The organism is Candidatus Chlorobium masyuteum, assembly GCF_011601315.1.
Classification (GTDB): Bacteria; Bacteroidota; Chlorobiia; order Chlorobiales; family Chlorobiaceae; genus Chlorobium; species Chlorobium masyuteum.
Genome location: NZ_JAAORA010000001.1, coordinates 617,501 through 673,927, shown reverse-complemented (window position 1 = coordinate 673,927; position 56,427 = coordinate 617,501). Strand labels below are relative to the sequence as shown.

Sequence of the window (56,427 nt, the reverse complement as noted above, 5' to 3'; positions counted from 1 at the left end):
CGATTGATGAGCGACTTTCCGTTCATGATCCTACAAATGCAGTCTGGAAAAGAGATGTGGCCTTTAGCCGCACGCAGGCAGAGAGGTTGCGCAACTTAGCGGACAAAGTAGTAGGACTTGGCGAGAATAGTTAAATTTCACACAGTGTACCTTGCTGCATGATCTGGCGACATTCCTTGTGTTATCAGATGAGGATGGTATTTACTGTGCTTCGACACTATTGCAGGCAGTTCAGCTTGTCTGGATTTCGGTTTTGAGGGCGATCTCTTCGAGTATTGAGCTGACCCTGAGGCACTCGGCCATAGCTCCGGCAAAGACGATGCTGCGGCCTCTGGTGTGGACTTCCCAGGTATGGCGCTCGGCTTTGGAGCGGGAGCATCGTATAGCTTTGATGATCTGATCGATAACCTCATCAAAGGAGTGCTCCTCATCATTGAAAAGCACAACCCGATAGGCATCAAGCTGATCAGTTCCGGAGAGCTGCTCATGCTGTTTTGTTTCGGGAGTACTATCTGAGGCCGTCCACATAGTCATCATCTGAGCGTGCATAGGCAGTTGCGAGCGGGCTGTAACATGATAAAATAAATATTGCTTTACTCAGGCGCAAGCGAACTGCTACGCTGCAATAACCGGTTCAAGTGCTCCAAGAGTAAAGCTTCCGGAATCGGTGACGCTGACCCTGAATCGGGCGCCAATGGGGATGGTCATCAGGTCCCGGATATGGCCATAGGAGAGTCCCGAGAGTGCCGTTGCATTCGGATTGAGGGTGCTGTAATAGTCAAAAATGTTTTTCACCCGTTCCGCCTCGCCCGGTTCGAGTGGCTCACTGGAGAACTGTCCGAACAGCAAGGCTCCGCATCGGGCAAGAAGCCTTGCGTTGGAAAGATGTGAAAGCATCCGGTCAATCCGGTAGGCCGGTTCATTGATATCCTCAAGAAAGAGAAGGGTATCGTTGAAGACAGGAAGAAACGGGGTGCCTATCATTGCCGAGAGCACCGAGAGATTACCACCGATTAACTGACCCTCAGCAGAGCCTTCCTTTATTGCCGAGATCGGGTGAGCGGAATGATTGGTAATCGAACGGGCATATGAAGGGGAGGTGAGCATTCCCCAGAAATGCTCTTCGGTGTAGGGGGTCGGAGCATAGAGCTCGGTTGCGGCCATGGGCCCGGAAAAACTTACAAGACCGGTTTTTGCGTAGAGCGCAAGCGAGAGGGCGGTGATGTCGGAATAACCGGCAAGAATTTTCGGATTGGCGGCGATAAGCGTGTAATCAAGCTGGTTCAGGAGCCGGGCTGAACCGGCACCACCGCGCAGACAGAATATTGCCCGGACATCGGGGTCACTGAACATTTCATGGATATCATGCAGCTTTTCCCGGTCTGCCACTGCCGGATCGGTATCGATACGGTTGAGGTGGCTGGAGAGTTTAACCCGGTAACCGTTTGTTTCCAGATAGCTGATCGCCTGCCCGATCTTTACTGGATAAGCGCAATGGGATGAAGGGGAGATGAGACCGATGGTCTCGCCCTTGCAGAGAGCTTTGGGGATGAGGTTTTTCATGAGGCACCTCTATGAATTTATTCCGCGATTCGATTGCTTCTTTGGGCGGTGAGGTGCCCTTACAAAGAAAAAAACATCAGTACCCCGATCGATTGGGATACTGATGTTTTTTTTAACTCATTTGCATGAAATCAGGCAATGTTTTCGGTCAGCAGGATCGCTTTGTTGCTGCTGACTTCAAAAAAACCATCAGAGATCGTAAATGTCTGCTCACTGCGGTCTGCCATTGCCAGTTTGACCTTGCCGGCTTTCAGTGCAGAGAGCAAGGGGGCATGGTTCTTCAATACCTGAAAGAGGCCATCCTCACCCGGTGCGGTTACACTTTCGATCTCCCCTGAAAAGTACAGTTTCTGGGGAGTGACGATCTCTATCTGGAAACCTTTATCGGAATTCGCCATGGTTCGTGTTGTGTTTAGAGCGTTTTTGCTTTCTCGATGGCTTCCTCAATGGTTCCAACAAGGTAGAATGCGCTTTCCGGCAGATTGTCATGCTTTCCTGCGATGATCTCCTTGAAGCCCTTGATGGTCTCTTCAAGCTTGACATATTTTCCGGCAAGACCGGTAAATGCCTCGGCAACGAAGAATGGCTGTGAAAGGAAGCGCTGTACTTTTCTGGCTCTTGAAACGACAAGCTTGTCCTCGTCGCTCAGCTCATCCATACCGAGAATGGCGATGATGTCCTGGAGATCCTTGTAGCGCTGGAGAAGCTGCTTTACAGCCTGGGCAGTGTCGTAATGATCGTCACCGACAATGTTCGGATCAAGAATACGCGACGTGGAGTCAAGAGGATCAACAGCAGGGTAGATACCAAGCTCGGCGATCTGACGTGAAAGCACGGTTGTTGCATCAAGGTGGGCAAATGCCGTAGCAGGTGCCGGATCGGTAAGGTCATCCGCAGGAACATAGATAGCCTGAACCGAAGTGACTGAACCTTTCTTGGTGGAAACGATTCTGTCCTGAAGCTGACCCATCTCAGTGGCGAGGGTTGGCTGGTATCCTACAGCACTCGGCATACGACCGAGAAGTGCGGAAACCTCGGAACCTGCCTGGGTAAAGCGGAAAATATTGTCAATAAAGAGAAGCACATCGCGGCCTTCCTCATCACGGAAATACTCTGCAATGCTGAGTCCTGTCAGAGCAACCCGCTGACGGGCACCGGGAGGCTCATTCATCTGTCCGAAAACAAGAGCTGTTTTATCGATAACGCCCGACTCCATCATTTCATGCCACAAATCGTTTCCTTCACGGGTACGCTCGCCTACACCGGCAAATACGCTGAAGCCCGACTGCTGTTTGGCAATGTTGTTGATGAGTTCCATGATCAGAACGGTTTTACCTACACCGGCGCCACCGAAAAGACCTGTTTTGCCGCCGCGTGAGTAAGGCTCGAGAAGATCGATAACCTTGATACCGGTTTCAAACATCTCAGCTTTTGTGGAGATCTCGTCAAATTTCGGAGCTGAACGATGGATCGAATAGGTTTTTGCGGTATGGACCGGACCGCGACCATCAATGGGTTCGCCGACAACGTTCATCATCCGGCTTAAAACTTCCGGTCCGACAGGAACCTGGATAGGCATTCCTGTATTGGCGACGCTCGTTCCTCTGACCAGACCGTCGGTGCTCTCCATTGATACGGTACGCACACGCTCTTCGCCGAGATGCTGCTGGGTTTCAAGAACAAGCTTTGTTCCGTCAGGTCGAGTAATGGTCAGTGCATCCAGAATAGACGGGAGTCGTCCTTCGGGAAAATCAACATCAACAACAGGGCCGATGATCTGGGAAATCTTACCTTCTTGCATAGCGACAGTTTTGATAGGATTTTAATAGGGAAATCAAACGTTAAGTTCTCGGGGCTTGTCTGTCTTTTTTCATCGGGCATCATGAGCCATAATATCCCGCTGTTGAGGCTGCCCCGGCTAAGAGCCACCTGAGGGAGTCGAACCCACGACCTACTATTTACGAAACAGTTGCTCTACCAACTGAGCTAAGGTGGCTTAAGCATATAAAAAAGACAAGCCTAAATATAATTTATTTGGCAAAGAAACACAAAGATAATTACCATACCATTTATGTCATAAAAAAAAAGAAGAATTGCTATATTAGAGCGCACTGGACAAAAAGCTCAATTATCAGTTAAATCCGGATGGTTATGAATACAAGATTGAAGAGCGGGATCAGCAAATTTTTTAACACAGCACTGTTTTGTCTTCTGCTTCTTGCCGGAACCGAAGGAGATGCGTTTGCTGTCGCTCCTGTTGCGGCTCTTAATACCCCGGCCCCGGCATTTTCAGCAGTTACGCTTGATGGCAAGGCGATTGGATCAGCGCAACTGGCAGGCAAGGCCTATATTGTGAATTTTTTTGCATCGTGGTGCCCCCCATGCAGAGCAGAGATTCCCGATATGGTTGCCCTGCAGAATCAATACAGTCGTAATGGATTTACTTTTATTGGTATCGCAGTCAATGAAACAGCCCCGACCATCAAGTCATTCATAACTGGGAACAGGATCAGTTACCCTGTTGTCATGTCTGATGACCAGCTTCTTGGCTCGTTTGGCAGATTTGTTCCGGATGGCCAGATCAAGGCTATTCCGACCTCCTTTGTTGTGAACGCATCAGGACGGGTGACCCAGGTCATTACCGGGGGTAAAAGTAAAGCGGAATTTGAGAAGATCATTCTTGCCGCACTCAAAAAGCCGGTAAAAGTAAAATAATACCTGACTTTATGAACAAGGGTTTTGGTGTCCGGCTCTCTCTCTATCCGGACATATTCAGTTTCTCCTCTCCACGTCCGCATTCAGTGTTGAATGCGGACGTCTTTTTTTATAACGATTAGTCTCCAAAAGAAACAAACAATGACTTTTATGCAGATCAATGCTCCGGACTATGTGAAAAACAAAAAACTGCTCCAGTGGGTTAAGGAAACCGCTGAACTGTGTCGTCCGAGTTCCATATCCTGGTGCGATGGCTCCCAGGAAGAGTATGACCGCCTCTGTACACAGATGGTTGAGAGCGGCACCTTTATCAAGCTCTCAGAAGAGAAGCGTCCGAACAGTTATCTCTGTCGTTCAGACCCGAGCGATGTCGCCAGAGTTGAGGACAGGACCTATATATGCAGCATTCGCCGACAGGACGCAGGCCCAACCAACAACTGGGTTGCGCCAAAAGAGATGAAGGCGACTCTCAACGGGCTTTTCAGCGGCTGCATGACCGGCAGGACCATGTATGTCATTCCTTTCAGCATGGGACCGCTCGGATCCCCTATTGCGCACATCGGTGTTGAAATATCCGACTCGCCCTATGTGGTCACCAATATGCGTATCATGACGCGTATGGGCCGCCAGGTTATGGATCTTCTTGATGAGCACAGTGACTTTGTTCCCTGTCTTCACTCCGTCGGAGCTCCGCTTCAGCCGGGAGTGAAGGATGTTGCCTGGCCATGCAGTGACACCAAATATATTGTCCATTTCCCTGAAGAGCGCTCTATTGTCTCTTTCGGTAGTGGCTATGGCGGCAATGCCCTTCTCGGTAAAAAATGTTTCGCACTTCGTATCGCATCCTCAATGGCTCGTGATGAAGGGTGGCTTGCCGAACACATGCTTATTCTGGGTGTTGAATCTCCGGATGGCGAAAAAACCTATGTCGGCGGAGCCTTCCCGAGTGCATGCGGAAAGACCAACTTTGCCATGCTTATTCCTCCGGAATCGTTCAAAGGGTGGAAAGTGACCACCGTAGGCGACGATATTGCATGGATCAAGCCCGGTCCGGATGGCCGCCTCTATGCCATCAACCCGGAATACGGATTTTTCGGCGTAGCTCCCGGTACTTCGGAGAAATCAAATCCGAACGCCATGGCCACGCTGTCTAAGAACTGTATTTTTACCAATGTAGCCATGACTCCTGATGGAGATGTCTGGTGGGAGGGAATGACCGACACTCCTCCTGCAGAGCTTATTGACTGGCAGGGAAAAGCCTGGACCCCCGACTGCGGAAGGCTCTCGTCACATCCGAATGCACGGTTTACCTCTCCGGCAAGTCAGTGCCCCTCCCTTGATCCCGATTGGGAAAATCCGAAAGGCGTGCTTATCAGTGCCTTTATTTTCGGTGGACGCCGGGGCGATACCGTTCCTCTTGTTTACCAGTCAGCAAACTGGAATTTCGGTGTCTACCTTGCAGCAACAATGGGTTCGGAAAAAACTGCTGCTGCGGCTGGTACGGTCGGCGATGTGCGTCGCGACCCCTACGCCATGATTCCTTTCTGCGGTTACCATATGGGCGACTACTTCAACCATTGGCTGCATGTAGGCCGCACACTGACCGAGCTGCCGAGAATTTTCGGTGTCAACTGGTTCCGCAAGGACGAAAACGGCAAATTCCTCTGGCCCGGTTTCGGCGAAAACATGCGGGTACTGAAGTGGATTGTTGATCGTGTGCACGGTGATGTTGCCGCCGTTGAAAGTCCGCTGGGATGGATGCCGAAGTACGATATGATTGACTGGACAGGTCTTGAGGATATGACGGAAGAGAAGTTCATCAAGCTGATGTCGGTAGACCGTGAAGCATGGAAGACCGAGCTCCTTTCCCATGAGCAGCTTTTTGAAATGATCTACGACCGTTTGCCAAAAGAGTTTCCTCACATCCGTGAGCTGATGCTCTCAACGCTCTGGCTCTCTCCAAGGCATTGGTCGCTGGCGCCGGAAATCTATGAGGCGGAATAACTTCCTGAGAGGATTCCTTGATCGATTTACGCAAAGAAGCGCCGGTTCCGGCGCTTCTTTGCGTTAAAAAAAAGAGTGATTCAGTTACTCCTCGTCAAGGGTGAAGCCGATTTTCACGGTAACCTGCCAGTAGGCGACCTGCTGGTCAGAGATATGGCAACGGGTTTCAAGAACCTCAACCCAGCGGATGTTTCTGATGGTCTCGGCTGCTTTTGCTACTGCATTTTTTACTGCCTCTTCAATGCTTGTCGTTGAAGAGCCGACAAGTTCAATTTTCTTATAGATGTGATCACTCATGGTGTGTAATGGTTTTAGTCCTTGAAAAAAAATCTGTTACTGATCCGGCTGAAATTTATACCAATTCAGCACTCATATTAGCAAATCAGGCGAAATCTGCAAAACAACTGTTCTGTACTCCCTTTTCCGGCTTGCAGTTATTGAGTACATAGCTGTTTCTTTTTGTTCGTTTAACCCTTACAGGAGCGGGGTTTCAGGAGCAGGGGGAAAGGTGCGACTGGTTGTTGCCGACGCAACGGAGGTCACTCTGCGGTTTGATGCACGATCATGGCGGCCCGAAACACTCCGGCATATTCCGGAATGTTTCGGGCAGGTGTTGGCAGATCAGATGCCGAGGGAGTGCAGGAGGAGCGGTACGGCACAGAGGCCGATGGCCACGTTTGTTGCTCCGCAGATTTTGGTGATGATGGCGTTCTGTTTGTACCAGGCAAACGGAAGCAGGATGGTCAGCACATTGATGAGCAGCAGCACGGTGGCCAGTGGCCAGATTTTGCCGAGCAGGATGGCCTTGTAGCTGAAGAGTGCCGTAATGAAAAAGATCCCGAAAAACATGTGGGCATAGCTCTTTTTGTCGCCGGGATTGTAGAAATGCATGGCGACAACAACCCAGAAAAGGCCGTAGGTGGCAAAGATGGTGCCGAGATAGATTCGCAGTTCAGCAGGCAACCCCATGTCGAACAGAAACATGCATACGGCGGTGAAAATCTGTGCGACGCCGCCGAACCAGAGGGCGACATGGGCAAGACTTCGCCCCAGCTTTGCATGATCTGTTTCCTTGTCCAGCCCGAACCCCAACTGTTCGAGACCGAACACCCAGACGGTGACGATCAGCCCGAACAGGCCGATAGCTTCCGGATTTACTACATTCATCGGAAGAACTCCTTGCTTTTTGTTGTTGATTAAGTTTACCGTCAAGCTCCTGCCGTTGTCTCCCTTGATCTGTTTTATGTTGCAAGAGCTGGCTGAATGTACGGCTTATTTATATCAATGAGTGGCATCTTTTACCCCCTTTTTGAGTCTGTAACTACCTCTGTATTCTGGGCGAAAAACAAGGGGGTTTTTGCCCATAAAAGCGCAAAGCCGGGGGGTGGTATGGTTTGATCTGCCGCGAGGCTGCTGATTGCGTGCTTATGAAGATGCGCATAACTCCATGCGGGAATTCCCGCTTGATTTTAATACCTTGGAGCTGTCAGAAGAAGAATAACTGAAGATGACCCCCGCTGTAATGACGCTGCCTGCTGAAGACGCAACATCAAACAATACGACACGTTCCGGGCCTCAAAGAGAGCGTTCACTATCGGGACGCCTCCTTTCGGCGTTTCCGGCGTTTCAGAGTCCTGATTTTCGCCGCTACTTTCCGGGACAGGTTATCTCCATGATCGGCACCTGGATCCAGATGGTGGCCCAGGGGTGGCTGGTGCTTGAAATTACCGGTTCAGCGTTTGACGTTGGTCTTGCCGCCGCCGCATCAACCCTCCCGACCCTCTTTCTCTCCCTCTTCGGCGGAGTGCTTGTCGACCGTTACCCGCGCAGAACCATTCTGCTCTGGACGCAGTCATCGGCAATGCTGCTTGCCTTTGTTCTCGGTTTTTTTGCCTTGACCGGCACGGTCACCATAGGCATCATCCTCGTTCTCTCCTTTCTGCTCGGATGCGTCAATGCCCTGAATGTTCCGGCCCTGCAGGCATTTCTCAGTGAAATTGTGGAGCGGGAGCATCTCTCTTCGGCAATTGCGATGAATTCGGCTATCTACAACGGTTCGCGGGTGATTGGTCCGGCAATCGCGGGTTTTCTGATTTCGGCAACCGGAACAGGCGGCGCTTTTCTGCTCAATGGCGTCAGTTTTCTTGCGGTCATTATCTCCCTCGTCTCCATGAAAAGAGCTCCGAAAAAGCAGACCGCGACCATTTCAGGCAATCCGGTGCAGGCGATCAGGGAGGGACTGAGCTACTCCTGGCAGCATCCGGTGATCCGCACCGCTATTTTTTTTATTGCCGTCATCGCCATTTTTGCATGGTCCTATGTTACCATGCTTCCGGTTATTGCCAAACAAACTTTCGGCATGGGAGCAAAAGGTCTTGGCTATCTCTACGGCGTGTCGGGTCTTGGTTCGGTTATCGGGACCGTGCTTGTCTCCATCTTCTCCGGAAGAGTTGACCGGCTTGTTTTTATTGCCGGTGGAACCATTCTGTTCGCTCTGGCACTAATCGGGTTTACCTTTTCTGTTTCACTACCGGTGGCGCTTTTTTTCCTTTTTCTTGGCGGGTTTGGTCTTGTGGCGGCAGTATCCACTCTGAGCGCTACTATCCAGAGCACGGTTGATGACCGTTTTCGCGGCAGGGTGATGAGCCTCTATATGATGGTCTTTATGGGTTTCATGCCGATCGGCAACCTGGAGATCGGCTATATTTCGGAGCATTTCGGTACAGGCATTGCCATCCGGGCGGGGTGTACGGTAACCATTCTTGCTGCGATAGTTCTCATCTACACCAATCGCAGTGTCCGCAAGGCTTACACCCGGTACAACTCATCGGACGGGGCGCAGTAATAACCGACCCTCCATATTCAGTGGGCGGAGGAGAGATCTGCTTTTTCGCTTTTGTTGATTTTAATGAAAAAAAGCAGCGGCAGTGCAAGCGCAAAGAGGAGTGCGATCAGCATGAATGCATCCATATAGGCGAGATGGTGGCTTTGTATGGTAACCGTACCTTCCAGCGCCTTCAGGGCTACAAGCTCCGATTCGGAGGGTGAAACACCGGCCCTCATGGTTGCAGCCTGCTTAATGGCATCAATTCTTGCCACTGCGGCTGGATCGTAGGGGGAGAGATGGCTCAGCAGTTCTACCCGGTGAGCGGCAACCCGTTTGGCGATATAGGTGTTGGTGATGGCGATGCCGAAAGAGCCGCCAAGCTGTCGCACCATGTTGTTGAGCCCGGTTGCCTGGCCGATATCCCTGCCGTGCAGTCCTGCCACCGCGAGCATGGTGACCGGGATGAAGATAAAGCCGAGTGCCACGCCTCTGAGGAGCAGCACCCAGAAGAAGTTTGATGCACCTGACTGCATGGTCTGCTGGCCGAGGTACCAGCAGAAAATGACAAATGCGCTCATTCCGAAACCCATCAGCAGTTTTGGTGATGCGCCCCTCTGAAGGGCGATGCCAAGTGGCAGCGCAATGATTCCGGTTACCAGTGCACTTGGAAAGAGCACGGTTCCTGTAAGGAGAGCCGTAAAGCCGAGAAGCCGCTGTACAAAGACAGGAAAGACAAAGAGTGAGCCGTACAGCCCGTATCCGACAATAAAGGTAAGAACTGCTGCAATAGCAAGGTTGTTGCTTCGGGCAAGCACTCGCAGGTCAACAGCCGGCTCTTCGGTGTGCAGCTCCCACCAGACAAAAGCCAACAGGGCAACCACGGCAATGATGGTGAACCAGGTAATATAGGGTGTTTCAAACCAGTCTTTTGATTCCCCTCTTTCAAGAATAAACTGCAGCGATCCGATGCCGACGGTCAAAAGCCCGATTCCGGTCCAGTCGATAGAGCCGACAGCGTGCTTTACCTTCGGTTCCTTGAGAAAAGTGTATGAAGACCATGCTGCCAGGAGGCCGACAGGAATGTTCACGAAGAAGCACCACTCCCAGGAGAAGTAGTCCACCAGATAGCCTCCAAGCAGCGGCCCTACGGTGGGGCCGAGCACAAGTCCCATGGAGAAGATGCCGGTTGCTTTGCCCCGCTCTTCAGGACGGTAGGTTTCGTAGAGGATTGCCTGTGAGGTAGGCAGAAGCGCTCCCCCCCCGAGTCCCTGCAGAAAGCGGAAAAAGACCAGAGCCCAGATGTTCGGCGCCATGCCGCAAAGCAGCGAAGCTGCAGTAAAAAGCAGTATCGAACCGATGTAATAGTTCCGTCGTCCGAGAAGGTTGCCCAAAAAGCCTGAAAGAGGAATGACGATAACGTTGGCGATAGCATAGCTGGTGACTACCCAGGCAACATCCTCAATACTTGCGCCGAGGTTGCCGCTGATCTGGGTGAGCGCTACGTTGACGATGGTGGTGTCGATCAGCTCAAGCATTGCCGAGACGATAACCGTCAGTGTGATGATCACTTTCTTCAACCCGGTCTCATAGGTGTGGGCCGGATTCGGCAGCATTGGGGCAATGGAGGTCATTTTACCTTCACCTCAACTACTACGTTCATCCCGGCCGCCAGCTGCTGCGCTTTGTCCGTGGTTTCGGTAAAAACAATTTTCACCGGAACCCGTTGTGCCACCTTGATGAAGTTTCCGCTTGCATTGTCGGGCGGCAGCAGAGAGAACTTTGCTCCGGTACCTGATGAGATGGACTCGATTTTTCCCTTGAACTCTCTGTCAGGATAGGCATCAACATGGATGATGACCGGAAGCCCGGGAGTGATTTTTTGAAGCTGGGTCTCCTTGAAATTTGCCACAATCCAGAGTTTATTGCTTCCCACAATGGCTATGAGCTGCTGGCCGGGAGCTACGTACTGCCCCGGCTGAACACTCTTTCTGGATATATGTCCTGATGCCGGAGCGGTTATGGTGGTGTAGGAGAGCTGAAGCTCGGCATTGCGCAGTTCCGCCTCACGCATTTTAACCTGTGCAACGGCGGCACCCCGCTGGCTTGTCGCTGAAGCATACTGGGCTTTCGCTGCGTCAGCACCGGCACGGACCGCATCGAATTCCGCCTGTGATACAACGTCCTGCCGCCGAAGGTTGTTGTTGCGCCCGAGATCGGCATTGAGCTTGCGCTCGGTTGCTGCAGCGGCATTTGCATTTGCTTCTGCCGCCAAAACGGAGGCGCGGGCAGTCTGCAGCGCAGCCGATGCAATGTCACGACGAACTTCATAATCCGCAGCTTCAAGCCGGATCAGTGTTTCCCCTTTTTTTACTATCCGGTTATCATCGACGAGAACATCCTGAACCTTTCCCGGAATGCGCGATATGACCGGATAGACATCGCCCTCAATCTGGGCGTTATCCGTTTCAACATAGAGGAATGAGTGGTAGAGTCGGCCGCCGCCCCAGATTACAGCTGTGGCAATGGCAATCACGACAATAATGATGCGCACCGGCTTCGATGCTTTCAATGGTGTTTTTTCCTTTGTGATGTTCTCTGGCATTGTTTTCGATTCAGGTTGTTCCATGTTTTTTTGTCTGGTTGTCAGGTGTTTTCATTACCATAACAGGGCACTCAGCCTGGCGCATTACGGTTTCTGCAGTGCTTCCTACCAGAAGCCGGGTGAGGGCTGTGGAGCCGTGAGAGCCGAGCATGATCATATCCGCCTGCTGCTCGGCAGCATAACCAAGAATGCCTGCCGCCGGATCACCGTGCTGCAGCGCAAATCGAATGTTTGAGCCGTGCAGCTCAAGGATATTGCTGTAACGGGAAAACTCATGCAGGTGCATGCCGTGAAATCCTTTATTTTGCTCATTTTCAGGAGCAATATGGAGGATAATGAGTTCCGTCTCTTTACACCCCATCTCTGCGGCATAACTGATCATGGCATCCGAACAGGCCGAAAAATCAACGGCACAGATAATTTTTTTCAGTGTGCGTGTCATGTTACCAGAAAACCTCCCCGGTTGCTCGTTTCAGTGCATAGCTGCTCATGACGTATTCATAGGTCGCCTGCAACCGGGCAAGTTCTGCCTGGGAAAGTGACGCTTCCGTGTCGAGAAGGTCAAGTGTGGTTGCCATACCGTTTTCGAATCGTGCCCGGGCATGTTCGGCAGCGAGTTTCGCCTGATTTACCTGGGCATCGGTAGTCAGGAGCTTTTTCGATGAGGTCTGAACTCCGTCAAGCATCTCTTCGACTTCGTTTTTTACCTGCTGCTCGGTATCAAGCCTGCGCAACGTGGCGGCATGCATGAGCGCCGTGGCCTCCTGTCGTTCAGCACTGTTACGGAAGCCTGTAAAGATGGGGATTTCCAGATGAAGCCCGGCGGCAATGTTATTCCGTATCGCCTCAATATCGGGCTGGTAGCCATTGGTTCTGCCATAGGAGGCACTTCCGGTAATGACCGGCATCCCCTCTTTTATGGCGATGGATCGCTTTTGGCTTGCACTCTTTTCATTTTCAATTGAAAGTTTCACCTCCAACCGCTGCTGTAACGCCTGAGCTACCATTCCGGTTTCTCTTGCTGCGGATGGCGTGACGGAAAATGAGCCATTGAGGGTTAACGGTTCGTTATCAGCGATGCCCGTCAGGCGCCGCAGGGCAAGTTCGTTCCGGCGCAGGGCATGTGCCAGATCAAGAGCTCTGCTCCGGGCTGCAGCGATACGCACTTCGGTGGAGAGGAGATCAAACCGGGTAGCTGATCCTGCCTGGTATCGTTTTGTCGAGAAGTCGAGAGCCTTGTTCAGCGCCCCAATCTCCTTCTGTTCTACCCTTATGCTTTCGTGCAGCAAAAGATTTCCGTAAAAGAGCTGGACACTCTGCCAGGTGAGCTCCCTGCGGGAAATTTCGAGTGCGTGTTCGGCCGATCTTTTCCCTGAGAGTGCAAGCTCGACACCGTTTCCCCGTTTTCCGAAATCAAATATTGTGGCCCTTGCAGTGACTTTGGCGTCGTAGTTGTTGTTGGGCATGAATTTGATCGGAGCGCTGCCGCCAAAACTCATTTCCGAGACCGGATCAATATAGGTGTAACCTGCACTTGCCGTTATCTGAGGGAACCAGGTGCTTCTGCTTTTGGTAACCCGAGCATCGGCAGCAGTGATCTCTTCGGCTGCGGCTTTCAGGGCCGGGTGGTTTTCACGAACAAGACCGATTGTTTTTTCAAGTGTCAGTACCCCTTCGGGGGATTCTCCTCCGAGAGCACTCCGGCATGGCATTGAAAGCATCATTGCTACGCCTGTCCATGCGGCAACGCTTATCAGTATTCTCTTCATTATTTCCCGGTGATTTCGGGCAGCGCTATAAATGTATTCTCCCGACACGTTCGGGACTCAAACCGTGTGCAACAATGTATAGTGGAGCCCTTTATTCTTTTACCCAAGGTGTTCTTTCCTGTTATTACTATTAGCGCAATTCGTATGCCAGAAGGAAACGGGGAGAAAAAGAGGTTTAACGTGTTTTTAAAATAGGCTTTAGTTGCTTTTCGTTTTTCGGTTGTTCTGAAATTATCAGAATATTCTCTATTTTGTCTTCTTATAATTTCAGAAAACAGGACTTCCATCTGCTATATGAGTATCTCTGCATCCCATGAAGCGCATATGCTTATGCAGTATATAAGCGATGCCGTCGGTTCCATTCGAGATCCCCAGGAGCTGTTCCGAACGGTAACCGACAAGCTTCGTCTGGTCTTTGAGTTTGATTCCGCAGTTATTATAACCTTTGACAAGGATCGGCGATACAGCAGTGTTTTTTTTGAAATGCTGCGTTTTCAGCTTCCTGATGGTGTTGAGCGTAAAAAGCGGCCGATAGCCGGCTCCTGGATTGAGCCGCATCTGGGTGATGTGACGGTATCAGTTTTAAATATCGTAGAGTCGCTCGATTGTTATCCTGCGGATTTTCCGGTTCCCCAGGTACTCTATGATCTCGGTATGCGGCAGGTTGTTCTGGCCCCGTTGCGGACAGGGGGTAAGGTTATCGGTTTTCTCTGTTTTGTTTCAAAGGATGACAAACAGTGGCAGGAGAGTGAAAAGGGACTTCTTGTAACCCTCTCATCCCCTATTGCCGTTGCGGTCAGTAATGCACTTGCCTATGAAGAGCTCAGGAAGCGCGAAGCGCAGACCGCAATGCAGCTTGCCGTCAACAATGCCCTGCTTACCATCAAGGATCGCAACCGGATGCTGCTTTCGGTCTGTGAGCAGATCGACAAGCTCATGCCCTGCACCTTTCTCGGTATCCGGGTTATGGGTGAGGATGGCTCTTTTCGGGTATACGATAATTTCATGCATGAGCACAACAGCGGTTTTGTAGCGGCCTCTTCGAGTGAGCTGTTCGGGGTTGTTGATTCCGGACAGATTTCCCGGGAGAGTTTTTCGCTGATCACTACTCCCGGATGCTATAGCGGCGAAGGTTTTCTTCAGCTTTGTTCTTCATACCGTATACTGGCGCTTGTGCGGGAAAAATTCGGCATCTGTTCCCTGCTAACCGTGCCGCTCTGGGATATGCCGGGAAGCCGGGCCGGGTTGATTATTTCCGATACCTCCCGCGCTTTTGATGAGCATGATCAGGCGATGGTCCGGCTGATAGTTCCTCAGCTCTCCCTTGCTTTGCAGAACTATCTTGCGTTCGAGGAGATTGATGAGCTTCGCCGGAAACTTGAGGGGGAGCGGACATGCCTGATTGATGAGATCAAGGCGGAACATAATTTTGAAGAGATTATCGGCCGGAGTGCCTCTCTTGGTTCGGTACTCCGGAGGGTAAGCCAGGTTGCGCCGACAGATGCAACCGTGCTTATTCAAGGTGAAACAGGAACCGGCAAGGAGTTGTTTGCCCGGGCCCTTCATAATCTCTCCTCCCGAAAACAGCGCACACTGATCAAGATAAACTGTGCCGCTCTGCCGGCCACGCTCATTGAATCAGAGCTGTTCGGTCATGAAAAAGGGAGTTTTACCGGTGCTACAGAGCGGCGGATCGGGAAATTCGAACTGGCGGAGGGCGGGACGATTTTTCTTGATGAAATCGGGGAGCTTCCGCTTGAGTTGCAGGCCAAACTGCTTCGTGTGCTTCAGGAGCGAGAGCTTGAGCGGCTTGGAGGACGACAGATCATCAAGGTTGATGTACGTGTTCTTGCTGCCACCAACCGTGATCTTGCAAAAGAGGTTGCCGAGGGCCGGTTTCGCGAAGATCTCTTTTTCCGTCTCAATGTTTTTCCTCTCGTAATTCCGCCACTCAGTGAACGAAGGGATGATATTGCAATGCTTGCTGCCCATTTCGCCGCCAAATATTCAAGGGAGTTCGGCAAACCGCTTCGTCTGTTTAAAGAGAGTGATATGAAGCGTCTTGTTGAGCGGGAGTGGAAGGGCAATATCCGTGAACTGGCTCATCTCATTGAGCAGGCGGTTATCGTTTCTGACGGTGCCTCGCTGGATTTCTCCTCGATTTTATCTCCGGCGCCACCTGTCGCGGGGCGACCTTCCGGGGAAGCGGTTAAAACCATGCAGGATTTTGAACTCGATATTGCCGTGCTGGAGCGGGAACTGATACTTGACGCCCTTGATCGTTCAAATGGCAGGGTGAGCGGCGTCGGTGGCGCCGCCGAACTGCTCGCCATGCATCCGAAAACGCTCTATTCCCGGATCGATAAACTTCATATCAGCAAGCGGTATCAGTAGAGATATTGTTTATATGTAATGTTTCTCATTGCAGTACACCGTTATTTGTATTCAGAATGTACTCGTCAATATTTTTTACTGTGAATGGGTAGCCATCTGGCCATTGCAATTGAAATCGTGTTCTGAAGTTTTCTTTAGTAGAGATTGCCTCGTTGAATCGGTTTCGGTTTATATTTTTTTAATGCCAGTTTGGTTTCCATTGCCCGTTAGCTGCTTGGTAAGCCAACTTGAAATTTTCAAGAATCCACTTGACGGTAGTTGTGTTACATGGTCTTGAATCTCCGGAAATTTCTACAATCTTTTTGTTTGTAAGGCTTCCTGATACCAGATTCCGATAAATCTCTTGCAAATCCTCAAGTGTGACTGCTTTTTTGTTTTTTGTTCCAATTAGGTAATAGATTTTCCTGTCTTGGGTTACCTCAAGGATCTTAGATATTTTATTCGGTTTTCGTACCTCCATACCTGGTTTAATACCAGAATAAATAACCTCGATAAAATCATATTCTGTCATAAATAACTTCTATTTTGATCAAGATAACAGAGCCCTTACATTTTTTTATTACAAAAGAAATACAGAGAAATATAAGTTAATTGGAGAATTCAGTGAACAGTTAGTTCTCATTTTGGAGGGTAGACCGGGCGTTAGGGATGAGCCCGGCAAAAAGTCTTTTACCCGCAGATCTGGCGGATGGCGCGGGCTATAATCGGTATCCCTTCGGCAATCTGATCCGGGGTGTTGTTACAGTAGGAGAGCCGCAGCGTATTGTTGCGCACTACCGAAGGCTCAGGGTCAAAGGTGCGGCCTATGACGAACACCGCTCCGCCTTCAATGGCAATCTGCAAAATCCGTGAGGCATCACACCCTTCCGGAAGGGTAAGCCAGATATAGAATCCGCCTCTGGGCTTATTCCACTCTACATAGTCGGGCAGGTGTTCCCGGAGAGCGGCAACCATGGCGGCGGCCCTCCTCTTATACTCCTGGCGGACGCTGGCGATATAGCTGTCGATCTGTCCCGAACGGATGAAGGTGTCGGCAATCACCTGGGTGAAGCTCGGTGAACAGGCATCGGCAGATTGCTTGATCAGTTCACATTTATTGTAAATCTCTTCAGGTGCGAGCATCCAGCCGAGTCGAAGTCCCGGCCCGAGAATTTTTGAGAACGATCCGGTGTAGCAGATATCGATTCCGCCAGGATTGATCGACTTCATCGGCTGGAGGCGTAGACGGTCCTCTTCAAAAAAATAGAGATCGCCGTATGCATCATCCTCAATGAGCGGAATCTCCTCTCCCTGGAGTGCAGCAACAAGCGCCTTCTTGCGATCCTGAGTGTAGAGCAGCCCTGCGGGGTTGTGGAAATATGGCGTGATGTAGAGGAATTTTGGTTTTACGCTGTGTGCGATTTCCTCTTGCAGCGCCGCTATCGAAATACCATCGCGATCAACCGGCAACCCTTTGAGCTCTGCTTCATGGGCGCGGAATGCCGACAGTGCACCGATAAAACAGGGGTTTTCAACCAGCACGGGATCCCCCGGATCTATAAATGCCTTGGCAAGCAGATTGAGGGCCTGTTGTGAGCCGGTGGTGATGAGCAGCCGGTTCTCCTTTACCGGCAACCCCTTCTTTTCAAGAAACCCTCCCAGTGATTCAAGGAGCGTTGGCAGCCCCGGTGTCGGGCCGTACTGAAACGCGGACTGCTTGGTTTTTTCGCTGAGCTTTGAGAAGAGCGCTTCGATCTCCCTGACGGGAAAGAGGTCATTGCCGGGCATCCCCCCCGCAAAGGATATGATGTCCGGTCGTGAAGCGAGCGTCATAAGATCCCTGATCTCGGAAGAGCGGAGTGATGAAACAGCTTTGGAGAATCTTGGCATTATAAATCTTATCGTTTAGGCAAAAGAGTAATTCGTATTCAGTTGGGCGCGTCTTGTCCGTTAAGTCCCTGAAGTCCTTTTCTTCACTATCACACCTGATAGACATCCCCCTCCTGCAACAACTCCATCTTATGCTCCATCAGGACATCGATAATTTTTTGGAGTGATTCAGCCCTGATCACCACGGTTGCCTTGCACTCTCCTGAAGCAAAGGCGTACATATAGTCAATGGCAACGTTGTTGCTCGACAGCAGCTCGAGCGCCTTGTGCAGACTGCCGGGACTGTGCGGGATGATCATGCCGATCACATCGGTGATTTTCACGGCAAATCCCTGTTTTCGGAGAATCTCGGCCGCCGGTTCGGGACGCCCGACAATCATGCGAAGGATGCCATAGTCGGCGGTATCGGCAATACTGAATGCCGAGATGTTGATGTCATTTTCTGCGAGGATGCCGGTCAGTTCGGTCAGCCGTCCGGTCCTGTTTTCAAGAAAGACTGACAGTTGTTTGATGATCATGGCCACTCCTGTTCGTTATTGAAGTTTGCGTTTGTCAACCACCCGCTGCGCTTTGCCCATGCTTCGCTCGATTGTGCCGTGTTCAACCAGGCGGATGGTTGCACTGATGCCGAGTGTGCTTGAGATATTTGCCCTGATCCGCTGGCGGAGAGCTTCAAGCTCCTTCACTTCATCGGAGAAGAACTGCTCATTGATCTCCACCTGAATCTCAACCGTGTCGAGGTTGTTTTCACGGTCTACAACAAGCAGGTAGTGTGGCTTGGTTTCGCTCATTTCAAGCAGCACCGCCTCTACCTGTGACGGGAAGACATTGACACCGCGGATGATAAGCATATCGTCCGAGCGTCCGACGCACTTTTCCATTCGAACCAGTGTGCGGCCGCAGTCGCATTTTTCGGCATGCAGCCGGGTAAGGTCGCGGGTCCGGTAGCGAATCAGCGGCATCGCCTCCTTGGTTGCAGGGGTAAAGACCAGCTCACCAAGTTCTCCGTAAGGGAGTACGACGCCGGTATCAGGATTGATGATTTCCGGAATGAAGTGATCTTCAAACACATGCATGCCCTTCTGGCAGTGGCACTCCATCGAGACGCCGGGGCCGATAATTTCACTCAGCCCGTAAATGTCATAGGCCTTGATACCGAGAAGCTGCTCGATTTGTGCGCGCATCCCTTCGGTCCATGGCTCGGCGCCGAAAACTCCGGCTTTGAGCTTGATGTTCCTGCGGTCAATTTTCTCTTCAGCAAGGGCTTCGCCGAGGTATGCGGCGTAGGATGGCGTACAGGCGAGGACCGTAGAGCCGAAGTCCTCCATGAGCTGAAGCTGTTTTTTTGTGTTGCCGCCGGAGATCGGAATGACCGAGGCTCCAACCTTCTCTGCGCCGTAATGCAGGCCGAGTCCACCGGTAAAGAGCCCGTAACCATAGGCAATCTGGATGATGTCGGAGTTGGTTACGCCTGCCATGGTGAGTGAGCGGGCAACCACTTCACTCCACATCTGAATGTCGTTATGGGAGTATCCGACAACGGTGGATTTGCCGGTAGTACCGCTTGATGCGTGCAGCCGGACGATGTCGGTCTGGGGCAGGGTAAAAAGACCGAAGGGGTAGTTGTCGCGCAGGTCCTGCTTGGTGGTAAAGGGGAGTTTTTTCAGATCATCAATGGTGTTGATGTCACCGGGTTCGATTCCCTCTTCCTGAAGTTTTTTCCGGTAGAAAGGGACGGTGTCGTAGACCCGTTTTACCATTGATTTTACCCGCTCTCCCTGAAGTTTCTGAAGCGCTTCGCGCTCCATGCACTCATACTGCTTGTTCCAGATCATGTCGCTCATGCTTGAGTTTGTGATACTTCCTCTCCTTTTCTGAATGCCCTGATATTCATGGCTACAATATCAGCTCCTTTTGCCTGAAAGAGCCGCTCTATAGAGCTCTCTATCTCTTCTGAAGCAATGCCGATAAACGGTGATGCCGCTCCGAGCATGACCATGTTGGATACTCTTGTGTTGCCTATCTGGCGGGCAAGCTCTGCGGCGTTGATCAGCACCGGTCGGTTAGTCCGGTCAAGCTCGGCGAGAATCTCATCCATAGCCGGATAGGCTGCCATATTGACAAGGGGTTCTGTTGCCGTTACCACCCGCCCGTGCGGGGCAAGCCAGGGGAGGTAGCGGAGCGCCTCAAGCGGCTCTACCGAAAGGATCAGGTCAGCAGTGCCCCCGGCAATAAGATCGGAGTAGATCTCCGTATCGGAAATGCGGAGATGTGACTGCACCGCACCGCCTCGCTGGCTCATACCGTGCACCTCAGCCTGCCGGAAAGTGAGACCGCCCCGAAGTGCGGCGTGATCGATTACGGCAGCGATGCTCAGTATTCCCTGACCTCCGACTCCGGCAAGAATGATGTTGATCTGCATGGTTTTGTTAAGGCGTTCCTTTCCGGTTACGTTTTTTTCGGGCAGCAGCTTCAATACACTCCCTGTATGCCAACACGACCGACACGCCATCCCATGCAATCTCCTCCCTGAGGATGGCTATGTTCTCTTCAAGTTGGGATTTCAGTGGAATAATGGTTCTGATATGCTCTTCATCAACGCCGATTCCCCGGCAGATTGCATGCAGCTTCGAGCCTGTTGCTGAAGAGCTCTGGCCGCCGGTCATGGCCGTAGTGTCATTATCAGCGATGATAACCGTGATCGGTGCCTGGTTGTTGACCGCGTCGAGCAGTCCGGTCATGCCGGAGTGCGTGAAGGTGGAGTCGCCGATTACCGCTACCGCCGGTCGGAGCCCTGCGTCTGCCGCACCCTTGGCCATGGTGATCGATGCGCCCATATCGACACAGGTGCTGATCGAATTGAAAGGCGGGAGCGCTCCGAGTGTATAGCAACCGATATCTGAAAATACATGGCGATCACTACAGGTGCTCATCACCGTGTTGAGTGCTTCATAAAGATCACGGTGCCCGCACCCCTTGCAGAGTGCCGGGGGGCGGTTTGCAACAATATCGGGCACCGGCATGAGCTCTTTCGGAGCAATTCCGAGAGCTCTGGCTACACTGTCAGCGTTGAGTTCTCCCGCTCTTGGAAGGGCTCCGTCAAGACGGCCCCTGATGTTTTTTCCGCCGAAATAGCCTCTCAACAGCTCTTCGTAGACCGGGTAACCCTCCTCGGCAACAAGCACTGTTTCGCAGCGGCTGAAGAGATCCTCGATCGCTTTTCTCGGCATCGGATAGCAGCCGATTTTGAGTATGGGGAACTCCATCCCGTAAGCCTGCCGAACCTCCATGACATAGTTGAAAGCAATTCCGAAAGCAAGAACGCCTGTTGAGCCCGTTCCGGGAATCAGGCGGTTCAGCCATGACTGCTCTGAATAGGCTTCAAGCTTGTTCTGTATGCCGAGCAGGTGGTTATACTGACGGCGGGCATTATGCGGCATCAGGACAAAGCGTTCAGGAGCATGGATGGCGTTAAGTCTGTTCTGCTGGCGCACCTCCCGCTTTTCGACTCCTGCGCGTGAATGCGCAAGCCTTGTCGTAAGCCGGAGCAGTACCGGGAGTCTGATGGACTCCGAAAGATCAAAAGCCTCTCGTGTGGCATCGTAGAGCTCCTGCTGCGAAGCCGGTTCAAACACCGGCAGCATGGCGAATTTTCCATAGACCCGGCTGTCCTGCTCGTTTTGCGAGGAGTGCATCGACGGGTCGTCAGCTACGGCAACAACGAGTCCGCCATTGACCCCGGTAATGGCCGAGTTGATAAAGGCATCCGCCGCAACATTAAGGCCGACGTGCTTCATGCAGACCAGACTCCGTTTGCCGGCATAGGACATCCCGAGAGCCGCTTCATAGGCGGTTTTTTCGTTCGCAGACCAGGCAGAGCGCACCGGCTCCTTCCTTTGATGGCTGTTCTTCTGGATGTATTCGGTGATTTCGGTCGAAGGGGTTCCGGGGTAGGCGTAGACGCCGGATATTCCGCCGTCAAGAGCACCGAGAGCAATAGCTTCAGCGCCCAGTAAGAGTTCTTTTTTCATGCAGCAAACTTACGGATTATCATCGAAGATCAGAAATTTTTCGTTCTGAAGTGATGGAAAAGGGACGATTCTGACTCTTTTGTGCAATGTGAGCAATGCATGCTTTTCTCAGCTCTTGAAATCGACAGAAATCGGCTCTCTTTTGCTGGAAAGCGAAGTAGTAAGAGCGTAAATCAATCCATTTGCGGCATAGAGAATACCGTGTTTTGGGGATTTCCGGTTCGCCCATCCTGTCGGATATTGTCAATAGTCAATCGGGAGGAGCATGATTTCGGGAGCATTTCCCGGGAGGCATCTCTGCCCCTGTGAATCAGAGGTGCCGGACGCAAGAGGCCATCTTCACAGAATTTCAACCTTTTCACGCAATCAGGAAACGCCATATGAAAACGAATCAATTTCAGAGAGTTATCGCTTCCGCATTCACTATTCCGGGAGGCATAAAGAGCATTAGCCGCTCAAAACGGTTTCAGGCAGCAGCACTTTGCGCGCTACTCTGCGCTTTTGACGGGCCGGGGGTGGCGTTTGCCGCAGATGCTCCTGCTGAGGCTAAGCAACCGGTTAGCGTCACGATTGACGTGCCGGTATTGTCGGCCTATGTCTGGCGTGGCCAGGTGATCAATAATGAGTTTGTCACCCAGCCATCCCTGACGGTGACAAAGGGTGGATTTTCCGTCAATGTGGTCAACAATGTGAACTTTACCCATGCATTAACAGCAAAAGCTCCTGAACTCACCGAGACCGATCTTACGCTCTCCTACACAACGAAAATCCGTTCTCTTGCAACAACGTTCGGATGGATTGAGTACCAGTTTTCCAATCAGACCGTCACTGATGCAAGCGGAACGGTAAAAGCTCTTCCGGGAACCAGAGAGCTGTTTTTAAATGCCGGACTGCCTGATCTGCCCGGCACGCCGACCGTTGCACTCTACCACGACTTCGATGAAATCAAGGGAACCTATTTCGTCGCAAGCAGCGGATACAGCCACGCATTCGAAAAAGAGGGAGTAACCGCAGTCATATCAGGCGCAGTCGGTTACGGCACCGCAGGCTACAACAAGGGCTACTTCGGAGTCAACAGTGCGGCATTCAATGACCTGACACTGACGGCTTATGCTGCAATCAAAGCCGCTGACAATCTTACGATTACACCGGCGGTACAATACATAAGCTTGCTTAACCGCGATATCAGAAATGCAGCAAAGAGTGTTTTCAAGGATAACCATCAGGCTGTTTACAGCCTCAAGCTAAGCTACACCCTTTAATCAATCAGCTTAAAACAGGAGATACTCATGAGCAACAACGATATAAAACAGGGAGCAGCTTCGCACCGGGGCAAGGAGTCCTACGGGTTGAAGAGCTCCTCACTTTCTCCGCTGGAGACCCTTGGCCAATCCATCGCGAACATCGCACCGACCGCTACGCCAACCGTAGTCATTCCGCTGGTTTTTGCTGTATCGGGAGGGGGGACGTGGCTGGCATATCTGATAGCCACCGTCAGCATTCTGCTTGTCGCATCAAGCATAAACCAGTTTGCCCGCCGTTCAGCGTCGCCGGGCTCATTCTACACCTACACGATTGAGGGTCTCGGCTCCTTCTGGGGAGCTGTAACCGGCTGGGCGCTACTTATTGCCTACATCGGTTGCGCATCAGCCGTAACTACAGGATTTTCCAATTATGCGAATGTCCTGCTTGAGAGTGTTGCCGGAGTCAAAATTCCCGCAGTGATTTTCATAGCCGTCAGCGTGCTTGCTGCTTGGTATGTTGCCTACAGGGATATCAAGCTCTCGACACGTCTGACACTTATTCTCGAATTTGCCAGTGTCTCTTTTGTTCTGCTTCTGGTTGGAGTGACTCTTTACCATTACGGGTTCAAGCTTGACCTTGATCAGCTTGCCCTTAAAACAACCAGTTTTGATGCGCTGCGCGGTGGTCTTGTTCTGGCTCTGTTCAGTTTTACAGGTTTTGAAAGTGCAGCAACACTCGGTTCCGAGGCCAAAAACCCGTTGCAAAGCATCCCCAGAGCGATTCTGAGAAGTGCCCTGATTGTCGGTGCGATTTTTGTTCTCTCCTCCTATGCCCAGGTCATCGGCTTTCAGGGACATAGCGAAACGCTCGATAAGAGCTCCGCACCCCTCAATGTTCTTGCCGACCGGGCAGGTCTCTCCTCAATAGCTCTTCTCATCAATATCGGCGCCATAATCAGCTTTTTTGCGTGCGTCCTTGCAAGCATCAATGCTGCGGCGCGCATTCTCTTTCTGATGAGCCGTCACGGCATCTTTCATGCATCAGCGGGTGACGCGCATGACACCAACGAGACCCCCCATAAAGCCGTAACGATAGCCGCCATTATCGCCTTTATTCCGGCAGCAATACTCTCGGTAAGGGGTGCGGGCGACTTTGATATATACGGCTGGATCGGAACGGTTGCGACACTCGGTTTCATTACAACCTATATTATTGTCTCTGTTGCAGCTCCGGTCTATCTCAAGCGCCTTGGTGAGCTCAAGGTTACCAACATCATCACGTCCGTCATCTCTATCGGTATTCTCGGGCTTGCCATTCTCGGCAATATCTACCCTGTGCCGCCGGAACCATACAACTGGCTGCCCTATCTCTTTTTTGCCCTGCTCCTTGGCGGTGTAGCGTGGGTTCTTGTGATCCACAGGTTCCATCCGCATGTCATTGATGAAATTCATCGTGAGACAAAATTCAACAGTGATCGTTTCAGTACGCAGACGCAGGGCTGAGCATTCGGTAACCATTATGTAAAAAGGCACGCATGAGTAAGCAATTTGTAACAGCAGCTCAAGGTAAACAGGAGAACCAAAAATCGGCAATTGTTCTTCAGGACCGAAGCCACCTGATCCATCCGCAGCATCATCCAAGTGAGCATCTGGATCCGCAGATCTGGGAATCCGGAGAGGGGGTGATGCTCCGGAACCTTGAGGGTGAGGAGTATATTGACGGTCTCAGCGGCATGTGGAATGTCTATGTCGGGCACGGCCGCAGAGAGCTGGTGGATGCTGCCTCACAGCAGATGAGCCGGCTGGCATTTTCAACCGCCTATGCCGGTTCAACCCACAGACCGGCAGTAGCGCTGGCGGAAAGACTCAAAGAGCTGGTCTACCCCGGCATTGAGGCTTTTTATTTCACCCTTGGCGGTTCCGATGCTACGGATACCTCTGTCAGAACAGCCCGTTTTTACTGGGGAGCACAAGGGCGTCCGGAAAAGTTCAAGATCATCTCGCGCAAGCTCGGCTATCATGGATCAACCATCGGTGCGGCTGCTGCGACAGGTGTCGAGGAGTTTTCCTCTGTTTTCGGGCCGAGGGCCAACGGGTTTCTGCAAATCGATTCTCCTTACCCTTACCGGTTTACAACCAATAGAACCGATGTTTCTGCGGGCGTTGCCGCTGCCGATCTGCTTGAGGATGCGATTCTTCGAGAAGGGCCGGAGAGTGTTGCAGCGTTCATTGCCGAACCGGTCCAGGGCGGGGGCGGCGGTGTTCTTATTCCTCCTGCAGACTATTTCCCCCGTATCCGGGAGATCTGCGACCGGTACGATGTACTTTTTATCAGTGATGAGGTAATCACCGGTTTTGGGCGCACCGGCCGCTGGTTCGCGCTTGAGCACTGGGGTGTTGAACCGGATATTGTCCAGTTTGCCAAGGGCATTACAAGCGGCTACTTCCCTCTTGGCGGCATCGGCGTTTCCGGTGCCATCAAGGATGTCATGGACCGGGTAGATCCGGCAAAGCGCTGGATGCACGGTTATACCTGTTCGGCACACCCTGTCGCCTGTGCTGTTGCACTTGCCAACCTGCGGATTATCAATGAGGAGGGTCTTGTTGAGCGCTCATTGCGGCTCGGTGAGCGGCTGCTTGAAAAGCTGCAACCGCTGAAGGAGAGTGCGCATGTCGGAGAGGTGCGGGGTCTCGGCCTTCTTGCCGGAATTGAAATTGTTGAGGATAAAGCAACCAAGGCCCGTTTTCCGGAGAGCTCCGGCATCGGCAAAAAAGTTCGTGACAAGCTCCTCTCTCTCGGGCTCTGTACCCGCGTAACCGATGACATTATCTGCCTTGCTCCGCCTCTGGTCATCAATGAAGAAGAGGTTGATCGCATTGCCGATGTAGTGTGGACGGCTGTTGCTGAAACGGTCGGACTGTAATGACATGTCACCGGTTTCGGCGCCGAATGATCATAAATAATTTCAAAGAACTGTTATGTCACGAATTACAAAAGTCACTTTTGAAACAGCTTCTCCTGAAGTTCAGGAGGAGTATAACCGTGTACTTGAAAAACATGGTTCAATCTCAAACATGAAAGCAACCCTCCTGCACTCCCCTGAGGCATCGCGTGCGGTGCTGGAGTGGTATACCCTTTTTGACAGGGTCAAGCCTGTTATCGGTTTGCGGCTGAGCATCCTCTTCTGCAACGCCATTTCAAGGGAGAATGCCTGTACACTTTGCTCTACCTATATGAATAAAGAGATTGTTTCCAAGGGGGAGGATCCTGATCACCTGCTCCTCGATGACCGCGACAAGGCTATCATTGCGTTTGGTCGTCAGCTTGCTGCTGATTCCAGTCGTGTTTCGGATGAGCTGTTTGCAAAACTCCGGAGCTATCTCTCGGAGAGAGAGATTGTCGAGCTCACGGTTTTCGGGGCGTTGATGATTGTCAATAATGTTGTTAACAATGCGTTGCGAGTTGATCTTGACGATGCACTCGCGCCCTATGCTATTGATCCGGAAGTTGCTTTTGCCGGTTCGTCACGCTTCCAGAAGCGTGGGGAGGAGGTATGAGCGAGAGAAAACTGCATTTTGATACCCTGCAGGTTCATGCGGGCCAGGTCCCTGATCCGGCGACCGGTGCCTGTGCGGTGCCGATCTATCAGACGACCTCCTTTGTTTTCAAGAACTTTGAGCAGGCAAAAGCTATCAGCTCGGTTGAAGAGTTCGGGTTTGACTATACCCGCATCACCAACCCGACCAATGAAGTCCTTGAAAACCGTATTGCCATTCTTGAAGGCGGCAGCGGAGCGCTTTCTGTTGCATCGGGATCGGCAGCAACCGCATATTCCGTTCTGAACATTACTCATGCCGGTGATGAACTGGTTGCCGCAAAAACCCTTTACGGAGGCAGCTTCAACCTGTTTCAGAATACCCTGCCGAAACATGGGGTACGCACGCATCTTGTTGACGCTGTTGACCCTGAAAATTTCAGGAAAGCGATCAATGAAAAAACCAGGGCGGTCTTTATCGAGACTATCGGCAATCCCGATATCAACATTATTGATTTTGAAAAGGTGGCGCGCATTACCGAAGCGAACGGTATTCCGCTCATTGTGGACAACACATTCGGCACACCCTATCTTTTTCGGCCTTTTGACTACGGGGCCAATATCATTGTGCACTCTGCAACCAAGTATATCGGAGGGCATGGTACCAGCATCGGCGGGTTGATTGTTGATGGCGGCAATTTTGACTGGTCAAAAAGCGGCAAGTTTCCGGACTTCACCACCCCGGATCCGGCCTACAACGGCTTTATCCACTGGGATCGATGGGGCAATTATCCCGGTGCGGGAAATATTGCCTACATCATAAAAGTTCGATTGCAGTATCTGCGTGATCTTGGCGCCTGCATGAGCCCTTTCAACGCATTTCTTTTTCTACAGGGCCTTGAAACCCTCTCTTTCAGAATATCCCGGCAGGTGGAGAGTGCTCAGCGGATTGCGGAGTATCTTGAGAATCACCCGGATGTTGCATGGGTCTCCTATCCGGGGCTTAAAAGCAGCCCGTACCATGAGCTCGCAAACAAATATCTTCCGAAAGGAGCCGGGGCCATCCTTGCGTTTGGTGTAAAGGGCGGGTTTGAGCGGGCGAAGAAATTTATTGAAGCGATGAAGGTTTTCTCGTTTCTGGCCAATGTCGGCGACTCAAAATCACTGGTTGTCCATCCGGCCACGGTTACCCATGGTCAGCTGACCGAGGAGGAACAGCTTCTTGCCGGGGTAAAGCCGGAACAGATCCGTTTCTCGGTTGGGACAGAGCATGCCGAAGACCTCCTATGGGATATTGCCCAGGCTTTCGAGGCTTCAGCCCTGTAACGTTCATGCTCTTCATTTCTCGCTCTTGTGAAAAACAGGTAACTGAATTTTACGTATTCAGTTACCTGTTTGCAGTTTTGGGCTGGCAAAAAATCAGCTTTTATCTGGTTCCCACCCGGATTTGAATGGGCTGTGTTTTTTATAAGTGCCGGATTTGGTATACTTAAGCTATGCGCAGCTTCGGTGCATAGCTGTTCTGTACCGCAATCAAACTTCTTATAACCGCAGGAGGTGCTGTATGAATAAACGTGCAGAAGAACTGCAGGCTAAAGCAGAAAAGGTAGTTGCCGATCTTAAGGAAATTCATGCCGAATCGATTGAACTTGAATCGTCCCTTTCCGCTGAGCAGGATTTGCTTGACATAGTGAGGGGTATTAAAGAGGAGCTTGGCCTGCAAAAGGTTCCAACATGGCCTATTCAGGGTCCGGGGAGTGCTTCATGCGGATGGTGCACAGCGGGTAGCGGACGATAGGTTTGCCTGCTGCTATAGAATCGATCACCCGGGGTAACGGATGGCGGCACTGAGTAATTCTACATGGTTTAATGTACAGCAAGAGGAACGCCGTTTTCTTGTTCACATTATCATGACAGAGCGTTGCAACCTCAAGTGCGCCTATTGCTATCAGAAGAAGGGTCGTGAGGGCGGTGATCTTGATGCTGAAAGGGCATTGGAGACTCTTTTTGCCATCATTGACGGCATAAATCCATCGACCGATACCTCAATCCGTTTTTTCGGTGGAGAACCGCTGCTTGAGTTTGAGAAGATCAAACAACTCACCAAGACCGCCCGTGCCTACTGGCTCAAAACAGCACGGGATCCCGCAAAGCTTCTTTTCGGTATTACAACCAACGGCACCCTCCTGAATGAGGAGATCAGGAGCTGGCTGCTTGAAAATCCCGATGTCTCGCTTGCCGTGAGTCTTGACGGCACACCGGAGATGCATAACGCCAATCGTTCTGATTCCTACGCCCTGCTTGAACCTCATCTTGAGTTTATAAAGCGTTACCGGGTCCCTGTGAAAATGACCATCGGACCCGCCTCTATACGGCATTGTGCAGAAGGGATCAAGTTTCTTGATAACCAGGGATTCACTTGCCAGGCGAACCTGGTTTTTGAAGATGTATGGGGTGGAGCGGCAAGCCGCCACTCATATCTGCAATCCTTCGGCAGGGAGCTTGACAAACTGGTCCGTTACTATTCCGACAATCCGGTCATTCCACGAACAACACTTCTTGTTCCGCTTGAGGCAAGCCTGCCGCTTCCTGCAAACTACCACTATCTTGAATCCTATCTGTGCGGTATCGGTAAAAATATGGCAACCATCGGCACCGATGGCAAACAATACACCTGTGAACGGGCAATTCCTTTTTCCCGGGACGGATCGGAGCCCTTTTTTGATCTTTTACGTAAGAAACTGAAGCCCGAAACATGCGCAGCCTGTCCGCTTCTGCCGCTTTGTCCTGAATGTCGGGCGTTTAATTTTGAGCACTATGGCGACGCAAACCATAAAACCACCTATCACTGCGAATTTCTTCAGCTTCAGCTCAGGGCTTCAGCGCTGCTACTGTTTAATGATGTGTGCCGGATAAAAAAAACAGGTGAGATGCTCTCTCTTGACGAAGAGGAGGTGGCCATGCTTCAGCGGCAGATCGATACCGCGCTTTTTGTTGAACAGTTTACCCGCCCGCTTCATGACCGGCTGTTTGGCCGGTGACGGATGCAACCAGATTTGACCATGCTGACGATTTTGCATGTTCATTTGTGTCAAGGCAGTTATACTGAAAAGTGACAAGCATCCGTATTCCTTATATTGACGAAGATACACGCGCAGTAAGGATTTTGCCGAGAGCCCGGTTAAAAACATCAATTGATGATTGGTTTTATTTGAAATTATTGATTTAGCAACACTATGGCAGATGACAGTTCAAGGCTTCCGTACAATGGATTTAACTTTCTGGTGTCGTTTGATACTGTACGGATTTCCTTTCAGGAGGTCACCGGTCTTGACATGCAGACAGAGCCCATCGAATACAGGCAGGGCGAAAAACCTCCCATCACATCCACCTTTGCCACGATCAAGATGCCCGGTATCCGTCGAGGTCATGTGATCCTGAAAAAAGGGGTATTCAGGGGTGAGCGCAGCCTTTTGAGCTGGTTCAGCGAGATGAAGATGAATACAATCAAGCGTAAACCTGTTACGATCACCATGCTTGATGAGCAGGGAGAGCCGGTTATGGTCTGGAAGATGAGCAACGCATGGCCGGTGAAGATCTCATCCCCCGACCTTAAGGCCTCAGGAAACGAGGTGGCTATCGAGAGTATCGAGCTTGCCCATGAGGGAGTAACCATCGAATGAATATGTTAAAACATGCCGAAGTTTGAACCCATACGTTTTGAGCGTGGCCGCCCTATGCTACTTGGCGGGTTGAGGCGTTATCATGCTTATACGCAGTCAGCACGGAGCATTCCTGAACAGTGGAAGGATTTCCGTGCGATTGGCCGGGTACCCGGTCAACTCGGAATTACCTGTTATGGCGTTATGTGTGGTCATGATGCCGAGGGCATCGAGTATATGAGCGGTGTAGAGGTTGACTCCTTTGCCGGACTTCCCTCCGAGCTGGGCAGGATGCGCATTCTGGAAGAGGAGTATGCTGTTTTCGTGCATCAGGGTCAGGTCTCGACCATTCGGGCAACATGGGAGCGCATCCTGCACAAGTGGCTTCCGAACGGGGGTTACCTGTCGGCGCATAAGCCCGATTTTGAGGTTTATGATCAGCGATTTGATATCCGCACCGGTTCGGGTGAAGTAGAGATATGGATCTCAATTATGAAAGCGTGCTCTCCGGATGCATAACCTTTTACCATCAAAACCTGTAACATGAGCACCAGAAGGCAAAGCAAGAGATCCACGACCCGTAATCTGTGGATATTTGCGTTTGTCGCTATTACAATCGGGTGGATTGGTCGGGGGCTGGATGCGATATCAGGCATTCCAGCAGGTGTGGAAGGCGCGGGCCAGCTTCTCTGGATTGTTGCACCGCTTTTGACAGCACTGTTTTTGCGGAGCTTTGGCGGTGATGGCTGGAAGGATTTCGGCTTGCGGCCGGAGCTGAAACAGAGTGCCGGATGGTATCTCCTGAGTCTGGTTCTGTTTCCCCTTTCTGCGGTACTTATTGTCTTTATAGGGGTTGTAACCGGGCTGACCACATTACCTGATGTTTCGCCCGACAAAGCCGGTGTTTTTCTGCACCTCTTTCTGATAGCTCTTTTGCCGTCGTTTGTCAAGAACATATTTGAGGAGTTTGCCTGGCGCGGCTATCTCGCCCCGAGGATCTCTTCGCTGGGAGTGCATGATCTGGTCGGTCATGTTCTGGTGGGTGCGGTCTGGGCGGCCTGGCATATTCCCTACTATCTTTTCTTTCTGGACCGGGCATCCTTTGCTGCATACAATTCACAGGGGCCAGCGCTCTTTTTCCCCATGCTCTTTGCCGGAGTTATCGCCATGTCTCTGGTTTACGGGGAGATCAGGCTCTTGACCGGTTCTGTATGGCCTTTGCTGCTTCTGCATACCGTCAGCAACGCGGTTGGTAGCCCGCTGCTGCTTCATGATTTTATCAGGGTAGTTCCCGGTTCGGATATCGTCGTTTCTCCGGCTCCGGGCTCCATTGTCAGCATCGTGCTGAACTGTGCTGTCGGGTTAGGCCTCTACCGGTTTCGAAAGGGAAAGGGATAGGCCCTATAGGAGTTATGGAAGATGAAGAGTTGAGCCGGGAATTCCATGCTGTTTTTTACAAAAACTCTACAATCTCGTCCAGCGCTTTGCGGTTTTTTTGCATGGGTGCCGCATCCTTTGCGGGGTAGCCGAGTGGGGTGAAGGCAAAGATCTCGTCACCTGCGTCCAGCTGGAGCGCATCATGAAGGATTGCGGGGTCAAAGGCAGCAATCCAGCAGGTGCCGATACCTTCCCATGTTGCGGCAAGGATCAGGTGATCCATCGCAATGGTGAGGTCGGTTTCGAGGGAGTTGTAACCGTCCCTGCTGCGCACCCATGCCTGATCGCGCCTGCCGGTAACAATGAGCAGCGCGGGTGCGCTCTGGATCCAGTCGCGGGGATAGGCCGGGTAGATTTTTTTAAGCAGTTCCGGTGATCTTACCACAAGAAAGCGCCATGGCTGAAGGTTTTTAGCCGATGGAGCCACTCTTCCGGCGTTGAGAATTCTCTGGAGTACCTCTTCGGGAATGGCTTTATTGGCGTCAAAGCTTCGGATACTGCTGCGCCTGGTAACGAGATCATAAAAGTCCATTGGCCGTTCTCCTCATTATAGATGCACGATCTTTACAAAGTCTTTTGAAATGGCGCTGAATATCCGGTTTGTGGAGGTCTGCATAATCATGGACATTCCGGCGTTGATCATGGAGCGGGTAATTTTTTTCGGGATGATCCGGAATGCAGGGTAGAGCAGAAAGCGGACATCAATTTGCAATTCAAAGTGGACTTTTGTTTTATTGCCCTCCTGGCGAAACATATCAAGCTTTCCTGAAGCTTTGCCTACGAAGAGGTAGTTTTCGGGATCATCAGCCTGCTTCGGCATAGGGTAGTGCTTCCAGTGGACCTTTCTTCCGACCGTATAGCGCGAGATCATCTCATCGGTCAGATTGTCCGGGTCAGAGCACTCGATATTGTCGGGCAGCTCTACGAGCAGTTCATCGGTCTGTTCGACATAAAAGATGACATCGAAGGGGTTGTTCTGGGGATCGGTAACGCGGAAATGCCATCTGTAGACGTTTTCTACATCGGTATGCTCAACGCTGTGGCAGAAAGGGTTGAAGCCGAGTATTTTTTTCTGGTCGGAAAGATAGGCGGCTGTCCGGTCAAATTCCCCGTAAAAAATCCAGTTGCCTTTGCTGATTCCAGTCGCATCCATTTCCATTGTCAGAGTCCCACAGGTTTTGTTTAGGGCAGAGTGCCGGTGCCGTTTTTACCGGGGAAGCACCGGGAAAAATATAAAGAGTTGAGATGAAAATCTCTATTCGCTGAAATGATGATTTCTCATTGCAGTTCAGCTTTCAGTCGTTCGGCCTGGTCATGCATTTTGAGGGCATCGATAATGTCCTGAATTTCACCCTGCAGAATCTGCGGAAGGGCATGGCTCGTAAATCCTATCCGGTGATCGGTTACACGCGATTGCGGATAGTTGTAGGTGCGGATCTTGGCGCTTCGGTCACCGGTTGTGACCATTGAGCGGCGAAGGTCCGCCCGTTGCTGTATCTGCTCGGCAAGCAGGATGTCGTAGAGTTTTGTTCGGAGCATTTTCATGGCCCGCTCCTTGTTCTGGAGCTGGGAGCGCTCCTCCTGACAGGCAGAGACAATTCCGGTAGGCATATGCGTGATCCGGACTGCGGTCTCCACCTTGTTGACGTTCTGGCCTCCTTTTCCTCCGCTTCTGTAGGTGTCGAAACGGAGATCCTCCCTGCGGATCTCTACATCGACCTCTTCGGCCTCCGGCAGTACGGCAACGCTTACGGCCGAAGTGTGGATTCGACCCTGCGTCTCCGTGTCGGGGACGCGCTGTACACGGTGTACTCCGCTCTCGTATTTCATGGTACCGTAGACATCGTGGCCGCTCACTTCGAGCGTGATTTCGCGGAATCCTCCCGGCATGGAGCTTTCATTGTAGTGAAGGACTTCACACTTCCAGCCCTGTTTTTCGGCATAGCGCTGATACATTCGCAGGATATCAGCCGCAAACAGTGCAGCCTCCTCACCACCGGTACCGGCCCTGATTTCGACGATAACGTTACGTGAATCTGCTTCATCCTTCGGCAGAAGCAGAACCTTCAGATGCTGCTCAAGTTCCGGCAGCCTTTTCTGGAGTTCGCTGATTTCCGACTGGACAAGCTCCCGCATCTCCGGATCGCTTTCGCTGTCCAGCAGCTTTCTCGATTGATCAAGCTCTGTTTTTGCCTGGCCATAGGTATCATAGGCCTGCACGATCTCCCGGAGGTCGCTGTACTCCTTGTTGAGTTTTCTGAATCGGGCCTGATCAGTTGCTGCATTCGGATCAGCCAGCAACTGTTCAAGATCGAGATGTTTTTCTTTTATGGATTGCAGTTTATCAAGCATCGGGTCGGGCTGTCAGGCTCAGGGATTGAAAATATCGTTGATGAGAATGAATGCAAAGAGTGCCAGCAAAAGTGCCATGCCGATCTGCTGAATACGCATCTTTACCTCGAAAGGTAATTCCCGTCCAATAATCCCTTCCACGGCGTTGAGCACAAACTGGCCGCCGTCAAGCGCAGGAACCGGCAGAATATTGATGATTGCAAGCGAGATCGAGAGCATTGAGAGAAAATAAAGGAAGCTGACCGGGCCCTGTTCAGCGCTTCTGCTGGCGATTTTGGCAATCTTGATGGGGCCTCCTACCGATTTGCGGAAATCCTCCTCTCCGGAGAAAATTTTTGCAAATCCCTGGACGGTCATGACGCTCATTTTCCAGCTCTGGTTGATACCGCTGAGTATTGAGCCGCCAACGCCGAGTTTTCTTCGTTCACTTGCGATTGTTTGTTTGAGTGAAATACCTATTTTTCCGGCTTTGCTCGGCACTACAGTGGTTACAAATGCGCGGCCTTCAGTGCGAAGTTTTTCGGCACTGATCTCTCTGCCCTGCACAGGTTCCATATAGTACCAGGTAATGCTGATGGGTTTGGAGGCATTTGCGGAGATGATTCCGACAACTTCGGTCCAGTCTGTGACCGGGAATCCATTGATGGCGGTAATGAGTCCGCCGGATTTTATTCCTGCCAGACTTGCAGGCTGCTGCGCCAGCGTTTCGTCAATGACCGGCGGGATGGTAGGCCGGATGCCGAGCCCCTGCTGATCGTTGATGCGCGACATGATGTTCGACGGCGCATTGATGGTGATGTTTTTCCCGTCGCGATCAATCGTATAGGCGAGTGTTCGGGCGGTCAGCAGTTCAGGATCCAGCACCTCTTCCCAGCTTGGCAGGGATCTGCCGTTCACCAGTACAAACCGGTCGCCGGTTTTCATGCCCATCGCTTCAAAAACCGAGCCCTTCTCAACGAAAGCCGGGCTGTTGATGCTTGTCCTTGATTCGCCGAGAACAAGGGTAAGACCGATAAAGATAAGGGTAGCAAGAATCATGTTCATGGCTACTCCGCCTGCAAGCACAATCAGTCGCTGCCATGCCGGTTTTGCGCGGAACTCCCATGGTTCCGGCTTTGTGTTCTGAAAGTTTGTATCGAGGCTTTCATCGACCATACCGGCAATCTTGACATAACCGCCGAGGGGAAAGACGCCAATGCCGTATTCAGTCTCTCCGATCTTCTTTTTCCAGAGCCGCATGTCGAAAAAATCGAATCCGATGTAAAATTTGTCGACCCTCATGCCGAAGAGTTTCGCCGTCAGAAAATGGCCGAGTTCATGGGCCGTTACCAGAATGAAGATGGCGAGAATGAAAAAAAATGCAGTACTCAGAATGTCCATAGGTATCCTTCGTTTCAGGAGAGCTCACCATCTGCCCCTCGTTTATGGGCGAATTGTGTGCTCTTGTTGGTTTACTCGGTTATGAGATAAATTTGGTTGCTGTATCCCTGGCCCAGCGGTCAGCCATCAGGTACTCGTCAAGTTCGACCGGTGTAAATGCATCGTGGGCCTGCATGGTTTTTTCGACTGTGGCGGCAATATCGACAAAAGCGATTTTTTTATCAAGAAAAGCGGCTACAGCAATCTCATTGGCCGCATTCAGCACTGCCGGGTAGGTGCGGCCGGCTTTCAAGGCATCAAATGCAAGTCGAAGCGCAGGGAATCGCACCATATCGGGTTCCTCAAACGTCAGCGTTCCGATTTTTATCAGATCCAGTTTCTGGATGCCGCTTATGCACCTTTCCGGGTATGAGAGGGCATAGGCAATCGGAGCGCGCATGTCGGGTGCCCCCAACTGGGCAATGACGCATCCGTCTATATATTCAACCATGGAGTGAATGATACTCTGGGGATGAACCACAACACCAATTTTTTCGGCAGGCATATTAAAGAGCCAGTGAGCTTCAATTACTTCAAGGCCTTTGTTCATCATGGTTGCGGAGTCAATGGTGATTTTTGCTCCCATGCTCCACTGGGGATGTTTCAGGGCCTGTTCGAGGCCGACGTTTTTCAGCTCTTCAGCTGATGTATTCCGGAATGGCCCGCCTGAAGCGGTCAGAATGATGCGTTCGACATCCTCGGTGCGGTGACCTTCAAGCGACTGGAAAATGGCTGAGTGCTCACTGTCAACGGGCAGAAGCTGCACCTTATACTTTTTTACAAGATCAGATACCAGTTGACCCGCGACCACAAGCGTCTCCTTGTTGGCCAGAGCGATATGTTTTCCGGCCTTTATGGCGCTTACCGTAGGCAGCAGGCCTGCTGCACCGACAATAGCCGACACAACCATATCCGGTCCATCTGCGGAGGCAATGGCTGAAGCACCTTCACTGCCTGACAAAATAGAAGGTTTGTACTCTCCCAGAAGGGCATGCAGTTTTGCTATGGACTCTTCATCCCTTACAGAAACCGCTTCAGGCCTGAACTCCCTGATCTGTTCAGCAAGCAGCGTTATATCACGGCCAGCGGCAAGGCCGGTTACGTTGAATTTATCCGGGTGCTGTCTTACAACATCAAGGGTACTGACACCGATGGAGCCGGTAGAGCCGAGAATGGCTATTGATCGCATAATGATGAAGAAAAAAGGTTGCCGCTTTATACTGGTCCTGCAATTTATTTGTTTTGCACGTTGATTGCTTCATTCTCCCGACCAGGTCAGGATGCATGACAATAAACAGGGGGACCCTTGAGTAATAACTTGGTTGGCCTGAATTTATGCTTTTTCGTGAAGGCATACAAATAGCCGGAATGGAGAGCTTGCTCTGTGTGATTTTTCTATTTGTTCTTCCGGGGAATTTATACTATACTTATGGCCTTTCACGGGTTCCTAGCTCAGTTGGTTAGAGCGGCTGGTTTACACCCAGTAGGTCGGGGGTTCGAATCCCTCGGGACCCACACTCATCACTACATGATAAAAAAGGCAGGAGATCTCCTGCCTTTTTTATTGCCATTTTTTCAGTTCGGTTACAGCAAAACGGTAAAGCCGCAAAACGAGTGGTCCGGCGCCATCTCCATTCGTTTTATTCCGGTGACCCGGGCGCGGGAGGGCCCTTTTTCTGCCCGTCTGAAAAGCTCATCAAGCTTTTCCTCTGCTCCCTGAGCCTCGATTTCAACGGTGCCGTCGGGCCTGTTTTTTACCCAGCCATGCAGATTGAGCTCATTGGCAACCCGGTCAATGAACATTCGGAACCCAACTCCTTGTACAAGACCGGAGACGGTCAAATGCATCCTTTTCTGCATAAACCTGAATGCTCAGTTTTCCGGTATGTTTCGAGCCTCTTTGAGTCGTGCGACAGCGGCTTCAAGTTCAGCCTGCTCGGTATCGCTGAGAGGCGCAGAACCATTTGCAGCCGATTCTTTCGGCGAGGTGTCCTTTTCAACGCTCTCTTCATCAATGTCCGGGAGGAGCTCCTCTTCGAGATGTACAGGAAAAAGTCCCTCAGGTCGTTTCCCGAGAATCTCCTCGATCTGATTGTACTGCAGCATCTCCTTCAGCAGCAGTTCAGAGGCGAGTTTTTCAAGTTTTTCGCGGTTCCGGGTAAGGAGTTCCGTGACTTTGATACGGGACTCTTCGACGATAGCCATGACCTCTCTGTCGATAAGCCGTGCGGTCTCTTCACTGTACTTTTTGTCTATGCCGGGGCTGCCGTAGTAAGGGTTGTTGCTCTCAAAGAAGGAGAGGTTGCCGAGCTTGTCACTCATGCCGTAAACCATCACCATGTTGTAGGCTATACTGGTGACTTTTTCAAGGTCATTCTGTGCTCCGGTCGAAATTTCATTGAAGATGATCTGTTCGGCAATGCGGCCTCCGAGAAGACTGCAGATTCGCGCAAGAAGCTCGTTTTTTGTCATGAGATAACGATCTTCAAGCGGGATATTCATGGTATAGCCGAGTGCGCTCATTCCTCGAGGAACGATGGATATTTTCTGCACCGGATCGTTCTCCGGCATCATCCAGCCGACAATGGCATGGCCCGCTTCATGATAGGCTACGATCTGCTTTTCACGCGGGTTGATCACCTTGTTCTTTTTCTCAAGTCCGGCCACAACCCGTTCGATGGCATCTTCAAAATCTTTCATTTCAATGCTCTGCTTGTTTCGGCGTGAGGCAAGCAGGGCGGCTTCATTTGCAGCATTGGCAATTTCCGCACCGGCAAATCCCGGAGTCTGCGAGGCGAGTGCCTTCAGATTGACATCTGCAGAGAGCGAAAGCTTTTTGGTGTGCACCTTGAAAATATCGATACGTCCTTTCAGATCCGGTTTATCGACCATGATCTGACGGTCAAAACGGCCGGGCCTGAGCAGGGCGGAATCGAGCACGTCGGGCCGGTTGGTTGCAGCCATCAGGATTACCCCCTTGTCGGTTGCAAATCCGTCCATTTCCACCAGAAGCTGGTTGAGGGTGTTCTCCCTTTCGTCATTGGCGCCCATCATGGCGCCTTTGCCCCGGCTACGGCCCACAGCATCAATTTCATCAATAAAGATGATACAGGGGGCTTTCTCCTTGGCCTGCTTGAAAAGGTCCCGGACTCTTGCGGCACCGACACCGACAAACATCTCAACAAAATCCGAGCCGCTGATGCTGAAAAACGGCACATCGGCTTCTCCGGCTACGGCTTTGGCAAGAAGGGTTTTGCCGGTTCCGGGAGGGCCCACAAGCAGCACCCCTTTCGGTAGCTTGCCGCCGAGCGTTGTATACTTTTTCGGATCCTTGAGGAAATCGACTACCTCCATGACTTCGGCTTTTGCCTCATCGAGTCCGGCTACATCCTTGAATGTTATGCGGGTATGCTCATCCAGGTTTTCATAAAGAGCCGCCTTGTTTTTGCTGATATTCATGAACTGTGAGCCCGGCCCGCCCATACGACGGAATACAAAAAAGTAGATGCCGAGAAGCAGGGCGAACGGGAGAATCCATTGCAGCAGTTCGCTGATCCAGGTGCTGCTTGGCAAACCCTGGTATTTGATTCCCTTACTTTCGAGCAGCTCAATCAGGCCGTCATCGCGTACCGGATTAACGAAAATTTCATCCGGCTTCGAAGATGACTGGGGCAGGATCCCCGGCCCCTCTTTTTTCGGTTCCTTGACTGCAACACCTGTAACCGAACCCGGTTTGAGCTTGAGATATATTCTTTCCGGTGCTATCTTGACCGATTCAATTTTGTTTTCAGCGATAAGTTTGCGGAATGTGCTGTACGGGATTTCCTGCGTGGAGCCTGACCAGAAAAAGGCAAGCTGAATTCCGATGAGAAGAACAATAACAACCACATAGTACATTATCGAGAATTTCGGCCGCGGCAGGTTGCTTTCCGGTTCGTTTTTATAGGGATTTGAAGGTCTACTCGTTTTTTTTGACATCAATCAACAATCATGGTTATAATGACAGGCCTTGCTTCTCAGGGTATTAATGGCCTTTAATTTACGGGATTCTTTCATTTAATGAAGCATATCGCAAGAAAACATATTATATATTACAACTCTTAAAATGTATTCCTGCGGCTATAAGTTTCATTCCCAGCGCGGGTTTCATACCCGGATCTCTTCATTCCATGCAGTTTTCCCTGCCGAAGAAGGTGCGTTCCGGATTATTACAAAACGTGAGAGAGGGTGCTTATGAGTTCAGTTCGGGATAAGGCAAACCGCCGGATATCATCGTTGAAATCTCTCCTTTGTGTCGGGCTGGACAGCGATCCTGATAAAATCCCCGATCTTTTTTCGGCCTACGCAAATCCGGTTCTTGAGTTTAATCGTGCTATTATAAGGGCAACCAGTGATGTAGCAGTCGCTTACAAGATCAATACCGCTTTTTACGAAGCAAGGGGTATTTCCGGCTTGCAGGATATGGAAAACACGCTCGCCTCTATTCCTGATGCCATTATGACTATTGCCGATGCCAAGCGTGCTGATATCGGCAATACCAGCAGAAAGTACGCCCGGGCATTTTTTGAACACTGGCCTTTTGATGCGGTGACGGTAGCCCCGTATATGGGGTTTGATTCCCTTGAGCCTTTTTTTTCCTATGAGGAGAAGCTGGTTTTTGTTCTTTGCCTTACCTCAAATGAGGGGTCGGCTGATTTTGAGGAGAAGTTGATGCAGGATGGCACGCCACTCTACCGGTCTGTTCTTGGTAAAGTGGAGTCCTGGAGCCGAAATGCCAATGCAGGTATTGTTGTGGGGGCGACAAAAAGTTCGCAGCTTGGCGAGATTCGTCGTGAGGCACCGGGTCTTTTTTTTCTTATTCCCGGAGTTGGCGCCCAGGGAGGATCTCTTGAAGAAGCAGTGGATCTTGGCGTTGATGCCGATCGTCAAAGTGCGCTGATCAACGTCAGCCGTGCGCTTATCTATCCCGAAGTTTCAGGCTCGGGGTTGTTTTTATCCATTGATGACTATGAACTCGCTGTCGCTGAAGAAGCGAAGAAGATTTACGATGGTATGCGGCGTGTTTTATAGGCGGCGATGCGTTTGAACCGGAATCATTTTATATTGTTCTATTGATAGAAAAGACCGCAACGTTCATTTCCGATGTATTATTGCGGGTAACAAAGAGAGTTAAAAAACAGAGTACTATGTGTGGAATTGTTGGTTATATAGGCTGGCAGGAAGCTGCTCCTGTACTTTTAAAGGGCTTGAAAAGACTTGAATATCGTGGTTATGATTCGGCGGGAATCGCCCTCCTGAACGGCACCATTTCAGTTATGAAGCAGAAGGGCAATGTCAGCGGTCTGGAAACCGATACTGCCAAGCTCAGGGAAAAGATGCCGGGTGCGACGATTGGTATAGGCCATACCCGCTGGGCGACCCATGGTGATCCGAGTGACCGCAATGCACATCCCCATTTGAATGCCGCCGGGGATATTGCCGTTATTCATAACGGTATTATCGAAAATTACTCGGCCCTCAAGCAGGAGCTCATCTCCGAGGGTTATCTGTTTATCAGCGATACGGATTCAGAGGTGCTTGTTCATCTTATCGACTGGTTATGGAAAAAAGATGCATCCCTTGATCTTGAGTCAGCGACCCGCACGGCGCTTCGTCATGTTGACGGAGCCTACGGTCTCTGTGTGATCTCATCGCGTGAGCCCGACAGGATTGTTGTTGCACGCAAGGGCAGTCCTCTGGTGATCGGTATCGGCGAAGGGGAGTTTTTCATCGCATCCGATGCGGCACCTATCGTCGAGCATACCAATAAGGTCGTTTACCTCTCTGACGGAGAGCTTGCCGTGGTGACCAAGGAGGGTTATTCGGTCAAGACAATCGAGAATGTCGAACAGGAAAAGCTGGTTACCGAACTTGATTTTTCCCTGGAAAAGATAGAGAAAGGCGGTTTCGAACATTTCATGCTCAAGGAGATCTTTGAGCAGCCGAGCGTCATGCATGATGTGATGAGAGGACGTGTTCGTCTTGAAGAGGGACGAGTCTGTCTTGGCGGAATTGAGGATTATCTCGACCGCCTTAAACAGGCCAAGAGGATTGTAATATGCGCCTGCGGAACGAGCTGGCATGCAGGCCTGATCGGTGAGTACCTTATCGAGGAGTTTGCCCGGATTCCTGTTGAGGTTGACTATGCTTCGGAGTTCAGGTATCGTAATCCGATTGTCGGTAAAGATGATGTTGTGATCGTTATCTCCCAGTCGGGTGAAACTGCCGATACGCTGGCGGCTCTGCGAACGGCAAAGGAGAAAGGTGCTCTTGTTATGGGTATCTGCAACGTTGTAGGCTCCACTATTGCCCGTGAAACCCTTTGTGGTATGTATACGCATGCGGGTCCGGAAGTCGGTGTCGCCTCAACCAAAGCGTTTACGGCCCAGGTGATCATGCTCTATATGCTTGCCATGGCGCTCAGTAAAGGGCGGACTATCTCCCACGATGAAATTATCCTGAACCTTACGGAGTTGGCGGATCTGCCGGCAAAGGCTGACAGGATTCTCAATCTTGACAGTCAGATTCGGGATATAGCAGAACGGTTCAAGGATGCAAAGAACTTTCTCTATCTCGGGCGCGGCTATAACTTTCCGGTTGCACTTGAAGGGGCACTCAAGCTCAAGGAGATCTCCTATATCCATGCGGAAGGCTACCCTGCCGCAGAGATGAAACACGGGCCGATCGCCCTGATTGACGAGGATATGCCGGTTATTTTCATTGCCACCCGCGACAGCACCTATGCCAAAATTCTGAGCAATATCGAAGAGGTTCGCAGCCGTAAAGGAAGGGTCATCGCTATTGCCAGCGAGGGTGACAAGGAGGTTGCCCGCCTGGCCGAGCATGTTATCTATATTCCCCAGGCGTCAGGCCCGATTACGCCGCTCCTGACGGTAATTCCTCTGCAGCTGCTTGCCTATCATATCGCGACGCTTCGCGGCTGCAATGTTGACCGCCCGAGAAACCTCGCCAAATCGGTGACCGTGGAGTAATGATGCTTCTTCAGAGAGGAGAGCAGGTATTTTGACGGTAGAAAGCCGGGAAGGGTAGTCCCCTGCTCCCGGCTTTCTTGTTTTTATCCGAATGCTATACGGGAATTATTATCGGTAGTTGCCCGTTCCAATACTGCTCAGGGACAGGGAGTGCAATTCTAATCATTTAACTGGACGGAGGCATGCAGGGTCATATTGTTATTACCGGAGCTACCGGTGTGATCGGTGTTGAGCTTGCTCAGCAGTTGATTGAGCGGGGAGAGAAGGTTGTTCTGTTTGTCCGCTCGCCGGATACTGCTGAACAAAAAATTCCCGGTGCTGCCGGATATGTCAGGTGGGACTCGGATATGGCGGATGGCGCGTGGACCGGCTTTATCAGCGGAGCAAAAGGTGTGATTCACCTTGCAGGAAAGCCGCTTCTTGAAAGCCGCTGGAGTGACGAGCACAAGAAGGAGTGTTATAATTCCAGAATTTCAGGTACCCGCCACATTGTTTCGGCGATTGCCGGTGCAGAGGAAAAGCCGGGGGTTTTTATTTCCGCAACGGCGATTGGTTACTATGGTTCATTTGAGCGGTGCGCCGATACTTCCGATTTGTTTGAATCTGCTCCCCAGGGAAGTGATTTTCTTGCAAAAATCTGTATTGACTGGGAAAAGGAGGCGCACGCTGCCGAAAAAACAGGAGTGCGTCTTGTGCTGCTGAGAACCGGAATAGTCCTTTCTACCAAAGGGGGGATGCTGCAGAAGATGATTACCCCGTTCTCCTGGTTTCTTGGCGGGCCTGTAGGTTCCGGCCTCCAGTGCATTTCCTGGATTCACATTGATGACGAGATTGCCTGCATTATTGAGGCACTTGATAACCCTGCATACAGGGGAGCGATAAACGCAGTCAGTCCTGAACCTGTTACCATGAAAGAGTTTGCTGCTCAGCTTGGAGCGGTTCTCGGCAGGCCATCCCTTTTTCCGGTACCGAAGGCTGCGGTCCAGCTTCTTCTTGGAGAGGGGGCTGAGTACGCCGTAAAAGGCCAGAAAGTCAAACCCGGTTTTCTGCTTGACCATGGTTTTGTTTTCAGCTATACCGGCCTTGCCGCCGCGCTGAGAGAGCTGATCGACAATCAGAAATAGTGGTGTCAGGATATGTTTCTAAGCAAAAAAACAGGAGTATGCCATGGGTACCAGGGGACGGGAAATTGTCGGGGAGCATCTTCCCCGTGTTCTTGAGCTGCTTAACAAGGCATTTGCTGATGAGTGGCTGGCCTATTACCAGTACTGGGTTGGTTCCAAGATAGTACAGGGGCCGATGAAAGATGCGGTGATTTCCGAGCTTGTCCTGCATGCTGCCGATGAACTCCGGCATGCCGATATGATTACAGCAAGGATAATTCAGCTTGGAGGAACACCCATTGCCTCGCCGCGCGATTGGTTTACCTTTGCAAACTGCGGATATGCCGTGCCGGATGATCCCTTTGTAAAAAAGATTCTTGAACAGAATATTTCGGGAGAGCAGTGTGCCATCAATGTTTATAACAGCATTATCAGTGAAATAGGGCTCAAGGATCCTGTTACCTATAATCTTGCAGTACAGATTCTCCAGGATGAGGTGGAGCATGAAGAGGATTTACAAGCGCTTCTTGAAGATCTCGGTGTTTTTCTTGTCCGGCAGTAGCGAGTATCATATTTCTGCAATAAAAAAAGCCAGGCTGCTGCCTGGCTTTTTAGTAACAAAAAAGAGTGTGAAGAATTAATAACGATCTCTTCTTGCCGGCCTTTCTTCGCGAGGCCTCGCTTCGTTTACCTTTATAGTGCGGCCTTTCAAATCTTTGTCATTCATTGATTCGATGGCTTCACGAGCTTCACTGTCATTAGGCATGTCAACAAATCCGAACCCTTTGGAACGGCCTGAAAACTTGTCGGTAATGATGTTTGCGCTATCGACCTGTCCGAACTGGGAGAACGCATCGCGAAGATCATCTTCAGAAACAGTGTAAGGCAAATTGCCAATGTAAATATTCATTGTTAGTCTGAGTAAGCATGTGCATTGATAGAAAGAGACGCCGGCAAGTAACCAAAGCACAAATTACTTGCATAGCGATCAGCCAACCATTGGCTGATTTCTGAGCACAATTTACCGTAATTAATAATGTATTTCAAAAAATAATTACAACCACTGCCGTAATACGCCCTTGCTTTACAGGGAGGATTATCGTGAATGTTTTGCCCTGCATGTTTCTTTTTCCTTCAACCTGACGGAGACTATTCTGCTGGTCTGAGAGAAGATGCCGTATTCACATATTCTGGTGATGTTCAGGAATTCCTGCTGATAAAAAAGACTGAAATTCTACTTATTTGTAATAAAATACGACTAAATTTTTGCTTTACATTAAAAATTAATTACATTTTTGTTGTTATCATTAAAAATTAAGGTTTAAATAACTACAATCAATCCGGTTATGAGGAAAAAAGTTTTAACGGCCCTGCTGCTTTTACCGGCAGCATTGTTGTTTCAAAGTAGTGCCTGGGCCGCTGATGCTGCAGCTACTGACAGTGGTACCACATCGTGGATGTTGACGTCTACAGCTTTGGTATTGCTTATGGTTCCGGGACTTGCCATGTTCTATGGCGGACTTGTCCGTACCAAGAACGTTATTGGTACCATGATGCACAGTTTTGCCGCAATGGTGATTATTGGCGTTCTCTGGCCGCTGGTCGGCTATTCGTTGAGTTTTGGTCCCGGTATTCTTGGCGGTTTTGTCGGGTGGAATGATAATTATTTCATGCTGCAGGGGATTGATGAAACGATCATGCCCACCCATATTCCGGAGTATGTGTTTGCCATGTTCCAGGGAAAATTTGCCATTATCACACCGGCCCTGATTGCCGGTGCCTTTGCCGAGAGGGTTAATTTCAAGGGGTATGCTGTTTTTATAGCGCTCTGGTGCATACTTGTCTATAGCCCTATTTGCCATTGGGTATGGGCGGCAGACGGCTTTCTTTTCAATCTTGGTGCTGCCGGAGCCATTGATTTTGCCGGGGGCACGGTTGTTCACATCTCTTCCGGTGTAACAGCTCTTGTTGCTGCGCTCTATCTTGGTAAACGGCGTGGTTATCCGAAAAACGTCATGCACCCGAATAATCTTGTCATGACCCTTATCGGAGCAGGGCTTCTCTGGGTAGGATGGTTCGGTTTCAACGCAGGAAGTGCTATCGCCAGTGACCTGGCGACAGCCAGAGCACTTACGGTAACCCAGGTTGCGGCTGCTGCAGGCGCATTTACCTGGATGGTTATTGAAATGTTTCAGCATGGTAAGGCAACCAGTCTCGGTGTTGCGTCCGGAATTCTTGCGGGTCTTGTTGCCATAACACCGGCAGCAGGAGTTGTACAGCCTTCAGGTGCCTTTGCTCTTGGTGCACTTGCCGCTATTTTCTGCTACAGTGCAATTTTGCTCAAGAGCAAACTCGGTTACGATGACAGTCTTGATGCATTTGGCGTGCATGGTGTTGGTGGTATTGTTGGCGCTCTTGCTCTTGTGTTTTTTATTCGTCCGGCATGGATGGCGGCAGCTGCAGAAAAAGTCGGGGGTAGCTGGACACTCTGGCAGCAGCTTGGCGTGCAGGCAACTGCAGTGGGTGTTACTATTGTGTATGCGGCGGTTGTTTCCTTTATTCTGCTCTTCATTGTAGAAAAAACAATCGGTCTGCGTATCAGCGAAGATGATGAAATGTCCGGTCTCGATCACAGTATGCATGGTGAGCATGGATATGGTCTTATCAACCTTAATTAATTTCTTTACATGAAACTGATAACTGCAATCATACGGCCGGACCGTCTCGACCATGTTCGGGAAGCACTGATCCAGGCCGATATAACAAGAATTACTGTCAGCCGGGTTACCGGTCATGGCCGGCAGGAGGATATTGATATCTATCGGGGCCAGAAAATAGCACCCAACCTGATTCCGAAAATCAGGCTTGATATTGCGGTCAATGATGAGTTTGTTGAGATTACGGTTGATACCATCATCAATGCAGCAAGTCATGGTGAAGGCGAGATCGGTGCCGGCAAGATTTTCATTTCGCCTCTTGAGGAGTGCATTCGAATCCGCACAAAGGAGAGGGGTGGGAAGGCGATATAGCTGACATCTCAGATTACAACAACGAGCAAAAGGGGCGGGAGGATTATCATCTTCCTGCCCCTTTTGCGCTTACGGGTTCTCCTGTTTTACCGGTTCAGCTGGAGCGGTAATTGGTGTCGGAATTGGGGCCGGAAGTAACGGAGGCAACCTCCAGTCAGGAAAATAGGTGTTCAGAAATGTTTCGGCATTACTGTCGCCAAGCCTTGCCGCCTGACGAAAGTCATCAAAGCGCCCTGCAAGATCGCCGGTTTTGCTTTTTGCAATGCCCCGGTGAAAAAATGCACCGGCCATTTTTTTGTCGAGTTCAATAACCTTGGTAAAGTCAGCAATAGCGTCGCTGTAAGCTCCGGTCATATTATAAATAATGCCCCGATTGTAATAGCCGACAGCCTTGAAGTATGACTCACCGTATTCGATAACCAACGTGTAGTCGTGGATAGCCTGCGGATATTTTTTAAGCTTCTGCTGCGCTGCTCCGCGCATCTGATAGGCCATGGCGAAAACCGGATTGCTTTCAATCGCCCTCGAATAGAGTCTTATTGCACCGCTCAGATCACCTTTCTGATGCAAGGCATACCCTTCATCGAACAGGGTATTTGCTGATTCCGCAAGGGCGATATAGCCTGAATAAAGCAAACATGCCACAGTTAGAGATATGGCATACAGGATCCTTCTCATGAAAAGCCAATCAAGGGTGTCTTTGAAAAAAAAGAGAGATTGCGGGGTTTGATTGCCGCACAGTTCAATATCTGATACTTTTCGGGAATTTGAAGTTTTTTTTTCTTCACGGGTAATGAACGCCGTCAAGGGGGTTTATTTGCGCATTTTCTGCCGCTTTTTCTATCTTGTTTCATTCACTATTTGTCAAACGGGCATCTCTATTTATTGTCGTGAGCGGTTTGAGTACGAGGCGGAAGGAGCGCAGAAACCGGAATGTACATGGAGTACTTGAGGGTTTCGAGCACCTGCCAACGAAGTAATCGAATCGTGGAACAAATTAATAGAGGTGTCCCAACGTACCAGCCCTATAATGTTCAGGATCAGCCTTGACGAGTTTGAAGGGCCGCTTGATTTGCTGCTTTTTTTCATCAAGCGTGATGAACTGGATATTTATAATATTCCTGTTTCAAAGATAACTGCGGACTTTATCAGCTATATCAGCGAGGTCAGGATCCTGAATCTTGAAATTGCCGCAGAGTTTATCTATATGGCCTCAATGCTGATGAGCATCAAGGCTAATATGCTGCTTCCGCGTCCGGCTGAGGATGGATCGTCCGCCGATGAGTTTGATCCCCGGACTGAACTTGTGCAACGGCTTTTGGAGTATAAGCGTATCAAAGAGGCCTCAACTGCTCTGGATCAGCTTGCCCGGGAGCGGGAAACGCTTTTTGCCAGGAGCTTTTTTGAGGAGTTTGAACCTGAGGTTATTGATGAGCTTGATGAGCCGGTCAATCGGCCGACACTCTACCATCTTATGCAGGCCTATAAGTCTGTGCTTGAAAACATGCCCCGTACCATGACCCGTAGCGTCTCGGATGCACCGGTAACGGTTGAAGAGCAGACCCTGCTGATTCTGAAGAGACTTGAAGCAGAGGTTCAGGTTTCGTTTACTTCCGTGCTTGAAGGTATTACGGAACGCATTATTCTTGTTGTTACTTTTCTTGCTGTGCTTGAAATGTGTAAAAACCGACGAATTATTGTGCTGGTCAAAGATGGCCATGATGATTTCTGGATTACCCAGAGAGCCGGCGCGTGACTGCCCGGTAATAACCTTGTAATACGTTTTGACAGATGCCGGAAATTACCCCTTTCAGGGCCATTCTCTATAGCCCCGATCTGCTGAAGAGTGCAGACGCACTGATATGCCCGCCCTACGATGTTATCTCTCCCGAATTTCAGGCGCAGCTCTATCAGGGCTCTTTATTTAATGCCATCCGTCTTGAGTTGCCGATGGAGTCTGATCCCTATGCAGCGGCGGCTGAGCGTCTGGCTGAGTGGCTCCATGGGGGTGAACTGCTGAAGGAAAGAGAGCCTGCGATCTACCCCTATTTTCAGACCTTTGAAGATTCTGAAGGCAGAAAGCATACCCGGAACGGATTTTTTTCGGCGATGCGCCTTTATGATTTTTCAGAAAAAAAGGTACTGCCGCATGAAAAAACCCTGTCAGGCCCCAAGGCTGACCGGCTGAACCTGTTCAGGAAAACCAGAGCCAACATCAGCCCCATTTTCGGTCTCTACGCCGATGAATCCAAAACGGCTGATCGTGTAATGCAGGCCTTTGCCGAATCAAATGAACCGGTTATTGATGCGCTCTTTCAGGGAGTGAGAAACCGGATGTGGAGGATAACCGACCCGGCCCTTATCACTTCGCTCCAGGAGTCGCTCCTCAACAGGCCGGTCTACATTGCTGACGGTCATCACCGTTATGATACCGGAGTAAACTATCGCAATGAGCGTGCATCAGCAAACCCCTCTCACAGCGGCAGTGAACCCTATAATTTCATCCTGACCTATCTGGCCAATATTTATGATGAAGGGCTGCTGATTTTTCCGATTCACCGGCTGGTGCACAGTCTGGAAGGATTTGATCCCGCCAGTTTAAAAACACGACTTGAGGAGTTTTTTGCTGTGACCGAACTCAAGGATCGGGAAGCCCTGAAAGCATTTCTTGATAGTGAGCCATCCAGCTTTGCCTACGGAGTCGTTTCAAAGGGAGTGGTGCTCGGCATCGCTCTGAAAACCGATCCAAAACCGCTGCTTGATCCTGCCCGTCCGGAGGCTCTCCAGCGCCTCGGTCTGGTGCTTCTGCACGATCTCATTTTTGGCCGCCTGCTTGGCATCACGCAGGACTCAATGGCAAAACAGAGCAATCTGACCTATGTGAAGGATGACCGGGAGGTGTTTGCTGCGGTTGACTCCGGCAAGGTGCAGGTGGGTTTTGTGGTCAAGCCGACCACGGTTGAACAGGTGCTGGCTGTTTCGGAGACAGGCGAGGTTATGCCCCAGAAATCCACCTTCTTCTATCCGAAACTCATGACCGGCCTTCTCTTTAATCCGCTTGACTGACCGCGTATGACCCAGGAGTTCCACTCTCACTCTGCCGATGAGACCCGAAAGTATGCACGGGAGTTTGCTGCAGGATTGCATGACGGAGATGTTGTTTCGCTCTGCGGTGATCTGGGTGCGGGTAAAACCGAGTTCATGCGGGGGATTACGGAGTTTTTTGTGTGCGAAGAGCAGCTTTCAAGCCCGACATTTCCATTGTTTAATATTTATGAGGGTACACTTCGCGGAGAGCAGGTTACCCTGCATCACTTCGATCTCTACCGGATTGAGTCACAGAAGGAGCTTGAGGCGATCGGGTTTGACGAATACCTCTCCTCTGCCTTTCTCTCCGTTGTGGAGTGGGCAGACCGCTTTCCTGAGTACGCCCGATTCTACACCGCAACGGTCAGGCTTGAGCGAACCGGTGAAGAGAGCCGCAATATTGTCATTAGCAAAGCCCCGTAGGGGCGAAATATTGGTAGCGCAGTCCCCGATGCAGTCTACAATCCAACCCTCTCGGGACATAACAAATTTATAGGTGATATTTAAATAAACGCCGGATGAATATTCTTTCCATAGAGTGCACCCATGCACATTTGAGTGTCGCACTTTTGACTGATAATGGAGCTGTTACGGAAGTTTTTAGTACAGAGTGGAAGAAGGCGGCTGAATCGCTTGTTCCGCTGATTGATCAGGTTATGGCCGAAGCAGGGCTCGACCGGCACGAGCTTCAGGCTATTGCAATCTCCTCCGGGCCGGGCTCGTTTACCTCACTGCGTATCGGGATGTCGGTTGCCAAAGGTGTTGCCTACGGACTCGGTTTGCCGCTTATTCCGGTGCCGACCATGCCCGCCATGGCCGCATCGCTGCCGGACAAAGCGGATAAAATTATGGCGGTTATCCCTTCCCGCAAAGGGGAGTACTACTTTGCAATCTATAATCAGGATGAGCTTGCCTCAGGACTCTGGCATGATGAGATAGCGCGAGGCTCCGCCGCTGATGTGCTCGCTGCGGCCTCCGGACATGCTGGACTTGTAGTTGTCGGGCGCGGGCTTGCCGAGATTATTCCGTTGCTCGCGGGTTCAGGCGCAGTATACAGAGAGGCCGAGTTCTTTACCGCCAAATCCCTTATTCCCCACGCCCTTCGACTCTTCGCCGAAGCCGATGCCGCAGAACTTAACGGCATTACCCCAGATTACCGCCAGATGTTCACTCCCAACGGAAGGTAACTCAGCCAATCGGTTAGTTCAAACATTAACCAGCACCACACTTTAACGAGAATTGCTGAGATTAATATGAAAGGATTATTGGTCAGAGTCGGTATCGATCAAACTTACGGTGGTTGGAATGCCCCATGTCTTGACAATAATTCTTTTTGTTACGTCCCCATACCAATTTCTTCGAAACCGCAGGATCCGGAAGTACTTGAGCATGGATTTGAAACTACTTACGATGCGTTTGAACAAGCTTACCTATGTTTGCCGCCATCAAATGCTGCGGCTTTCCCGTATAAGTTACATGCAAAGCAATGCCACCTTGATCCTGATTTCCGTTTTCTGAGCTATGGTGACTCTGGTGAAAGAGCAAGCCGGATAAAGAATTTTTTTAAAGATTCAAAGGATAACTTTATTGCTTTCTATGCGAGTTTTAATCCCGTTGAACATAATGAGCTACCTCTTGTTTATGCCATAATAGGATTATACAGATTTGATGACGTTGTTCTGGCAAATCAAGTACCTGAACATCAACGTTGCCAAAACGCACACACAAGAGTGATAGACTACCAGAAATCCGAAAATAAAGATATCGTCATTTTTGGTGATAAAAGTAACTCCGGAAGATTGAAGTATCTATTGCCAATAGGTGAACGCCGTAGCAACTATCATTATTATGTTATGAAAGAATTATTTGAACAATGGGGTGGTATAAGTGTCCATGATGGTTGGATTCAAAGAAGTGCATATTTACCGGAATTTCTTAACCCCGGATCTTTTCTGAAATGGTTTAATAGTCAAAATCCTGAATTCATGCATGACAATAACGTAATTTACTAGTTTTCAAGTGGACTGTTTCTCTCGAAAGCGATTGAGCGATGCCGTTGAAACCACTGTTTACGTTACTAATGTCTTATGCAAGGAGGATTTGTAGACCCGTTTAGCGCGCTTGTCAGTCAATCCAAGATCTTAATCCAGTCATCAGAATAACAAGGGTCTTGAGCTAGTTCCCAACAGCTCTGATCGTAACTTTTTGCTATAACGACAACATGGCGGAGTTAATTTTTTTACGGGTGTTTTGGTCATTACCGCTTGGCGCGATGGAGTTTTTGATCGACGTAAGTGCGTAACACGGCGTTGATTTTTGTCTGGTAGCCCTTTCCCTGGCTGCGGAAAAACTCCATGATGTCGTAATCAACGCGCATGTTGAGTACGGCCTTCGGCTGAGGCAGTTCCACCGAAGCAGTTGACCAATCAACCACCATACCTGCTTCACCGGGATCGTCAGCAATAGCAGCTTCAATTTCTGTATCAGTCATAGCCTCGGCTCCTGCCCAGTTACTTTTGTCTTCACCACGCTCCTGCATTGCAATCAACTCTTCATCCGTATATCTGACGATACGCCCGTTCTTCTCCATGTCGTGCCCTCATGAAATAATTCTGCGGATCTTTTCGTCTTGTTCAAACAAGGTAAATAATCCATACGCATTGTGTATACACGATAAATCAGTGGTGATGCGTTATTAAGGCGCTTTTTGCTTGGTAAGCTTGTAGGCTTACAATTAATTTTATTCTGTCAGTTTATATGCTTACATTTATTTTGATTTAGTCAGTCTATAAGGTTACAATTATGGAAAAAAAGTCATTACAGATAGAGCAACTCAACAGCAAAATGCAGGTGGTTGCGGAAATAAAAAAAATCACCCCGCCTCCAACAGGCTGGATAAAAGCAGTGCGTTCAGCGCTGGGAATCACGCTACAGCAGTTAGGCAATAAGATTTCTATTACAAAACAAAGCATTCAGGATATTGAACGAAGGGAAAAAGAGGGCTCTGTTACGCTCAAAACCCTCAGGGATGTCGCCAATGCTTTGGATATGGAGCTGGTTTATGGTTTCGTGCCAAAAGATGGCTCACTGGATGCTCTTATTTATCGGAAATCAAAAGAGCTGGCCACTCAAATTGTGTCGCGTACGTCCAACACCATGATGCTCGAAGAGCAGCAGAACTCCCCGCAGCGTCTTCAAAAAGCCATCGAAGAGAAGACGGGTGACATTAAATATGAAATGCCCAAACAGTTATGGGATTAGAAATGCCTACTCATTGGGCGTATGCATTTTTCAAGCAAGCGATCCATTCGAGGCCGGGGAGAACTCCCTGGCTTTTTTTGTGTCAGTGAGCGGGCTTTTTTGTATGTTCACGTGATACTTATTCTTGCCGCTTTGCAGCTTTTTTGTTGCTTTGTGGCTATAAGTTGTTATAAAATATGGTAAATATATGAACAGCGGAGTTTTATGAGCAGTCTGAAAAAGAAAGGAAAAGAGACGGCAGATCAGGTAAAAGAGGTGGCGATCAGTGAATTGCTGGCAAAAAGAAGTGCCGAACTGGCGCTGGAGAAAAAATGTGAGGATGTAAAGATTCTTGACCTCAGGGGTCTGACCTCGATTACAGATTTTTTTGTCATTGTAACTGCTGATTCGGAGCGCAAGGCAAAGGCTGCGGCGGAGCATATTGTTGATGAGCTGAAAGAGGATGATGAGCGTCCGATGCACGTTGAGGGTATGGATTCAATGCACTGGATACTGCTTGATTATGTCGATGTTGTTGTGCATATCTTTATGGCGGATGAGCGTCGTTTTTATGATCTTGAATCGCTCTGGTCTGATGCCCCGTCAGTTCTTGTGAGCTGAGATTCAGCGTTATTTTATAAAGCTTTCTCATGTTGCAATTGGCTGCATCATGAGAGAATTATGATGGATTTATATACATTTAGAGGTTGAGTTATTACTATCAATTATCTCCCAGGATTTAGCTATGCAGCGTGAAAGAATACTCCCGATCAGTATTGAAGAAGAAATGCGGGGTTCTTATCTCGATTATTCAATGTCGGTTATTGTCAGTCGAGCGCTGCCCGATGTTCGGGACGGTCTGAAACCGGTTCACCGCCGGGTACTTTACGGCATGCACGAGCTTGGCCTGCAGGCAGGAAAGCCGCATAAAAAGTCAGCCCGTATTGTCGGTGAAGTGCTTGGAAAGTTCCATCCCCACGGTGATACAGCCGTATATGACAGTCTTGTGCGCCTTGTGCAGGACTTCTCCATGCGCTACCCCCTGATTGACGGACAGGGTAACTTTGGCTCTGTTGACGGCGACTCTCCGGCGGCCATGCGATACACCGAGGTTCGCATGAAGGCTATTGCCGGTGAAATGCTGAAAGATCTCGATAAAGGTACCGTTGATTTTGCCCTGAACTTTGATGACTCCCTTGAGGAGCCGACTGTTCTGCCTTCAGCAATTCCGAACCTGCTTGCAAACGGTTCATCCGGTATCGCTGTCGGTATGGCAACCAACATCCCTCCCCAGAATCTCAGGGAGATTGTTGACGGCATGATTGCCCTGATTGCCAATCCGGAGCTTGAGATTGCCGATCTCATGAAATTTGTCATTGCTCCTGATTTCCCGACAGGAGGTATTATCTATGGTTACGAGGGTGTCCGGAACGCCTATATGACCGGCAGGGGCAAGGTGGTTATCCGTGCCCGTGCTCTTGTTGAAGTGACCCAGAAAAACGGGCGCGAATCCATAATCGTTACCGAGCTGCCCTATCAGGTCAACAAGGTGCGTCTGATCGAGAAAATTGTTGAGCTGGTGCACGATAAAAAGCTGGAAGGTATTGCCGATATCCGTGATGAGTCCGACCGTGACGGTATGCGTCTGGTTATAGAGCTGAAGCGTGATGCTGTAGCCAAGGTTGTGCTGAACAACCTCTACAAGCATACCCCGATGCAGGACACCTTCGGGGTGATCATGCTGGCGCTGGTTGACGGTGTGCCGAGGGTGCTCAATCTCAAAGAGATGATGATCTACTACATCAAGCATCGCAATGAGATTGTTCTGCGCCGCACCCGCTACGATCTTGATACTGCCGAAAAGAGAGCCCATATTCTTGAAGGACTGAAGATCTGTCTTGACAATCTTGATGAGGTGATCACCACCATCCGCCAGTCTCCTGATGCGAATACGGCGCAGGAGAAGCTCATGGAACGTTTCGGTCTTTCCGAGCTTCAGTCAAAGGCTATTCTTGAGATGCGCCTGCAGCGTCTGACCGGAATGGAGCGCAAGAAGATCGATATGGAGTACACCGAGACGCTTGCCCTTATCGAGGAGCTTAAATTTATTCTCAGCAGTCCCGAGAAGCAGATGGAGATTATCCGCGAGGAGCTGCTCAAGGTCAGAGAGGTTTACGGCGATGCCCGCCGCACTGAGATTGTTCCCCAGGAGGGCGACTTCTCCATTGAGGATATGATCGCGCAGGAAGATGTGGTGATCACCATCACCCATGACGGCTTCATCAAGCGCTTCCCGGTTTCAGGCTATCGCCGTCAGGCGCGTGGAGGCAAAGGGGTTACCGGCGCACAGGCAAAGCATGATGACTTTATCGAGCACATGTTTATTGCCTCAACGCACAACTATATTCTTTTCTTCACCAATCGTGGCCGTTGCTACTGGCTTAAAGTGTACGAAATTCCCGAGGCCGGAAGGGCGGCAAGAGGCAGGGCTCTGGCCAACATCATGGAGCTTCAGCCGGGTGAAAAGATCAGGGCCTATATCAACATCCGCAATTTTGACGAGCCGGGCTTCATTGTTATGGCAACGACCAACGGGATTGTTAAAAAAACACCGCTCGACGATTTTTCACACCCGCGTCGTAACGGTATTGCCGCCATCACGATTGAAGAGCACGATGAGCTTCTCGATGCCCGTCTGACCGATGGCGAACACCAGATTATACTGGCCAAGAGCTCCGGTTTTGTTGTTCGTTTTGCCGAGGCTGAAATCCGCTCCATGGGCCGTACCGCCATGGGCGTCAAGGGCATCACGCTCGATGAGGGTGAAAAATGTATTTCAATGGTCACCACCAAGCGGTTCGATACCGCCCTGCTTGCAGTGACTGACAATGGTTTCGGCAAGAGAAGCCGCGTGGAGGACTATCGTCTTACACGGCGAGGTGCAAGAGGGGTCATTACACTCAAGGCGCATGAAAAGATCGGTGCGCTTGTCGGCCTGCTCGACGTGAACGACGATGATGATCTGATCATCATCACAACGCACGGAATTGTCAATCGTCAGCATGTATCCGACATCCGCCTCACAGGAAGGAACACTTCAGGAGTCCGTCTTATCAGACTGATGGCCGGGGATGTAATTTCCGCCCTTGCAAGAGTGCCGAAGAGTGACGATGAGGGTGACAGTGATTTCCCGATTGAAGATGCAGATGGCCAGATTGATCTATTTGTTTGAGGATGAGTTGCCGGATAATCGATTGTTTTCTTAAAACAGGAGAAGAGCTATGGAACAGAAAAAACCTTACATCATCAAAGAGCAGCCGGGTACAAAGTACTATTGTGCATGCAGCAAGTCGAAGAATCTTCCCTACTGTGACGGTTCCCACAAAGGGAGCGGCCTGCATCCGGTGAAGGTTGAGATTGATGAGGAAAAAACGGTCGCAATATGCAGTTGTGGCCTGTCAGCAAATCCGCCCTACTGCGATGGCGCCCATAAGAGTGTGCAGTAGCTGATGC

The 56,427-nt window shown here is 50.5% G+C and carries 56 protein-coding genes and 2 tRNA genes (1 of these 58 running past the window's edge); 31 read left to right on the top strand and 27 right to left on the bottom strand.

Annotation, left to right across the window (positions count from 1 at the left end):
- Positions 1-134: part of a tetratricopeptide repeat protein coding region (locus tag G9409_RS03200; RefSeq protein WP_166807359.1), annotated on the top strand (this coding region is incomplete at its 5' end). Its footprint begins 334 nt before the window's first position; the window shows 134 of its 468 annotated nt.
- 97 nt (positions 135-231) lie between these two features.
- Here the strand turns inward: G9409_RS03200 and G9409_RS03195 are convergent.
- The 5 genes from G9409_RS03195 to G9409_RS03175 all read right to left on the bottom strand — a co-directional run bounded on the left by G9409_RS03195 (position 232) and on the right by G9409_RS03175 (position 3,559).
- A complete protein-coding gene (locus tag G9409_RS03195) occupies positions 232-537 on the bottom strand; it encodes an ATP-dependent Clp protease adaptor ClpS (RefSeq protein WP_235923221.1) in 306 nt (101 codons plus the stop codon).
- A 78-nt stretch (positions 538-615) separates the two neighbouring features.
- Entirely contained in the window at positions 616-1,563 is a 948-nt protein-coding gene (locus tag G9409_RS03190) for a S66 peptidase family protein (RefSeq protein WP_166807357.1), read from the bottom strand.
- Between the two features lie 131 nt (positions 1,564-1,694).
- Positions 1,695-1,961: an ATP synthase F1 subunit epsilon gene (gene atpC / locus G9409_RS03185; RefSeq protein ID WP_006366765.1), complete on the bottom strand. Its 267-nt coding sequence runs from the start codon at positions 1,959-1,961 to the stop codon at positions 1,695-1,697.
- A gap of 14 nt (positions 1,962-1,975) precedes the next feature.
- Complete coding sequence (atpD, locus tag G9409_RS03180) at positions 1,976-3,364, bottom strand: F0F1 ATP synthase subunit beta (RefSeq protein ID WP_006366764.1); 1,389 nt, start codon at positions 3,362-3,364, stop codon at positions 1,976-1,978.
- A gap of 122 nt (positions 3,365-3,486) precedes the next feature.
- Positions 3,487-3,559, bottom strand: a tRNA-Thr gene (locus G9409_RS03175).
- 155 nt (positions 3,560-3,714) lie between these two features.
- On the opposite strand from G9409_RS03175, the gene G9409_RS03170 reads away from it, so the two are divergent.
- Together G9409_RS03170 and G9409_RS03165 are read left to right on the top strand one after the other, a co-directional pair.
- Positions 3,715-4,278 (top strand): TlpA family protein disulfide reductase, encoded by a 564-nt coding sequence (locus tag G9409_RS03170; RefSeq protein WP_235923220.1) that lies wholly within the window; start codon positions 3,715-3,717, stop codon positions 4,276-4,278.
- Positions 4,279-4,419: 141 nt separating this feature from the next.
- On the top strand, positions 4,420-6,282 hold the full coding sequence (locus G9409_RS03165; protein WP_166807355.1) for a phosphoenolpyruvate carboxykinase (GTP): 1,863 nt from the start codon (positions 4,420-4,422) through the stop codon (positions 6,280-6,282).
- 84 nt (positions 6,283-6,366) lie between these two features.
- Here G9409_RS03165 and G9409_RS03160 read toward each other — a convergent pair whose 3' ends face one another.
- On the bottom strand, positions 6,367-6,579 hold the full coding sequence (locus G9409_RS03160; RefSeq protein WP_076791828.1) for a dodecin: 213 nt from the start codon (positions 6,577-6,579) through the stop codon (positions 6,367-6,369).
- Positions 6,580-6,903: 324 nt separating this feature from the next.
- On the bottom strand, positions 6,904-7,449 hold the full coding sequence (locus G9409_RS03155) for an acetate uptake transporter family protein (RefSeq protein ID WP_166807354.1): 546 nt from the start codon (positions 7,447-7,449) through the stop codon (positions 6,904-6,906).
- 355 nt (positions 7,450-7,804) lie between these two features.
- Here G9409_RS03155 and G9409_RS03150 point away from each other — a divergent pair, with 355 nt between their 5' ends.
- Entirely contained in the window at positions 7,805-9,127 is a 1,323-nt protein-coding gene (locus tag G9409_RS03150; protein ID WP_166807464.1) for an MFS transporter, read from the top strand.
- Positions 9,128-9,144: 17 nt separating this feature from the next.
- On the opposite strand, the gene G9409_RS03145 is transcribed toward G9409_RS03150, so the two are convergent.
- Genes G9409_RS03145 through G9409_RS03130 form a run of 4 tightly spaced genes read right to left on the bottom strand, consistent with a single transcriptional unit; the run spans position 9,145 to position 13,480 of the window.
- Positions 9,145-10,740 carry a DHA2 family efflux MFS transporter permease subunit gene (locus tag G9409_RS03145; RefSeq protein ID WP_166807353.1) on the bottom strand — a complete coding sequence of 532 codons (1,596 nt, stop codon included), beginning with the start codon at positions 10,738-10,740 and terminating at the stop codon, positions 9,145-9,147.
- The gene (locus G9409_RS03140) at positions 10,737-11,735 is read right to left on the bottom strand and encodes an HlyD family secretion protein (RefSeq protein WP_166807352.1); all 999 of its coding nucleotides are present in this window, start codon (positions 11,733-11,735) and stop codon (positions 10,737-10,739) included. The genes G9409_RS03145 and G9409_RS03140 overlap by 4 nt, the downstream gene beginning before the upstream one ends.
- Positions 11,722-12,153, bottom strand: coding sequence for a universal stress protein (locus G9409_RS03135; RefSeq protein WP_166807351.1), 432 nt, complete (start codon positions 12,151-12,153; stop codon positions 11,722-11,724). Before G9409_RS03135 ends, G9409_RS03140 begins: the two co-directional genes overlap by 14 nt.
- A gap of 1 nt (position 12,154) precedes the next feature.
- Positions 12,155-13,480: a TolC family protein gene (locus G9409_RS03130; protein ID WP_166807350.1), complete on the bottom strand. Its 1,326-nt coding sequence runs from the start codon at positions 13,478-13,480 to the stop codon at positions 12,155-12,157.
- Between the two features lie 294 nt (positions 13,481-13,774).
- On the opposite strand from G9409_RS03130, the gene G9409_RS03125 reads away from it, so the two are divergent.
- Positions 13,775-15,874 (top strand): sigma-54-dependent Fis family transcriptional regulator, encoded by a 2,100-nt coding sequence (locus tag G9409_RS03125; protein WP_166807349.1) that lies wholly within the window; start codon positions 13,775-13,777, stop codon positions 15,872-15,874.
- Positions 15,875-16,052: 178 nt separating this feature from the next.
- Here the strand turns inward: G9409_RS03125 and G9409_RS03120 are convergent, their stop codons facing one another.
- From G9409_RS03120 to G9409_RS03095, 6 genes are all read right to left on the bottom strand, one after another.
- On the bottom strand, positions 16,053-16,385 hold the full coding sequence (locus G9409_RS03120; protein WP_166807348.1) for a hypothetical protein: 333 nt from the start codon (positions 16,383-16,385) through the stop codon (positions 16,053-16,055).
- A gap of 158 nt (positions 16,386-16,543) precedes the next feature.
- A complete protein-coding gene (locus G9409_RS03115; RefSeq protein ID WP_166807347.1) occupies positions 16,544-17,743 on the bottom strand; it encodes an aminotransferase-like domain-containing protein in 1,200 nt (399 codons plus the stop codon).
- A gap of 89 nt (positions 17,744-17,832) precedes the next feature.
- On the bottom strand, positions 17,833-18,261 hold the full coding sequence (locus G9409_RS03110; protein ID WP_006366752.1) for an ACT domain-containing protein: 429 nt from the start codon (positions 18,259-18,261) through the stop codon (positions 17,833-17,835).
- Between the two features lie 15 nt (positions 18,262-18,276).
- Positions 18,277-19,578: a phenylacetate--CoA ligase family protein gene (locus G9409_RS03105; protein WP_166807463.1), complete on the bottom strand. Its 1,302-nt coding sequence runs from the start codon at positions 19,576-19,578 to the stop codon at positions 18,277-18,279.
- A gap of 5 nt (positions 19,579-19,583) precedes the next feature.
- The gene (locus G9409_RS03100) at positions 19,584-20,165 is read right to left on the bottom strand and encodes an indolepyruvate oxidoreductase subunit beta (protein ID WP_166807462.1); all 582 of its coding nucleotides are present in this window, start codon (positions 20,163-20,165) and stop codon (positions 19,584-19,586) included.
- Between the two features lie 7 nt (positions 20,166-20,172).
- Positions 20,173-21,774, bottom strand: coding sequence for a thiamine pyrophosphate-dependent enzyme (locus tag G9409_RS03095; RefSeq protein WP_166807346.1), 1,602 nt, complete (start codon positions 21,772-21,774; stop codon positions 20,173-20,175).
- Positions 21,775-22,154: 380 nt separating this feature from the next.
- Between G9409_RS03095 and G9409_RS03090 the strand changes: the two genes are divergently transcribed.
- The 10 genes from G9409_RS03090 to G9409_RS03045 all read left to right on the top strand — a co-directional run bounded on the left by G9409_RS03090 (position 22,155) and on the right by G9409_RS03045 (position 31,614).
- On the top strand, positions 22,155-23,036 hold the full coding sequence (locus G9409_RS03090) for a hypothetical protein (protein ID WP_166807345.1): 882 nt from the start codon (positions 22,155-22,157) through the stop codon (positions 23,034-23,036).
- Between the two features lie 27 nt (positions 23,037-23,063).
- A complete protein-coding gene (locus G9409_RS03085; RefSeq protein ID WP_166807344.1) occupies positions 23,064-24,521 on the top strand; it encodes an APC family permease in 1,458 nt (485 codons plus the stop codon).
- A 32-nt stretch (positions 24,522-24,553) separates the two neighbouring features.
- A complete protein-coding gene (locus G9409_RS03080; protein ID WP_166807343.1) occupies positions 24,554-25,942 on the top strand; it encodes an aminotransferase family protein in 1,389 nt (462 codons plus the stop codon).
- Between the two features lie 55 nt (positions 25,943-25,997).
- Positions 25,998-26,576: a carboxymuconolactone decarboxylase family protein gene (locus G9409_RS03075; RefSeq protein WP_166807342.1), complete on the top strand. Its 579-nt coding sequence runs from the start codon at positions 25,998-26,000 to the stop codon at positions 26,574-26,576.
- Positions 26,573-27,880 (top strand): O-acetylhomoserine aminocarboxypropyltransferase/cysteine synthase family protein, encoded by a 1,308-nt coding sequence (locus tag G9409_RS03070; protein WP_166807341.1) that lies wholly within the window; start codon positions 26,573-26,575, stop codon positions 27,878-27,880. Before G9409_RS03075 ends, G9409_RS03070 begins: the two co-directional genes overlap by 4 nt.
- Before the next feature lie 238 nt (positions 27,881-28,118).
- A complete protein-coding gene (locus tag G9409_RS03065) occupies positions 28,119-28,352 on the top strand; it encodes a hypothetical protein (RefSeq protein ID WP_166807340.1) in 234 nt (77 codons plus the stop codon).
- Between the two features lie 40 nt (positions 28,353-28,392).
- Positions 28,393-29,595 (top strand): radical SAM protein, encoded by a 1,203-nt coding sequence (locus tag G9409_RS03060; RefSeq protein WP_166807339.1) that lies wholly within the window; start codon positions 28,393-28,395, stop codon positions 29,593-29,595.
- Between the two features lie 195 nt (positions 29,596-29,790).
- Positions 29,791-30,237 (top strand): phage tail protein, encoded by a 447-nt coding sequence (locus G9409_RS03055; RefSeq protein ID WP_166807338.1) that lies wholly within the window; start codon positions 29,791-29,793, stop codon positions 30,235-30,237.
- Positions 30,238-30,249: 12 nt separating this feature from the next.
- A complete protein-coding gene (locus tag G9409_RS03050) occupies positions 30,250-30,735 on the top strand; it encodes a GyrI-like domain-containing protein (RefSeq protein ID WP_166807337.1) in 486 nt (161 codons plus the stop codon).
- 24 nt (positions 30,736-30,759) lie between these two features.
- Positions 30,760-31,614: a CPBP family intramembrane glutamic endopeptidase gene (locus G9409_RS03045; protein ID WP_166807336.1), complete on the top strand. Its 855-nt coding sequence runs from the start codon at positions 30,760-30,762 to the stop codon at positions 31,612-31,614.
- A 55-nt stretch (positions 31,615-31,669) separates the two neighbouring features.
- Here the strand turns inward: G9409_RS03045 and G9409_RS03040 are convergent, their stop codons facing one another.
- From G9409_RS03040 to dxr, 5 genes are all read right to left on the bottom strand, one after another.
- Complete coding sequence (locus G9409_RS03040; protein ID WP_166807335.1) at positions 31,670-32,185, bottom strand: nitroreductase family protein; 516 nt, start codon at positions 32,183-32,185, stop codon at positions 31,670-31,672.
- Positions 32,186-32,200: 15 nt separating this feature from the next.
- Positions 32,201-32,812 carry a hypothetical protein gene (locus G9409_RS03035; RefSeq protein ID WP_166807334.1) on the bottom strand — a complete coding sequence of 204 codons (612 nt, stop codon included), beginning with the start codon at positions 32,810-32,812 and terminating at the stop codon, positions 32,201-32,203.
- Between the two features lie 119 nt (positions 32,813-32,931).
- Entirely contained in the window at positions 32,932-34,005 is a 1,074-nt protein-coding gene (gene prfA, locus G9409_RS03030; RefSeq protein WP_166807333.1) for a peptide chain release factor 1, read from the bottom strand.
- Positions 34,006-34,023: 18 nt separating this feature from the next.
- On the bottom strand, positions 34,024-35,385 hold the full coding sequence (gene rseP / locus G9409_RS03025; RefSeq protein WP_166807332.1) for an RIP metalloprotease RseP: 1,362 nt from the start codon (positions 35,383-35,385) through the stop codon (positions 34,024-34,026).
- Between the two features lie 79 nt (positions 35,386-35,464).
- Positions 35,465-36,613, bottom strand: a complete 1,149-nt coding sequence (gene dxr / locus G9409_RS03020) for a 1-deoxy-D-xylulose-5-phosphate reductoisomerase (protein WP_166807331.1) — start codon at positions 36,611-36,613, stop codon at positions 35,465-35,467.
- A gap of 252 nt (positions 36,614-36,865) precedes the next feature.
- On the opposite strand from dxr, the gene G9409_RS03015 reads away from it, so the two are divergent.
- Positions 36,866-36,939 (top strand) — tRNA-Val (locus G9409_RS03015).
- A gap of 69 nt (positions 36,940-37,008) precedes the next feature.
- On the opposite strand, the gene G9409_RS03010 is transcribed toward G9409_RS03015, so the two are convergent.
- Positions 37,009-37,284 carry an acylphosphatase gene (locus G9409_RS03010; protein ID WP_166807330.1) on the bottom strand — a complete coding sequence of 92 codons (276 nt, stop codon included), beginning with the start codon at positions 37,282-37,284 and terminating at the stop codon, positions 37,009-37,011.
- A gap of 12 nt (positions 37,285-37,296) precedes the next feature.
- Positions 37,297-39,402, bottom strand: a complete 2,106-nt coding sequence (ftsH, locus tag G9409_RS03005) for an ATP-dependent zinc metalloprotease FtsH (protein WP_166807329.1) — start codon at positions 39,400-39,402, stop codon at positions 37,297-37,299.
- A gap of 255 nt (positions 39,403-39,657) precedes the next feature.
- Between ftsH and pyrF the strand changes: the two genes are divergently transcribed.
- From pyrF to G9409_RS02985, 4 genes are all read left to right on the top strand, one after another.
- Entirely contained in the window at positions 39,658-40,494 is an 837-nt protein-coding gene (pyrF, locus tag G9409_RS03000) for an orotidine-5'-phosphate decarboxylase (RefSeq protein WP_166807328.1), read from the top strand.
- A gap of 116 nt (positions 40,495-40,610) precedes the next feature.
- On the top strand, positions 40,611-42,455 hold the full coding sequence (glmS, locus tag G9409_RS02995; RefSeq protein WP_166807327.1) for a glutamine--fructose-6-phosphate transaminase (isomerizing): 1,845 nt from the start codon (positions 40,611-40,613) through the stop codon (positions 42,453-42,455).
- 182 nt (positions 42,456-42,637) lie between these two features.
- The gene (locus G9409_RS02990) at positions 42,638-43,579 is read left to right on the top strand and encodes a TIGR01777 family oxidoreductase (RefSeq protein ID WP_166807326.1); all 942 of its coding nucleotides are present in this window, start codon (positions 42,638-42,640) and stop codon (positions 43,577-43,579) included.
- Positions 43,580-43,622: 43 nt separating this feature from the next.
- Complete coding sequence (locus G9409_RS02985) at positions 43,623-44,120, top strand: ferritin-like domain-containing protein (RefSeq protein WP_076791876.1); 498 nt, start codon at positions 43,623-43,625, stop codon at positions 44,118-44,120.
- Positions 44,121-44,195: 75 nt separating this feature from the next.
- On the opposite strand, the gene G9409_RS02980 is transcribed toward G9409_RS02985, so the two are convergent.
- A complete protein-coding gene (locus tag G9409_RS02980) occupies positions 44,196-44,468 on the bottom strand; it encodes an RNA recognition motif domain-containing protein (protein WP_076791877.1) in 273 nt (90 codons plus the stop codon).
- Between the two features lie 436 nt (positions 44,469-44,904).
- On the opposite strand from G9409_RS02980, the gene G9409_RS02975 reads away from it, so the two are divergent.
- Both G9409_RS02975 and G9409_RS02970 read left to right on the top strand, forming a co-directional pair.
- Complete coding sequence (locus G9409_RS02975) at positions 44,905-46,236, top strand: ammonium transporter (protein WP_166807325.1); 1,332 nt, start codon at positions 44,905-44,907, stop codon at positions 46,234-46,236.
- Positions 46,237-46,245: 9 nt separating this feature from the next.
- A complete protein-coding gene (locus G9409_RS02970; RefSeq protein ID WP_166807324.1) occupies positions 46,246-46,587 on the top strand; it encodes a P-II family nitrogen regulator in 342 nt (113 codons plus the stop codon).
- A 69-nt stretch (positions 46,588-46,656) separates the two neighbouring features.
- Here the strand turns inward: G9409_RS02970 and G9409_RS02965 are convergent, their stop codons facing one another.
- Entirely contained in the window at positions 46,657-47,232 is a 576-nt protein-coding gene (locus G9409_RS02965) for a tetratricopeptide repeat protein (protein WP_328700110.1), read from the bottom strand.
- Between the two features lie 385 nt (positions 47,233-47,617).
- Between G9409_RS02965 and G9409_RS02960 the strand changes: the two genes are divergently transcribed.
- From G9409_RS02960 to G9409_RS02940, 5 genes are all read left to right on the top strand, one after another.
- Positions 47,618-48,343: a segregation and condensation protein A gene (locus G9409_RS02960; RefSeq protein ID WP_166807461.1), complete on the top strand. Its 726-nt coding sequence runs from the start codon at positions 47,618-47,620 to the stop codon at positions 48,341-48,343.
- A gap of 35 nt (positions 48,344-48,378) precedes the next feature.
- A complete protein-coding gene (locus G9409_RS02955) occupies positions 48,379-49,653 on the top strand; it encodes a DUF1015 domain-containing protein (protein WP_166807322.1) in 1,275 nt (424 codons plus the stop codon).
- Between the two features lie 6 nt (positions 49,654-49,659).
- Positions 49,660-50,097, top strand: a complete 438-nt coding sequence (gene tsaE, locus G9409_RS02950; RefSeq protein WP_166807321.1) for a tRNA (adenosine(37)-N6)-threonylcarbamoyltransferase complex ATPase subunit type 1 TsaE — start codon at positions 49,660-49,662, stop codon at positions 50,095-50,097.
- A 95-nt stretch (positions 50,098-50,192) separates the two neighbouring features.
- Positions 50,193-50,861 carry a tRNA (adenosine(37)-N6)-threonylcarbamoyltransferase complex dimerization subunit type 1 TsaB gene (gene tsaB, locus G9409_RS02945; protein ID WP_166807320.1) on the top strand — a complete coding sequence of 223 codons (669 nt, stop codon included), beginning with the start codon at positions 50,193-50,195 and terminating at the stop codon, positions 50,859-50,861.
- 66 nt (positions 50,862-50,927) lie between these two features.
- On the top strand, positions 50,928-51,686 hold the full coding sequence (locus tag G9409_RS02940) for an Nmad3 family putative nucleotide modification protein (protein WP_166807319.1): 759 nt from the start codon (positions 50,928-50,930) through the stop codon (positions 51,684-51,686).
- Between the two features lie 245 nt (positions 51,687-51,931).
- Here G9409_RS02940 and G9409_RS02935 read toward each other — a convergent pair whose 3' ends face one another.
- A complete protein-coding gene (locus tag G9409_RS02935; RefSeq protein ID WP_166807318.1) occupies positions 51,932-52,264 on the bottom strand; it encodes a BrnA antitoxin family protein in 333 nt (110 codons plus the stop codon).
- A 212-nt stretch (positions 52,265-52,476) separates the two neighbouring features.
- On the opposite strand from G9409_RS02935, the gene G9409_RS02930 reads away from it, so the two are divergent.
- From G9409_RS02930 to G9409_RS02915, 4 genes are all read left to right on the top strand, one after another.
- The gene (locus G9409_RS02930; protein ID WP_166807317.1) at positions 52,477-52,935 is read left to right on the top strand and encodes a mobile mystery protein A; all 459 of its coding nucleotides are present in this window, start codon (positions 52,477-52,479) and stop codon (positions 52,933-52,935) included.
- A 204-nt stretch (positions 52,936-53,139) separates the two neighbouring features.
- Positions 53,140-53,535: a ribosome silencing factor gene (gene rsfS, locus G9409_RS02925; RefSeq protein WP_166807316.1), complete on the top strand. Its 396-nt coding sequence runs from the start codon at positions 53,140-53,142 to the stop codon at positions 53,533-53,535.
- A gap of 124 nt (positions 53,536-53,659) precedes the next feature.
- Entirely contained in the window at positions 53,660-56,146 is a 2,487-nt protein-coding gene (gene gyrA, locus G9409_RS02920; protein ID WP_166807315.1) for a DNA gyrase subunit A, read from the top strand.
- A 49-nt stretch (positions 56,147-56,195) separates the two neighbouring features.
- Positions 56,196-56,420, top strand: coding sequence for a CDGSH iron-sulfur domain-containing protein (locus tag G9409_RS02915; protein WP_166807314.1), 225 nt, complete (start codon positions 56,196-56,198; stop codon positions 56,418-56,420).
- Positions 56,421-56,427: the final 7 nt, after the last annotated feature.

Excerpts from the sequence above, each read along its gene's own strand:
- G9409_RS03195 (WP_235923221.1), bottom strand. The coding sequence starts at position 537 with ATGATGACTATGTGGACGGCCTCAGATAGTACTCCCGAAACAAAACAG.
- G9409_RS03190 (WP_166807357.1), bottom strand. The coding sequence starts at position 1,563 with ATGAAAAACCTCATCCCCAAAGCTCTCTGCAAGGGCGAGACCATCGGT.
- atpC (WP_006366765.1), bottom strand. The coding sequence starts at position 1,961 with ATGGCGAATTCCGATAAAGGTTTCCAGATAGAGATCGTCACTCCCCAG.
- atpD (WP_006366764.1), bottom strand. The coding sequence starts at position 3,364 with ATGCAAGAAGGTAAGATTTCCCAGATCATCGGCCCTGTTGTTGATGTT.
- G9409_RS03170 (WP_235923220.1), top strand. The coding sequence starts at position 3,715 with ATGAATACAAGATTGAAGAGCGGGATCAGCAAATTTTTTAACACAGCA.
- G9409_RS03165 (WP_166807355.1), top strand. The coding sequence starts at position 4,420 with ATGACTTTTATGCAGATCAATGCTCCGGACTATGTGAAAAACAAAAAA.
- G9409_RS03160 (WP_076791828.1), bottom strand. The coding sequence starts at position 6,579 with ATGAGTGATCACATCTATAAGAAAATTGAACTTGTCGGCTCTTCAACG.
- G9409_RS03155 (WP_166807354.1), bottom strand. The coding sequence starts at position 7,449 with ATGAATGTAGTAAATCCGGAAGCTATCGGCCTGTTCGGGCTGATCGTC.
- G9409_RS03150 (WP_166807464.1), top strand. The coding sequence starts at position 7,805 with ATGACGCTGCCTGCTGAAGACGCAACATCAAACAATACGACACGTTCC.
- G9409_RS03145 (WP_166807353.1), bottom strand. The coding sequence starts at position 10,740 with ATGACCTCCATTGCCCCAATGCTGCCGAATCCGGCCCACACCTATGAG.
- G9409_RS03140 (WP_166807352.1), bottom strand. The coding sequence starts at position 11,735 with ATGGAACAACCTGAATCGAAAACAATGCCAGAGAACATCACAAAGGAA.
- G9409_RS03135 (WP_166807351.1), bottom strand. The coding sequence starts at position 12,153 with ATGACACGCACACTGAAAAAAATTATCTGTGCCGTTGATTTTTCGGCC.
- G9409_RS03130 (WP_166807350.1), bottom strand. The coding sequence starts at position 13,480 with ATGAAGAGAATACTGATAAGCGTTGCCGCATGGACAGGCGTAGCAATG.
- G9409_RS03125 (WP_166807349.1), top strand. The coding sequence starts at position 13,775 with ATGAGTATCTCTGCATCCCATGAAGCGCATATGCTTATGCAGTATATA.
- G9409_RS03120 (WP_166807348.1), bottom strand. The coding sequence starts at position 16,385 with ATGACAGAATATGATTTTATCGAGGTTATTTATTCTGGTATTAAACCA.
- G9409_RS03115 (WP_166807347.1), bottom strand. The coding sequence starts at position 17,743 with ATGCCAAGATTCTCCAAAGCTGTTTCATCACTCCGCTCTTCCGAGATC.
- G9409_RS03110 (WP_006366752.1), bottom strand. The coding sequence starts at position 18,261 with ATGATCATCAAACAACTGTCAGTCTTTCTTGAAAACAGGACCGGACGG.
- G9409_RS03105 (WP_166807463.1), bottom strand. The coding sequence starts at position 19,578 with ATGATCTGGAACAAGCAGTATGAGTGCATGGAGCGCGAAGCGCTTCAG.
- G9409_RS03100 (WP_166807462.1), bottom strand. The coding sequence starts at position 20,165 with ATGCAGATCAACATCATTCTTGCCGGAGTCGGAGGTCAGGGAATACTG.
- G9409_RS03095 (WP_166807346.1), bottom strand. The coding sequence starts at position 21,774 with ATGAAAAAAGAACTCTTACTGGGCGCTGAAGCTATTGCTCTCGGTGCT.
- G9409_RS03090 (WP_166807345.1), top strand. The coding sequence starts at position 22,155 with ATGAAAACGAATCAATTTCAGAGAGTTATCGCTTCCGCATTCACTATT.
- G9409_RS03085 (WP_166807344.1), top strand. The coding sequence starts at position 23,064 with ATGAGCAACAACGATATAAAACAGGGAGCAGCTTCGCACCGGGGCAAG.
- G9409_RS03080 (WP_166807343.1), top strand. The coding sequence starts at position 24,554 with ATGAGTAAGCAATTTGTAACAGCAGCTCAAGGTAAACAGGAGAACCAA.
- G9409_RS03075 (WP_166807342.1), top strand. The coding sequence starts at position 25,998 with ATGTCACGAATTACAAAAGTCACTTTTGAAACAGCTTCTCCTGAAGTT.
- G9409_RS03070 (WP_166807341.1), top strand. The coding sequence starts at position 26,573 with ATGAGCGAGAGAAAACTGCATTTTGATACCCTGCAGGTTCATGCGGGC.
- G9409_RS03065 (WP_166807340.1), top strand. The coding sequence starts at position 28,119 with ATGAATAAACGTGCAGAAGAACTGCAGGCTAAAGCAGAAAAGGTAGTT.
- G9409_RS03060 (WP_166807339.1), top strand. The coding sequence starts at position 28,393 with ATGGCGGCACTGAGTAATTCTACATGGTTTAATGTACAGCAAGAGGAA.
- G9409_RS03055 (WP_166807338.1), top strand. The coding sequence starts at position 29,791 with ATGGCAGATGACAGTTCAAGGCTTCCGTACAATGGATTTAACTTTCTG.
- G9409_RS03050 (WP_166807337.1), top strand. The coding sequence starts at position 30,250 with ATGCCGAAGTTTGAACCCATACGTTTTGAGCGTGGCCGCCCTATGCTA.
- G9409_RS03045 (WP_166807336.1), top strand. The coding sequence starts at position 30,760 with ATGAGCACCAGAAGGCAAAGCAAGAGATCCACGACCCGTAATCTGTGG.
- G9409_RS03040 (WP_166807335.1), bottom strand. The coding sequence starts at position 32,185 with ATGGACTTTTATGATCTCGTTACCAGGCGCAGCAGTATCCGAAGCTTT.
- G9409_RS03035 (WP_166807334.1), bottom strand. The coding sequence starts at position 32,812 with ATGGAAATGGATGCGACTGGAATCAGCAAAGGCAACTGGATTTTTTAC.
- prfA (WP_166807333.1), bottom strand. The coding sequence starts at position 34,005 with ATGCTTGATAAACTGCAATCCATAAAAGAAAAACATCTCGATCTTGAA.
- rseP (WP_166807332.1), bottom strand. The coding sequence starts at position 35,385 with ATGGACATTCTGAGTACTGCATTTTTTTTCATTCTCGCCATCTTCATT.
- dxr (WP_166807331.1), bottom strand. The coding sequence starts at position 36,613 with ATGCGATCAATAGCCATTCTCGGCTCTACCGGCTCCATCGGTGTCAGT.
- G9409_RS03010 (WP_166807330.1), bottom strand. The coding sequence starts at position 37,284 with ATGCAGAAAAGGATGCATTTGACCGTCTCCGGTCTTGTACAAGGAGTT.
- ftsH (WP_166807329.1), bottom strand. The coding sequence starts at position 39,402 with ATGTCAAAAAAAACGAGTAGACCTTCAAATCCCTATAAAAACGAACCG.
- pyrF (WP_166807328.1), top strand. The coding sequence starts at position 39,658 with ATGAGTTCAGTTCGGGATAAGGCAAACCGCCGGATATCATCGTTGAAA.
- glmS (WP_166807327.1), top strand. The coding sequence starts at position 40,611 with ATGTGTGGAATTGTTGGTTATATAGGCTGGCAGGAAGCTGCTCCTGTA.
- G9409_RS02990 (WP_166807326.1), top strand. The coding sequence starts at position 42,638 with ATGCAGGGTCATATTGTTATTACCGGAGCTACCGGTGTGATCGGTGTT.
- G9409_RS02985 (WP_076791876.1), top strand. The coding sequence starts at position 43,623 with ATGGGTACCAGGGGACGGGAAATTGTCGGGGAGCATCTTCCCCGTGTT.
- G9409_RS02980 (WP_076791877.1), bottom strand. The coding sequence starts at position 44,468 with ATGAATATTTACATTGGCAATTTGCCTTACACTGTTTCTGAAGATGAT.
- G9409_RS02975 (WP_166807325.1), top strand. The coding sequence starts at position 44,905 with ATGAGGAAAAAAGTTTTAACGGCCCTGCTGCTTTTACCGGCAGCATTG.
- G9409_RS02970 (WP_166807324.1), top strand. The coding sequence starts at position 46,246 with ATGAAACTGATAACTGCAATCATACGGCCGGACCGTCTCGACCATGTT.
- G9409_RS02960 (WP_166807461.1), top strand. The coding sequence starts at position 47,618 with ATGTTCAGGATCAGCCTTGACGAGTTTGAAGGGCCGCTTGATTTGCTG.
- G9409_RS02955 (WP_166807322.1), top strand. The coding sequence starts at position 48,379 with ATGCCGGAAATTACCCCTTTCAGGGCCATTCTCTATAGCCCCGATCTG.
- tsaE (WP_166807321.1), top strand. The coding sequence starts at position 49,660 with ATGACCCAGGAGTTCCACTCTCACTCTGCCGATGAGACCCGAAAGTAT.
- tsaB (WP_166807320.1), top strand. The coding sequence starts at position 50,193 with ATGAATATTCTTTCCATAGAGTGCACCCATGCACATTTGAGTGTCGCA.
- G9409_RS02940 (WP_166807319.1), top strand. The coding sequence starts at position 50,928 with ATGAAAGGATTATTGGTCAGAGTCGGTATCGATCAAACTTACGGTGGT.
- G9409_RS02935 (WP_166807318.1), bottom strand. The coding sequence starts at position 52,264 with ATGGAGAAGAACGGGCGTATCGTCAGATATACGGATGAAGAGTTGATT.
- G9409_RS02930 (WP_166807317.1), top strand. The coding sequence starts at position 52,477 with ATGGAAAAAAAGTCATTACAGATAGAGCAACTCAACAGCAAAATGCAG.
- rsfS (WP_166807316.1), top strand. The coding sequence starts at position 53,140 with ATGAGCAGTCTGAAAAAGAAAGGAAAAGAGACGGCAGATCAGGTAAAA.
- gyrA (WP_166807315.1), top strand. The coding sequence starts at position 53,660 with ATGCAGCGTGAAAGAATACTCCCGATCAGTATTGAAGAAGAAATGCGG.
- G9409_RS02915 (WP_166807314.1), top strand. The coding sequence starts at position 56,196 with ATGGAACAGAAAAAACCTTACATCATCAAAGAGCAGCCGGGTACAAAG.